A 53113-nucleotide genomic window follows, 5' to 3' on the forward strand; every position below is an offset into this window, starting at 1 on the left:
TTGCCGATATTGGCGTTGATCTTGACCAGGAAGTTGCGGCCGATCGCCATCGGCTCGCTTTCGGGATGGTTGATGTTGCTGGGGATGATCGCGCGCCCCCTTGCCACTTCATCGCGGACGAACTCAGGCGTGACGTAATCGGGGATCGACGCGCCAAAATCCTGGCCGTCGCGGATCAGCTTTTCCCTGGCTGCCGCGCGGCCGAGGTTTTCGCGGACCGCGACATATTCCATCTCGGGCGTGATAATGCCCCGGCGGGCATAGTGCATCTGGCTGACATTCATGCCCGCCCGGGCACGAAGTGGGCGCTTCACGACATGGGGAAAACGCGGGACGCCGCCCGAACGATCCGGGCCTAGCTGGCCGTTATCCTCAGGACGGGTCTCGCGCGCGTCATAGGATTCGACGTCGCCGCGCGCCTCGATCCATGGCCGCCGCAGGGTCGTCAGGCCGGCTTGGATGTCGATGCTGGTTTCGGGATCGGTGTAAGGACCGGACGTGTCATAGACGCGCAAGGGCGGCTCGTTGGCGGACGGTTCCAGCATGATCTCGCGCATCGCGACCCGCAGGTTGCCGACATGGATCTTGCGGCTGCCGCGAATCGGGCCGGTGGTGACGCCGATTTCAGCGCGAGCCAGGCCCGGACGTCCATCGGAAGGCTGTTCGATCTTCGAATCGATGTCGGCCATTGTGCATTCTCCTTCATGGCAAAAGGAGAACGGCTTCGGCGTGCGCCAGTGCCCCGGACTGGTTTTACGCGCCTGTGCCCCTCCCTCCGCCGGTCTCAACCGGATCAGGTTCGGCGGGTCGCAACGTCAGTTGCCTCTCAACCGCTGGCACGCGGTTCCCCGGGGATTTCGAATGGGTACGCGTTTCAGAAGGCAAAGAAAAGGGCCACGCGGTAAATCGTCCGCGCGGCCCCAAACTATTGCAACGCGTAGCGCTTACGGCTGCGCGGTGCTGGTCCTAATGTTGCCGTTCAGGCCCGCCGGGAAGAACCCGCCCCCCGCCAGCGCGGCCTTCGACAGATACACGATGTTGAGCACCTGGCCGGTCGTCCGGCTATAGGCGAGGCCATTGGCATCGGTCGGCACGATGTTGGAGGTGGTGGCGGTGCCCGTAACACCCTGATCGTCGTCGCTTGCGCCATCCAGGCTGTCGCGGGCGTTCGAGATCGCGTCGGTCGAGGTGCGCAGGCTCGGCGTCGCCAGGCCCTTGGCATAGAGCACCGTCCGGACCAGGCCGGCATGATAGGCCTCAACCGCCAGAATGCCCGCCGCCGCTTCAAGATACGTCTTGTTGCTGATCAGCGTTGCGGCACCCTTATAGGCGGTGACACCGACATCCTCGAAGATGAACGCGCCGAGCAGGAAGTTCTCGTCGCTAGCATAGGGATCGAACGTGCCGGCTGCGGGAACCAGGCCCGCCGCGCGAGCCGCCGCGGTGAATGCGCCGGTCGCACCGCCGTCGATGTTGACGGAGGGCATCGAGACCGCGGCGCTACCCAGCGCCGAGCGCAGGAAGGTCACATGCGCCGCTTCGTCGGCCGCAATCTCGCGGGCATATTGCGCGACGACCGGGTCGGTGAAGGTGACCTGGCGACCGCCGGTCACCGTCCCTTGCGTGCCGGTGCCGTTCAACGCGGCGGCCGGCAGGCCCTGGCCATAGACGGCATAGGTGTAGAATTGCGCCTCGAGATATTCCAGGTTCAGCGCGAAGTTCAGGACGTCGATATCCTGTGCCGCGGCGCTGGCGGTCGCCGTCGGCGTCGGTAGCGGGGTCACGGTGACCGCTGCCCCCGGATTTTCGGTCCCGCACGCCGCCAGCAGCGACAGGCCACCGGCTGCGGCGGCGCCGCCGCCGGCGAACTTGAGGAATTGGCGCCGCTGGGCGCGACGATGCTCACCGGCTTCAAGCACCGAGAGCATGGTATCGTTATCGATCATTGTTGGTCTCCCGTGTGTCGGTTCACGCCTGAGCGGTGCTGGTCTTGATGTTGCCGTTGACGCCGGCGGGGAAGAACCCGCCCAGACTCACGGCCGTCTTGGTCAGGTAGACGATGTTGAGCACCGCGCCCGTGGTACGGCTATAGGCGATACCGTTGCCGTCGGTCGGAACGATGTTCGACGCGAGCGCGCCGTTGATCATCGTCGCCGCCACGCCCTGATCATCGTCGGGGGCGCCGTCCAGGCTGTCACGGGCATTCGAGATCGCTTCGCTGCCCGTGCGTAGTGACGGGGTCGCCAACCCCTTGGAATAGAGCGCAGTGCGCACCAGGCCGGCATGATACGCCTCGACGGCCAGCAGCCCGGCGGCCGCATCGAGATAGGTCGGGCTGGTGATCAGCGGCGCGGCGCCCTTATAGGCGGTCACGCCGACATCCTCGAAGATGAATGCCGCGAGCAGGAAATTCTCGTCGCTGGCATAGGGATCGAAGAACGTAGTCTGGGGCGTGCCGGCCGGCGCGCTGGTAATCAGGCCGGCGGCACGCGCCGCGGTAGAGAAGGCCCCAGTCGGCGATATACCGATGTCGATCGTCGGCTGGGCAACGGCCGCCGCGCCCAGCGCGCTGCGCAAAAAGGCAACGTGCGCGCCCTCGTCCGCAGCGATCTCGTTGGCATAAGCCGAAACGACGGGATCGGTGAACACGATCTTGCGGCCGCCCGTCGCCAGGCCTTGCGTTCCGGTCCCGGTCTGCTGTCCGGCCGGAAGACCGACCCCGTTCACCGCCTGCAAATAGAATTGTGACTCGAGATATTCGAGGTTCAGCGCGAAATTGAGGATGTCGGCATCGGTAACCGTCTGCGCCTCGGCGGGGCGGCTCATCGCGATCATGCCGGCACCTATGGCGGCGGCGCCCAAGGCGGCCTTGAAGAATTCACGCCGCTCGGCGCGCCGCTTGACGCGTCCGTCCAGCGCGTCGATCAACTGCAGGTCATCGGCCATCTCGTGGTCCTCTCTTCATTTACGGGAGTCAAAAGCGATCGCATAATTAGAATATGCAGCCCCGTTGGTGACGACACGGCGCCGCGATGCACCGGGTTAAGACGATCATTCCGCAAGGAAAGACCAACTGCAAGGGAAGATACGCACCGGCGCCGGATTAGGTGCATGGACGCTGCAAAATTACCGTCACGTCAGGTCGATAGCCTGACCGAAGGGATCAGAAAGTATAGGCAAGCCCGATCACCCCTGTCCATTGGTCGCGGCGGCCGGCTATCCTGACCACCGGGGATTGCGCAAAATCGTTGAGCAATCGCTTGTAATTGACGCCGCCGACAATCTTGAAGCCATGGAGAAGGTCGCCGGTGATCGACTGCGTGCCGATCAGCCCGACGCTCCAGTCCTTCCACCCGCCGCGGGTCGAATATACCGGCAGGCCGCTGGCGAGGCTCTGGGCGGCGTTGACGTCGAAATAGCTGCGCGCGTAACCGCGTTCGGCGCGTTCGGCCGAGGCGAACAGGCCGACCCCCGTCTTGGTGCCGAGCGGCGTGAAATAGTTGATGGTCGGCGACAGGATGCCCGCGCGTTGCGCGCCGCTTACCCCCTTGCGGTAACTCAGCGAGATCGACAATCGGTCATAGTCGCTGGTGATGACGCCGGTCTTGCCGATGCCGACATAGCCGCCGACCTCGATCGCGGTGTCGCGCTTGCCCAGCGCGCGGATGCGGACGTCATCGATCGACTTAATGTTCGACCGGTTGAAATCGACCACCACCACCGGCCCGGCCTGAAAGTCGAGTGTTGGGCCGGACTGGTTGGGGATCAGGTCGGCGCTGAAGCGGTTACCGGCCAGCGTAAAGTTGAACCCCTTGACGGAGCCGATCGCCCCTGGCGCGGGCACGAAGTGATCGTCGTTCGAACCTTCATAATCGGGCAGATAGACAGCGCCTCCCCCGATCGTAAGGCTGTCGCCGCCGATCTGTGCGGTCGCGGCGCCGGCATCGGGGGGCAGGGTGGCGGCACTCTGTGCCGCTGCCGGCCAGGCGGTGACAAGCGAGAACGAGACGGCGGCGAGACGAAGCGTGGAATGCACAGGCTACTCCGGAATGTTATCCTCGCGAAACGCTGCCCCGGCAGATTGGCTCCGTCAGAAGATGTAATGCATCATGACCTGTTGCTTTTCGGCCGCACCGTTAAGCGTGAATGCCGCCGCGGCGAAACGTGGGGGGCCAAACACGATTCGCGGATTGCGCGAAAAGCCAAAGCCTTCGCGCGGGATGCCGGCCAGCGTATCGAGCCGGGCATTGCCGTTCTCGTCGTGGATCACCGCAATCGCGTAATCGCCCTGCCCCAGGTCATCAAAGCGCGTAACCGGCGAACTGGCCGGCAACGATCGCGTGATCGCATCGCGATCGTCGACGCATTTTGGGAAATTCGTGGGATCGGCGGTCAGGCAGACGCGGATCATGCCCTTCGCCGAACGCAAGCCGCCGACATCGAGCTCAATCGACCCGGTCGGGGTCGCGGCCGGCAGCAGGAGCCCGATCAGCAGCGCGGCGCCCGCGCGGCGCCGGCGCGCCGAACCCGCCGATCCCCCGATCGGTGCCGCACAGGCGATCCCAGAAGCGGAAATAAAGCCCATAATTGCACCTGTATTCGGCATGATGGCGCTGGTGGTGGCTGGCCGTGATCAGCCAGCTCCCCAGGGCGCCGTGCCACATGAACCGCGGAAAAACCTCCCACCCCATATGGTTGGTAACACCCATAAGCGTCATGATACCCAGCACCAAGCCCAGGGCGGCGACGTGGATCGGAATGATGAACACCAGTAACGGAATTATCACAGCCCCGGTCAGCGCCTCGATCGGATGGAATGCCATCGCCGCCCAGGCGGTGGGGGGGCGGCTGGCATGATGGACGGCATGGGCGAGGCGGAACGGTCCCGGCCGGTGCATCCAGCGATGCGTCCAGAAGAACCAGGTGTCGTGCGCGACCAGGTAGAGCAGCACCGATAGCGGCAGATACCATAGCGGAAAGGCGTCGACGTCGCCGTAGATCCGTGTCCAGCCGCGCGCCTGCCACCCCCAGGCGACGACGCCCGCCGGCACGCCGTAGAGCACTGCCGAAGCCAGGCTCCACGCGATCTCGCGCCGGATCTGGTCGTCGAGCCCGGCATAGAGCCCCGGCCGCGTCACCCGCGTCGCCAGCGCGAACGCGCCGGAGGCGAGAAGATAGCGGACGCCGACGATCATCGTCATCGCGAGCGCGGAAAGCAGGAGAGCGATCGTGGCGGCCATGCCCTCGGCCTTAGTCCCGGCCCCGCTTCCACGTAAGAGGATTAAATCCTATGGGGCGCCGACCGGCGACCATGGCCAATGGAGCAATGATGATTACGCGTCATTCGAGCACTGCCTATCCGGACCAGAAGCCCGGCACATCGGGCCTGCGCAAGAAGGTCCGAACCTTTCAACAGCCGAACTATGCCGAGAATTTCATCCAGGCGGTGTTCGACGTCGTCGCCGACACGCACGGCGCGACGTTGGTGGTGGGTGGCGACGGGCGCTATTTCAACCGGGAGGTAGTCCAGGTCGCGATCCGCATCGCCGCGGCCAACGGCTTTGCCAGGGCGATCGTCGGCCGCGGCGGCCTGTTGTCGACGCCCGCGGCGAGCCACGTCATCCGCGCGCGCGCCGCGATCGGCGGGCTGGTCCTGTCGGCCAGCCACAATCCCGGCGGACCCGAGGAGGATTTCGGGATCAAGTACAACGTCGCCAATGGCGGCCCGGCGCCGGAAAGCGTGACCGAGGCGATCTTCGCGCGCACGACCACGATCGACCGCTGGCTGGCGGTAGACGCCGCCGATATCGATCTCGACCGCGAGGGCGAGACGCCGGTCGGCGGGATGACGGTGGAGGTGATCGATCCGGTCGCCGGTTATGCCGACCTGATGGAGACGTTGTTCGATTTCCCGGCGATCCGCGCCGCCGGCCTGACGATGGCGTTCGATGCGATGAGCGCGATCACCGGACCCTATGCGACCGAGATCCTGGAGCGGCGGCTCGGCTTTGCCCCCGGCACGGTGCGCAACGGCACGCCGCTGCCCGATTTCGGCGGGCATCATCCCGATCCCAATCTGGTCCATGCCCGCGCGCTGTACGACACGATGATGGGCGCCGACGCGCCCGATTTCGGCGCGGCGTCGGACGGCGACGGCGACCGCAACCTGATTGTCGGACGCGGGCGGTTCGTCACGCCGTCGGACAGCCTGGCGATGCTGGCCGCCAATGCCCATCTCGCGCCCGGCTATCGCGATGGGTTGAAGGGCATTGCGCGGTCGATGCCGACCAGTGCGGCGGCCGATCGGGTCGCCCGGTCGTTGGGCATCCCCGCCTACGAGACCCCCACCGGCTGGAAGTTCTTCGGCAATCTGCTCGACGCCGGGATGGCGACGATCTGCGGCGAGGAGAGCGCCGGCACCGGCTCCGACCATGTCCGCGAGAAGGACGGGCTGTGGGCGGTGCTGTTGTGGCTCAACATCCTTGCCGTCCGGGGCGAGAGCATCGATGCGATCGCGCGTGACCACTGGGCGCGGTACGGCCGCAATTACTATGCGCGCCATGATTATGAGGGGGTGGACAGCGCGCGCGCCGACGCGCTGATGGCCGAATTGCGCGACGGGCTCGGCGGGCTGGTCGGGCGGCGCCATGGCGAGCTGGTGGTCGAGGCGGCGGACGACTTCGCCTATCACGATCCGACCGACGCCTCGGTCAGCCGGGGGCAAGGCGTACGAGTGATGTTCGCAGGCGGCAGCCGCGCCGTCTTTCGCCTGTCGGGCACCGGGACCAGCGGCGCGACGTTGCGCGTCTATCTCGAACGTTTCGTGCCCGCCGACGGCGCGATCGACGAGGAGACCGGGACGATGCTCGCCCCGATCGTCGCGGCCGCAGAGGACGTTGCCGGTATCACACGGCACACCGGTCGCGCCGCGCCCGACGTGGTGACCTAAACCCCCGCCTGCCAGATACGGACGGCATCGATCGGATAGGTCAGCATCAGGACGTTGAGCGTCAGATTGTCTCGGATCACCGCCAGGGCGAGCAATTCGAAGAAGATCGCCGTCCCTATCGTGCCCCATACCGGCAGGCGCCGCGCGACCATGAACCCGATCGTCATCATGCCGATGTCGCACATCGAATTGAGGATCGAATCGCCCGAATAACCGTAGGATGCGGTCACCGCGCGATAGCGGTCGATGATGATTGGCGAGTTTTCGAGCAGCTCCCACCCGCCCTCGACCAGTACCGCCAGCGGCAACGCCCAGCCCCGCATCCGGCCGGGCAGCACCAGCCACCACAAGCCATAGAGCAGGAAGCCATGGATGATGTGGCTCGGCGAATACCAGTCGGCGACCTGCTGGCTGTTCTCCGCGCCGTGCACCGCGCCGGCCCATAGCTTGACCGAGCCACACGGGCAGAACAACGGCCGGTGCCAGGACAGTTCGATCGCAAAGAACGTGACGAGCAAGGCGAGCGCGGCGAGCAGCGCGCGGCGGTCGACGGGGAGCGGGCGGCGGAGCATCGGCGGAAGCTAGCCGGACGGATGCGAAACGGCAAAGCCGCTTTGCGCGATGATGCGGCGACGCAGCGGAAACCGTTTCGCGCCGGAGTGGCTTTGCGCTAGGTGCCGCGAATGCCGACGATTACTTCCTGCGACCTGGCCATCGTCGGTGGCGGGCTGGCGGGCGGGCTGATCGCGCTGGCGCTGCGCCGGAAGCGACCCGATGCCGACATCAGGCTGATCGAGGCGGCGCCGGTGATCGGGGGCGCGCATATCTGGTCGTTCTTTTCGAGCGACGTTGCCGCTGCCCACCGCTGGCTGGTCGCGCCGTTGGTCTCTTATGGCTGGCGGGATTATGACGTCGCCTTTCCGGGCCATGCCCGCACGCTGAAGACCGCTTATTATTCCATCGAGTCCGAGCGGTTCGACGCCGTCATCCGCGCAGCACTGGCGCCGGGTCAACTGATCGCGGGCAAGGCGCGTGACGTCGGCGCCGGCGCGGTGATCCTGGCCGATGGCGACCGGATCGAGGCGGCCGGAGTGATCGACGCCCGCGGTCCCGGCGACCTGTCGATGCTCGACCTGGGCTGGCAGAAGTTCGTCGGCCGCGAACTGGAGTTGGCCGCGCCGCATGGCCAGGAGCGCCCGATCGTGATGGACGCGACGGTGCCGCAGATCGACGGCTATCGCTTCGTCTATACCCTGCCCTTTTCGGCGACGCGGATGTTCGTCGAGGATACTTATTACAGCGACACGCCCAACCTGGACCCCGCCACCCTGATAGCGCGGATCGATGCCTATGCCGCGGCCCGCGACTGGCGGGTGGATCGCGTCGCGCGCGAGGAACGCGGCGCGTTGCCAGTGGCGATGGGCGGCGATTTCGAGGCGTTCTGGCGCGTGGGCGGGGTGAAGCTGGCCAAGGCGGGCCTGCGCGCGGGGCTGTTCCACCCGACCACCGGCTATTCGTTGCCCGACGCGGTGCGGCTGGCCGGCGCGATCGCGGCATCGGGCGACCTGTCGTCGCCCGCGCTCCACGATCTGACGTACCGCATGGCCGGCGGCGCCTGGCGCGCGCGGGGCTTCTATCGGATGCTCGACGCGATGCTGTTCCGGGCCGCCGAACCGATGGAGCGTTATCGCATCCTCGAACGCTTTTACCGGCTCGACCCCGGGCTTATAGGACGATTTTATGCCGGACGCTCGCGAATGACCGACAAGGCGCGGATTCTGGCCGGGCGCCCGCCGGTGCCGATCGGGCGCGCGGTCGCCGCGATCCGGGGGACCGCATCATGAAGCGCGCGGCAGTGATCGGCGCCGGTTTCGGCGGCCTGGCGCTGGCGATCAGGCTGCAATCTGCGGGCGTCGCGACGACCATCATCGAGGGCCGCGACAAGCCCGGCGGGCGCGCTTATTTCTGGGAGAAGGACGGCTTCGTCTTCGATGCCGGGCCGACCGTCATCACCGATCCCGCTTGCCTGAAGGAACTGTGGGCGCTGTCGGGGCAGGACATCGCTACCGACATCGAGCTGATGCCGGTCATGCCCTTTTACCGGCTGAACTGGCGCGACGGCACCAATTTCGATTACTCGAACGACGACGTGCAATTGCGCGCCGAGATCGCGCGGCTCGATACCGACGACATTGCCGGCTATGCCAGGTTCCTCGAATATTCGGCCGGGGTGTTCCACGAAGGCTATGAAAAGCTCGGCCACGTGGCGTTCCTCGACTTCGCGTCGATGATCAAGGCGGCGCCCAGCCTGATGAAATACCAGGCGTGGCGGTCGGTCTATTCGGTCGTGTCGGGGTTCGTGAAGAACGAAAAGCTGCGCCAGGCGCTCAGCTTCCACACGCTGCTCGTCGGCGGCAATCCGATGACGACGAGTTCGATCTACGCGCTGATCCACAAGCTGGAACGCGACGGCGGGGTGTGGTTCGCCAGGGGCGGGACCAACAAGCTGATCGCCGCGATGGTCGCGTTGTTCGAACGGCTGGGTGGGACGCTCAGGCTGGGCGATCCGGTGGCGCGGATCGAGACGCTGGGTGATCGCGTGACCGGCGTGACGACCGCCGCGGGTTGGACCACCGAGGCCGATGCCGTCGCGACCAACGCCGACGTGATGCACACCTATCGCGACCTGCTGGGCGGATCGCGCAGCGCGCAGCGCGCCGCCGGGCGTCTGGCGCGCAAGCGCTGGTCCCCGTCGCTGTTCGTCGTCCATTTCGGGATCAAGGGGACATGGCCGGGCATCCCCCACCACATGATCCTGTTCGGCCCGCGCTATCAGGGGCTGCTCGCCGACATCTACGACCATGGCGTGCTGGCGGAGGATTTCTCGCTCTATCTCCATCATCCGACCGTCACCGATCCGTCGATGGCGCCGGAGGAGCATTCGACATTCTACGCGCTGGCCCCGGTGCCGCACCAGGGCAAGTTCCCGATGAACTGGGACGAGATCACGCCGATCCTAGAAAAACGCATCCTCGACGAGATCGGCCATCGCCTGATCCCCGACATCCACGATCGGATCGTCACCAAGTTCAGCTATGCGCCGAGCGACTTCGCGCGCGACCTCAACGCCCATGTCGGCAGCGCCTTCAGCCTTGAGCCGATCCTCACCCAGAGCGCGTATTTCCGCGTCCACAATCGCGACCCGCAGATCGACAACCTCTATTTCGTCGGCGCCGGGACGCATCCGGGCGCGGGGATTCCGGGCGTGGTCGGAAGCGCCAAGGCCACCGCGGCGCTGATGCTGGAGATGAAGTGATGGGCGGCGCCGTCGTCCCGGGGGGGGCCGGGATCGTTGCCTTACGCAGGGCGATGATCGGGGCAGGGGGCAACACTGCGGCCCTGGCCGCCGCCGGGGTGACGGCGCCGTGAAACGCATGGCCGTCTATTGCGGCTCGGCGACGCCGAGCGATCCGGTCTATATCGACGGCGCGCGCGAGGTCGGGCGTGGCCTCGCCGCGCGCGATATCGGCATCGTCTATGGTGGCGGGCGGCTGGGGCTGATGGGAGCGGTGGCCGATGCGGCATTGGCGGCCGGGGGCGAGGTGATCGGCGTCATCCCCCGGGCGCTGGTCGCCGCCGAGGTCGCGCACCAGGGGCTGACCGAACTCCACGTCGTCGAGACGATGCACCAGCGCAAGCAGGCGTTCACCGATCTATCCGATGGTTTCGTCACCTTGCCCGGCGGGACCGGCACGATGGACGAATTGTGGGAAGCGCTGAGCTGGGCGCAGATCGGCTATCACGCCAAGCCCGTCGGCCTGCTCAACGTCGCCGGCTATTACGACCATCTGGTCGCGTTCAACACCAAGATGGGCGAAGTGGGCTTCGTCCGCGCGCAACATCGCCGGCTGCTTATCGTCGATACGACGCTTGACGGCCTGCTCGACCAGATGGCGGCGTTCACGCCCGCCACGACCATCGTCCAGATCGGCGCGAAGGACCTTTGACGACGGCTGCCGACCTGCCGTCCCGCGCGGCGATCGTCGCGACGGCGGGGGAGTCGATCGCGCGCGGCTCCAAGAGCTTTGCCGCCGCCAGCCGCCTGTTCGACCGGCGGACCCGGGAACGCGCCTGGCTGCTCTACGCCTGGTGCCGGCGCTGCGACGATCTGGCGGACGGGCAGGACCATGGCCATGCGCTGAGCGCGGTGTCCGACCCGGCGGCGCGGCTGGCGGCGATCGCGACGTTGACCGATGCGGCGCTGGCCGGGCGGGTCGTCGGTGACCCGGCATTCGACGCGCTGCGCATCGTCGCTGTCGAGACCGGGATGCCGGCGCGGTTCGCGCGCGACCTGGTCGAGGGATTTCGGCTCGATCTCGAGGACTGGCGGCCGCGCTCCGCGGATGATCTCCATCGTTACTGCTACCATGTCGCCGGCGCCGTCGGGTGCATGATGGCGGTGGCGATGGGGGTGTCGCCGGACGACGAGGACACGCTGGATCGCGCCTGCGACCTGGGGATGGCGTTCCAGCTGGCCAATATCGCGCGCGATATCGGGGAGGATGATCGCGGCGGTCGCTGCTACCTGCCCGAGGATTGGCTGGTCGAGATGGACATCCCGCCCGGCCAGCACATGAAGCCGCCATTCCGCGCGCGACTGGCGGTGCTGGCGCGGCGGCTGACCGACCAGGCCGCGCGGTTCGAGGCGAGCGCGCGGGTCGGCACGCGCGCGCTGGGTGGCCGATCGGCCTGGGCGGTGCTGGCGGCGGCGGGCATCTATGGCGCGATCGGGCGACAGGTCGCGGCGCGCGGCGAACATGCCTGGGACCAGCGCGCGTCGACCTCCGGGGCTATGAAGGTCGCGTTGATCGTGCGGGCGGCGGCGGCGGCGGCACGGCGGCACGGCCTTTATCTAAAAGCGCCCCGCCACCCCGCCCTGTGGCCACGCCCGCGCGATTGAGCGGCAAGGACGAACGGGAGGGGGGCACCTGCGGAAAACAGATCTAACCGGTCACTAACCACCGATCGCCACCAGTTGGTGAGGCTGGGCGGGCATCGACAAAGAATGACCATGCTTTCCGTCAGATTGGATCGCGCGCTGGCCGGCGGGCGGGCCGCCGCTCCGGCACGCGACCGCGCGGCCGTGCTGGCCGTGTTGCTGCGCAAGCGCGCCGCCGCGCACAATGCCGGCGCCGTCGACCTGGAACGGATGTTGCGCGACCAAATCCGTTGGTCGCTGCCGATCCATCCCCCTGCGCTCTAGCCGATTAGCGGATCGCCCGGTCGGGCGCGGCGGTGCCGGCGTTCGGCCAGCCAGCATCCGGCGAGCGGGGCGACGACCGTCATCACCTGCATCCACCAGGGGTGTGGCAATTGGATCAGGTTCCAGACGCCGCCGGTAATGACGATCGCCGCGACGATCCAGCCCACCGGCCGCCATTGCGCAAGCCGCAAGGCGATCGACGCCCCGACATAGGTGCCGGCAACCCAGCCGAACACGACGATCAGCTTGGCGCTCAACGGCACCCCCGCCATCGCTTGGGCCAGCGCGGCCCGATCGGCGCTGTCAACGGGGAGGTCGGCGGGAAAGGCGAGATAGCCGAGCCATTCGACCAGGGAGACCGCCAGTATCGCGACAATCACCGCGACCACGATCGCCGCAACCCTGCGCATCATGCATCCCCCGTCCAGGCGTGAGACTATACCCCGACGCGGGATTGACGACTTAGCCGCGCGGTGATTGTTCGCTTGCCGCCAGCGCCTGGCCGACCTGGCGACAGGCGGCGGTCACCACCGGGAAATCGACGTCGGTGTTGCGTACCAGGGCAGCCGGCATCGCCGCCCGGCATTGCGCCGCATTGGCATAGCGGGCCAGTTCGATCCGCTCTTGGGCGCACGAGGATGCGCCGTCGCCGCAGCCCATGATCGCAATGACGTAAAATACCGGGCCCATCGAACACCTCGCTGATGCCGAATAAATCGTCGAGCGCCGGCGCTTGTTCCATCAAGCGCTTTCGCCGTCGTGCGGCACGCCCTACATCAGCCGGTAATGCGTCCCTACACCGAGCTTCCTCCATCGCGCGACCGGCCGCTGATCCCTACGCTAAGGCGCTTCCTGCCTTATCTGTGGCCGACGCATGCGCCCGTGCTGCGGCTCAGGATCGTCGGCGCGATGGGGTTTGTTGTGCTGTCTAAGCTCATTCAGGTATATGGCGCGGCGTATACGCTGAAATATGCGATCGATCGCATGTCGCGCGGCGATCGCGGGGCGGCGTGGGTGGTTATCGCGCTGGTCGCGGGCTATGCCGGGGCCAGGCTGTCGACCACCCTGTTCGACAATTTGCGCAACGTCGTGTTCGAGCGCGTCGGCCAGGACGCGACGCGGCGGCTGGCGGCGGCGGTGTTCCGCCATCTCCACCAATTGTCGCTGCGATTCCACCTCGAGCGGCGGACCGGGGCGGTCACCAAGGTAATCGAGCGAGGCACCAAGAGCATCGACACGATGCTGTATTTCCTGCTGTTCAATATTGCGCCGACCGTGTTCGAGCTGGCGCTGGTGCTCGGCATCTTCTGGGTCAGCTTCGGATTTCCGCTGGTCGCGGCGACCATGGTCATGGTGGCGGTCTATATCGCCTTCACCCGCGCCGTGACCGACTGGCGCAATGCGCTGCGCACGCGGATGAACGACCTCGACACCGGCGCCGTCGCCCATGCCGTCGACTCGTTGCTGAACTTTGAGACCGTCAAGTATTTCGGCGCGGAGGACCGCGAATCCCGGCGCTATGACGATGCCATCACGGCCTATGCCAATGCCGCGGTCAAGAGCGAGAACAGCGTCGCCTGGCTGAACATCGGCCAGTCGCTGGTCACCAACCTGATGCTGGGCGGCGGCATGGCCTATATCGTCTGGGGGTGGAGCCGAGGCAGCTTCTCGCCCGGCGACGTGGTGTTCGTCTCGACGCTGCTCACCCAGCTGTTCCGGCCGCTCGACATGCTCGGCATGGTCTATCGCACGATCCGCCAGGGGGTGGTCGACATGTCGGCGATGTTCGAACTGCTCGACACCAATGCCGAGGTGCGCGACGCCCCCGGGGCGCCGGCGCTACAGGTCACGGCGGGGCATGTCCGGTTCGACGACGTGCGGTTCGGTTACGAGCGCGGCATGCCGATCCTGAAGGGCATCGACCTGGATATCCCCGCCGGGCGGACGCTCGCGGTGGTCGGGACGTCGGGGGCGGGCAAGTCGACGCTCGCGCGGCTGATGTACCGGTTCTACGACCTCGACAGCGGACGGATCACGATCGACGGGCAGGACATCGCAGCCGTGACGCAGGCGTCGCTGCGCGCCGCGATCGGCATCGTGCCGCAGGACACCGTGCTGTTCAACGACACGATCGGCTACAACATTTCCTATGGCCGCGCCGAGGCGACCGATGCCGAAATCGTCCAGGCGGCCCAAGGCGCGGCGATCGCCGGCTTCATCGAACGCCAGCCGGACAGATACGAGACGCGCGTCGGCGAACGCGGGCTGAAGCTGTCGGGCGGCGAGAAGCAGCGCGTGGCGATCGCGCGGACCCTGCTGAAGAACCCGCCGGTGCTGATCCTCGACGAGGCGACCAGCGCGCTTGACAGCCGGACCGAGGCAGACATCCTGGCGACGCTCCAGGCGATCGAGCGCGGCCGCACGACGATCGTCATCGCCCACCGCCTGTCGACCGTTATCCATGCCGACGAGATCGTCGTGCTGGAGGCGGGCAAGGTGGTCGAACGGGGGAACCATGCGACGCTATTGCGCAAAGGCGGACTTTATGCCGAGATGTGGCAGCGCCAGGCGCAGGAACGCGAGGAAGCGCTGGCGGCGGAATAAGGGGGAGAGACAATGCGTCGACTGATCGCGATGCTTGCATTGTCGCTGATCGCCGCCGGACCGGCGGCCAAGCCGATCGCGCCGGGAACGCTGGTCGCGTGGACCCAGGACGACGGGGTACGGTCCTGGACTTCCGGCGGGGTCACCGCGACGCTGAGCGCGCGCGGCAGCGGTGACGAGGGCACACCCGCGCTGACCGTATCGGCACCGGGGATGAAGCCGTTGGTCATTGCCGACGGGGAAGGCATGGCGCGCTATGCCAGCCAGGTCGGGATCGGGCCGCTGACGAGCGGCGGGAAGCCGGGGGTGTTGCTGGAGACCTATAGCGGCGGCGCGCATTGCTGCGTCGACGTCGTCGCTGTCGTGGCGCAGGACGGCGTCTGGCGAAAGGTCGACCTGGGCAGTTGGGACGGCGATGCGGTCGATTGGCCAAAGGACATTTCGGGCGACGGCGTCGCCGACTTCGTGTTCGTCGACAATGCCTTCCTGTACGCCTTTGCCAGCTATGCCGACAGCATGGCGCCGCCGCTGGTGATGAACATTCGCGGGCTGAAGCCGGTCGATGTCTCGACCGACCCGGCATTCCGCAAGCTTTACGAGGCGGATCTGGCAAGCACGCGCAAGGTGTGCCTCGATCGCAGCAACGACTACAATAATGGTGCCTGCGCCGCCTATGCCGCCGACGCGGCGCGGCTGGGCAAGCTGTCCGGCGCGTGGCCGGAAATCCTGCGGTCGTACAACCGCGCCGGCACCGGATGGCCCGACGGGTGCCGGGTGGCGGCGGGCAATGCCGGCTGTCCCAAGCCCGCCGTGATCCATTACCGCACCTATCCCGAGGCGCTGACCGCGTTCCTGAAGGCGAATGGATATAGTCGGTAGAGGTGCCGCCCGTTCCGAGCGCACAGCTGATCCGGGATCGGCCGTGAGATCAGGCGAGCAGGTCGCGATAGGCGGGATGACGCTCGATATAGGCGGCGACGAAGCTGCATTGCGCGACGACCTTCAGCCCGCGGTCGCGCGCGCTGTCCAGCGCGGCCTTGATCAGCTTGCTGGCGACGCCGTGGCCCTCCAATTGCTCCGGGACCAGCGTATGGGTGAAGACGATCGTGTCATCCTCCATCTGATAGGCGGCGATGGCGCGCCGGCCATCGACTTCCAGCACGAATTCATGCTCGGCGCGATTGTCGCGAACCTGGTCCATCGATCGTCTCCGCTGGTCGCGGCGGGCAATCGGCGATAGCAGGGCAGGATGCAAGCCAGTCGCAGGAAAATCCTGGCCGCGATCGCCGTCGTCACTGCCGCGCCGATGCCGGTCGGGGCAGGTGCGGTTCGGCTTTACCGAACCACACGCCAGCAAGGGTCAGTCGGCCGACAATGCACACATTTCCGCCGCAAGCCCTTCCCTGGAGGCGGCGTCACGGCGATATAGCCGGTGATGTCGCCCGATCCGCTGCCCGTCCTGCAATCCACCTTCGGCTTTCCCGGTTTTCGCGGGGTGCAGGCCGATGTCGTCGGGCGCGTGCTGGCGGGGGAGAATACGCTGGCGGTTATGCCGACGGGGGCGGGCAAGTCGCTATGCTATCAGCTGCCGGCGGTGATGCTGGCGGGGACGTGCGTCGTCGTCTCGCCGCTGATCGCGCTGATGCATGACCAGTTGCGCGCGGCGACCGCGGTCGGCATTCGCGCCGCGACGCTGACCAGCGTCGACGACAATCGGGCCGAGACGATGGCACGGTTCCGCAATGGCCAGCTCGATCTGCTCTATGTCGCGCCGGAGCGCGCCTCGAACAGCGGTTTTCGCGAACTGCTGGCAAGTGCGCCGCTGGCGCTGTTCGCGATCGACGAGGCGCATTGCGTCAGCGAATGGGGGCATGACTTCCGCCCCGATTACCGCCTGCTCCGGCCGCTGCTCGATGCGTTCGGGCAGGTGCCGCGGCTGGCGCTGACCGCGACGGCCGACGCGCATACCCGCGCCGACATCCTCGACCAGCTCGGCATCCCGCGCGCGGGGCTGATCGTCGCCGAATTCGACCGGCCCAATATCCAATACCGGATATCCCCGCGCGACAACACCGCGCGCCAGATCGCCGATCTGGTCGCCGAACAGCCCGGCCCCGGCATCGTCTATGCCCAGACCCGCGCGGCGACCGAGAAACTGGCCGAGGCGCTGGCCAGGACCGGGCGGCCGACCCGCGCCTATCATGCCGGGCTGGAACCGCACATCCGGTCCAGGAACCAGGCCGATTTCGTCGCGTCCGAAGACATGGTGATCTGCGCCACGGTCGCGTTCGGGATGGGGATCGACAAGCCCGATGTCCGCTTCGTCGCGCATGCCGGATTGCCCAAGTCGATCGAGGCCTATTACCAGGAGACCGGCCGCGCGGGACGAGACGGCGACCCGGCGGTCGCGCATCTGTTCTGGGGCGCCGAGGACTTCGCCCGCGCACGCCAGCGGATCGGCGAGGTCGAGCCGCATCGCCAGGCGGGCGAGCGAGCGCGGCTCGATGCGCTGGGCACGCTGGTCGAGACCCCGGGGTGCCGCCGCAAGCTGCTGCTCGCGCATTTCGGTGACGATGCGCCGGACGATTGCGGCAATTGCGACAATTGCCTCACTCCGCCCGCAGCAATGGTAGTCACGGAGGTGGCGAGGAAGTTCCTCTCCGCCGTCTTTCGCACGGGGCAGAGCTTTGGCGTCGGCTATGTCGAGGCGATCCTGACCGGCAAGTCGAGCGAGCGCAGCCTGATGAACGGGCATGAGGCGCTGTCGGTTTTCGGTATTGTCGATACACCGGACGAGGCGGCGATGATCCGCCCGGTGGCGCGGGCGCTGGCGTTGCGCGACGCGGTGCGCGCCAATGATTTCGGCGGGCTGGAGTTCGGCCCCGCCGCGCGCGCGATCCTGAAGGGGGAGGCCGAGGTATCGCTGATCCTGCCGCCCAAACGCGAGCGGCGCCGGCGCGGGGCGGCGGGCACGGCCGATACCGCAGGCGATCCGCTGTTCGAGGCATTGCGCGCGCGCCGTCGCGACCTAGCGCAGGAGGCCAAGGTGCCCCCCTATGTCATCTTCCACGATTCGGTGCTGCGCGAAATGGCCGCCGCCCGGCCCGACAGCCTGCCGGCGCTGAGGCGTATTTCGGGCGTGGGCGAACGCAAGCTGGCGGCCTATGGCGATGCGTTCCTGCAAGTGATCCGGGAGGCGGCATGATTCTGCGCGCGCTCGCGCTCGCGCTGGCGCTGGCGATACCGGCGACGCCGCCGCTGCCGCGCGACGTCCGCCTGTTCATCGATCGGCGTGCGGGATGCGATCATTGGCGCGGCGAATATGCCGAGGATCCGGTGCGCCGCCGCCAGATCGAGCGCGGAATCCGCAAAGCTGCGCGGGGATCGATCGCGAGCTTGACCGGTTGCGTCGATCCTATCGCCGCAACCCGCGCGCGCTGGCGGTGATCAGGGAGTATGGGAAAGTGGAGCTGTGATGATACGCAGGATAGACGACAAGGTCAGCGTCGCGCCGCAGATCGAGCCCGCCGACGTGGCGGGGATCAAGGCGGCGGGATTCGTCGCCATCGTCAACAACCGGCCCGACGACGAGCAGGACGGCCAGCCGGCGGGGGACGCGATCCGCGATGCGGCGCTGGCGGCGGGCCTGACCTATGCAGCGATCCCGGTGACGCATGCCGGGTTCAGCTTTCCGCAGGTGCAGGCGATGGCCGACGTGCTGGCGGGTGCCGATGGCCCCGTGCTGGCCTTTTGCCGATCCGGCACCCGATCCTGCAGCCTGTGGGCGCTGGCGCGCGCGAGCCAGGGCGCGAAGGCCGACGTGCTGATCGCGGCGGGCGCCGGGGCGGGCTATGATCTCGGCGGCTTGCGGCCGTTGCTCGACCAGGTCGGGAGCGCCGGGTGATGTGGACCGAGATCGGCGTCTCGGTGATGGCGCTGGCGGTGCTGGTCGGGCTGGCGCGGTTCCTGCGGATGGGCGAGGGGCGGATTGCGGACGAGGGATTGGCGCGGCACGTCGCCGAGCAGCATCTGGCGGGCTTCGTCGCGGGACGCGCCCTGGTCAGCGGCGACGGCAATGCCGCGCTGGTCGCGGGCAACGGCGCGATCGCGGTGCTGCAGCGCCATGGCGCACGGATCGCCGCGCGGCGGCTGATCGCCCCGCTCGACGTTCGCGCCGCGGCCGAGGGATCGGTGATCGAGACCGGCGAGCGCATGTTCGGCGCCGTCACCCTGTTCGGGGTGACCAAGGAAGAGGTCCACAGTCTGAAAGTACCGCTGACCCTGGTCTGACGGCCGCTTCTTCACAGCATTTCAGGGACGCACCGGGTCCTACACCTTGGCGGCGAGCGGATTCCTAACGACGCCTATTCCGGCGAGGATCAGCCCGATGCCGATCAGGGCGATCAGATACGTGCCGAACCCGACCGAGACCACCGCGTCCATCTGCGCCGAGATGGCGGCGCCGATACTGTCCTTGTCCGAATGTCCGATCAGCGCGTCGCGATAGAGATAGATGATCGCGGCGGTGACGATCGCGATGCCGCCGGTGGCGATCGACGGGATCTTGAGCGGCTTGGCAACCCACGCCAGGTACAGCAGCACGCAGGCCCCGATCGGGACGAGAAACCGCACGATCATCAGCGACGCCAGCAGATTGCGCCACCGGGCGTCGGCAATCTGCTGGCCGAGCTTCTCCCGTTCCACGCCCAGTTCCTTGAACCGGCTGGCGAAGCTCTGGTCGCCGAACATCGTCGCTGCGGGCGCCGCGGCGATCTCCGCCGCGCTGGGCATGGGCAGGCCGCGCCTGGTCAGATCCGCCTTGAGCTCGGCATCCTCCTGGGTGATCTTGGCCAGCCGCTCGGTGGCGTAGGAGCCGTCGTCGGACAGCATCGGATTGGCGTTCAAAAGCTTGACGATGCCGCCCATGCCCCACAACGAGACGCTCTGGATCGGACTGCTCAGCGCCGGCAGCAGGGTCGCGATCAGCAGCAGGATCGCGAGCGGGACGGCGAGCGTCGTCATGACCAGTCCGCGCGCCTTCTGGATCGCCGGCGAGGCGGTAACATCGGCGGCGTTGAACGCCATCCCGCCGGTCACCGGATAGACTTCGGTCGCGACGCCTTCCCTGGCGTCGAAATCGACCGTCATGCCGGGGGCTATGGGCTTGTCGCTGCGCCATTGCGTCGCGGCAAAGCTGAAACGCTCGCCGTTTTCACCGGTGATGACGCCGGTGCCGGCCGCGGCGGTGAATCCCAGGATCTTTCCCTTCATCGCGTGCTTCCCCCTGTCTGCAACATCAATGCCGTCGGTGGCGCTGTCGGGCGCTGATTTCATGGTCATCGCCGTCGCGCCGGACCTAATCCCAGGCCAGCAATTTGATTACTGACTTAGATCATGCCCGCCTGCCGACGTCAATTGCGTCCGTACCGATCTATGCTCGAACCCGAGCATAAGCGGCAGCGGCAAGGCTTCCGGGCCGTCTTGTAGCGCGAGGCCGGATCCCGCCGCCAATTTGCCGACCCGGGTTGCCGCGACCGGCGGCGTCCAGCCGGCAGACGCGGCAAACAGCAGTTCGTAATCGTCCCCGGCGGTCGCCGCCGCCAGTCTTGCCGTGCGATCCTTTCCGGCAAAGGCGATCAGGTCCGCCGACAGCGGGAGCGCCGCCAGGTCGATCGCCACCGCCAGCCCGCTGGCGGTGGCGAGCTGGCCCGCGTCGATCAACAGCCCGTCGGACACGTCCATCATCGCATGGACGTGGGGCGCCAGCGCGCGCCCCTCCGTCAGTCGCGGCGTCGGCCGGCGATAGGCGGCGAGCAGCGCCGGCGGCCCCGGCCTGCCGCACGCAATCTCCAGCCCCGCGCCGGCGTCGCCGATGGTGCCCGTCACCCACAAGGCGTCGCCGGCTTGCGCGCCGCCCCGCGAGGGTCCTGCGGCATCCGTGCCGAAGGCGGTCGCGGTCAGCACGCGCGGCGCTCCTGCCGGCAGCGACACCGTATCGCCGCCCAGCAGCGGGCAGGCGAACGCGCGAAGCACCTCGTCGAGCCCGGCCAGGAACGCGCGGTCCCAGGAATCGTCCGTCAGCGGATAGTTGAGCAACACGCCGGCGACCAACGCCCCCTTGGCGGCGAGATCGGACAGGTTGGTCGCGACCAGTTTCCACGCGACGTCGCTTGGCGGGTCCTCCGCCAGGAAATGCACGCCCTCGACGATGGTATCGCTGGTAATCGTCAGCCCCGCCAGCCGGGCGGTATCGTCGAGCAACCCGCACGCGCCGGCGTGCAGCGGCAGGCGGCGCAATGCGGCGATGAATTCGGCCTCGGTCAGCGGCGCGCGTCCCTGGCCACCGCGTCGAGCAGGCCGTTGACGAAGCCGCTCTCGCGGCGGTCGTAGAACGCCTTGGCGACGTCGACATATTCGGTGATGACGGTCGCCACCGGCACGTCGGCGCGCGCGATCAGTTCATAGGTGCCGGCGCGCAACAATGCCTTCATCGGCTTGTCGAGCCGCTCCAGCGTCCAGCCGCTGGCCAGCTTTTCAGCGATCGCCGCGTCGATTTCGACGGCATGGACAAGCGCGCCCTGCACCACATCGTCGAAGAAATCGACATCGGCATCGGCATATTCGGCGTCCTCGATCGTCGCGCCCAACCGGTGCTGGTGGAATTCGTGCAACAGCGGGGCGACCGCAATCCCCTGCATGTCATGCTGGTACAGAGCCTGCACCGCGGCGAGCCGGGCGGCGGCACGGGCCCTGGATCGGGCGGCGGTACGGCTGCTCATAGGTCGAGCTCGGCTTGCGCGCCGGCGAGCCGCAGCGCGACCGACCGCGCATGCGCCGGTAGCCCCTCCGCCTCCGCCAGCGCCACCGCCGCCGGGCCGATCGCAGCGAGCGCGCCGGGGTCGAGCGACAGGAAGCTGGTGCGTTTCATGAAATCGAGCACCGACAACCCGCTCGAAAAACGCGCGCGTCGCCCGGTCGGCAGGACGTGGTTGGGGCCAGCGACATAATCGCCCACCGCTTCCGGGGTATGACGGCCGAGGAACACCGATCCGGCATGCCTGACCCGCGCGAACAAGGCGTCGGGATCGTCGACCGCCAGCGCGAGATGCTCGGGCGCCAGCCGGTTCACCAGCGGGATCGCCTCGGCCAGGTCGGCGGTGACGATGATCGCGCCGTTCGCGTCCCATGCCGCGCGGGCGACGGCGGCCGTCGCCAGGTCGCCGATCGCAAGGTCGACTGCATCGGCCACCGCGCGCGCGAAATCGGCATCGTCGGTGAACAGGATCGACTGGCTGGTCGGGTCGTGCTCGGACTGGCCGAGCAGGTCGGCGGCGATCCATGTCGGGTCGTTGGCGCCGTCCGCCACCACGACGATCTCGCTCGGGCCCGCGACCATGTCAATGCCGACCACGCCGAACAGCTGGCGCTTGGCCTCCGCGACCCAGGCATTGCCGGGGCCGCAGACCATGTCGACCGCGGCGATCCGGCCGGTGCCGAAGGCGAGCGCGGCGATCGCCTGTGCTCCCCCGATCCGCCACATCTCGTCGACCCCGGCGATATGCGCCGCCGCCAGCACCAGGGGATTGACCGCGCCGTCGGGGGTCGGCGTCACCATCACCAGCCGCTCGACGCCGGCGACCCTGGCTGGGATGGCGTTCATCAGCACCGAGCTGGGATAGGCGGCGCGCCCGCCGGGAACGTAGATGCCCGCCGCATCGACCGCGCGCCACCGCGCGCCAAGCCGCGCGCCGACGGCGTCGACATGATCGCTGTCGGCGGGCTTCTGCCCGACATGATAAGCGGCGATACGTTTGGCGGCGAGTTCGAGCGCGGCGCGCAGTTCGGGCGCGAGCGCGTCGTGCGCGGCGAGCCATTCGGCTCGTTCGATCCGCCACCCGGTCTCGTCCAGGTCGTGGCGGTCGAACTTGCGGGTAAAGGCATGGACCGCGGCATCGCCCTCGTCGCGCACGCTGCCGACGATCACGCGCACGTCGCGCGCGACATCGCTATCGGCTTCACGGCGGGCGTTGACCAGAGCGGTGAACTGGCGCTCGAACCCTGGATCCGAGGTGGAGAGACGGATCACCCGATTCACCCCGCCCTTGAAGAGGTGTGGTTCAAAATCGACTTATACCGCATCCGCCACCTCCACCGCCCGGCGGAACGCCTCGACCAGCGGGACGATGTCGGCGCGCGTCTTGAAGGCCGCGCGGTTGACGATCAAGCGGCTCGACACCTTGGCGATCACCTCTACCTCGACCAGCCCGTTTTCCTTGAGCGTGCGGCCCGACGACACCAGGTCGACTATCCGCGGCGCCAAGCCGAGGGTGGGGGCTAGTTCCATGGCGCCATTTAGGTTGATGCACTCGGCCTGTACGCCCCGATCGGCGAAATGCGCGGCGGTAAGGCGCGGATATTTGGTCGCGATGCGGACATGGCTCCAGCCGCGCGGATCGTCTTGCGCCGCCGGCGCGGCGGGTTCCGCGACCGACAGCCGGCAATGGCCGATGCCCAGGTCGACCGGTGCGTAAAGCTCGGGATAGCCGAATTCGGCAAGCACGTCCGAACCGACGATCCCCAGATGCGCGGCACCATAAGCGACGAACGTGGCGACGTCGAACGCGCGCACGCGGATCAGGTCGATATCGGCGCGGCCGGTCGTAAAACGCAGCGCGCGGCTGTCCGCGTCGGCGAACGCCGGCTCGGGCACGATGCCGGCCCGTTCGAGCAACGGCACCGCCTCGGACAGGATGCGCCCCTTGGGGATGGCGATGACGATCGGCGCGGGCATGACGCGCGGGGCTTTACGTGGCGCGCCCGCCAGGCGCAATGCGGCCGCGATCAGGGGGCGAGGCGATGGACGACCGGTTTGTCGATCATGCTGGAACCCCCCGCATCATCTCGACCAGATCGTCGGGATAGACCGGTTCGTCCTCCGCCGCGATTTCGCCGGCGGTGAACCAGCGCCACTCGATCATCACCCGCCGTTCGAGCTCGGTATGCCCGGTGGTGGCGATCTCGGCCGCCTCGGCACGGACCAGGAAATAGCGTTCGTCGGCGGCGACGGCGACGCCCTCCAGCGTGACGAACTCGACCTGGCGCCGGGCGATCTCCGGCCCCGGATCGGCGTCGATCCCGGTCTCTTCGATCAATTCGCGCCGCGCCGCCTGCGCATAGCTCTCGCCGGGTTCTACCGCGCCGCCCGGGGTGCACCAGAAAGGCGGGCGATCGCCGCCGGGCACGAAACGGAACAGCAGGATGCGACCGGCCCCGTCGAGCAGCAGGATGCGCGCGGCGGGACGCGCGGCTAGGGCGGGGGCAGAGGCGACCATGATCCTATGCCCCATCGAGCTCGGGCCCATCCAGCTCGGGATAGTGGCGGAAGATGCCGCCCTCGTTGAAGGGTAGGCGCCGATCGCTTTTCAGATAAGCCCTGATCCCCGGCAGTTCGGCCACCTGGCCGCACACCGCCGTGATCGCCGGATACCTGCCCTCGATCGCCGTCATCCGTTCGGGGAACATATAACGAAGTCCCGCGATCAACTGGAATAGCGAGGTATCGGCATAGGTCCAGCGATGGTCGATCAGCCCGTCCCCGCTACCGGCCTTCGCCGCCGCCTCGAAATGATCGAGGAATTTGGGCAGGCGCTCGTCGAGGAACTGCCTGGCGGCGCGCGCCGCCTCGGGCTTCTGGTCGTCGTAGCGCGCCGATGCCGCCACCGGGTGATGGACGTTGTGCACCTCCCCCACGCAATCGGCGATGGTCAGTTGTACCTGGTGCACCCAATAGCGGTCGATCATCGCCGACGGCGCCAGATTGTGACGGTCGCCGAGGTACAGCAGGATGTCGGCGACCTGCGCGATCGCCAGCCCATCTATCTCCAGATAAGGCGGCGCGAACGGCGCGCGGCCGTGGCGGGCCTTCATGTCGGCGATCATCGCCGCCGCGCCCTCTTCGCGCGCGCAATCGACATAATCGATCCCCGCCGCCTCCAGCGCCAGACGGACGAATTCGCCGCGCCCCTGGATATCGGGCCAATACCATAAACGGTATGCCATTATCGCTCTCCGGGAGCCCGCGCCTTGATGGCCAGCGCGTGGATCCGGGATGACAACAGATCGCCCAGCGCATTGTTCACCAGCCGCTGCCGCTGGACGCGAGAAAGTCCGACGAATGCCGTGCTCTCGACCGTTACCGAGAAGTGAGATTCGCCGGTGCCGTCGTCGCCCATGTGGCCGGCGTGCCGCGCGCTGTCGTTGACCAGGTCGAGGTGCGACGGATGGAGCGCGGCGACCAGACGATCGATGATGATGGCGGCGACGGGGCCGGTGGGGAGGCTGGTGGCGGGGCTGGTCATCGCGCTTATATAGGCGGCTTTTCCCGGAGCCGGAATCCTTGAGGCGCGCAACCCCCAATGACCGTCCCCACACCCGCTTCCATGGCAGGGTAGAGGGCAGCGATCGTCCCTGCGCCGAACCGGGGTGCGCGGAACCGGGCGAGTTCCGCGCGCCGCCGCTGGAGGGGGCGTCGCCGCGAGGCGACGGACCGCCTCCCTGCCGCTGGATGTGCCTCGACCATGTCCGGGCGTTCAACGCGCGCTACAATTTCTTCAACGGCATGAGCCCGGAGGAAATCCACGAGGCGCAGCGGCCCTATGCCGGCTGGGACCGCGAGACGCGCGCCTTTGCCGCCGGGGGCGTCGACCGGCCGCCGCGCTGGGCGGACTTCACCGATCCGCTCGACGCAATCGGCGCGCGATTTCGCGAGCGCCAGGCGAGCGAGATGCCGCGCCAGGACGGCAAGGAACTGACGCCGGGCGAGCGCCGCGCGCTGGCGGTGCTTGGGCTGGACGTCGACGTCGATCGCACCGCGCTGCGCCGACGCTATTCGGATCTGGTCCGCAGATACCATCCCGACCGCAACGGCGGCGACCGCGGCATGGAACACCAGCTCCAGGAAGTGATCGCCGCCTATCAGTTGCTCAAGGGGTCGCGGGTGTTCGCTTGACGCCCGGGGCCCGCCCGCCGCAAAGCCTGCACCCATGAAGCGCCGCACCGGACAGGACCCGTCGATCACCCGCAGCTGGCGCCCCGCGACCCAGGCGGTGCGCGGCGGCACCGCGCGTTCCGACTATGGCGAGACGTCGGAGGCGCTCTTCCTGACCTCCGGCTATGCCTATGACTGCGCCGCGGACGCCGCCGCGCGGTTTGCCGGCGAGCAGCAGGGCATGACCTATTCGCGGCTGCAGAACCCCACGGTCGAGATGCTCGAACAGCGCATCGCGCTGATGGAAGGCACCGAGGCGTGCCGCGCCACCGCGACCGGCATGGCGGCGATGACCGCGGCGTTGCTGTGCCAGTTGCAGTCGGGTGACCATGTCGTCGCCGGGCGTGCCGCCTTCGGGTCGTGCCGCTGGCTGATCGATACGCTGCTGCCCAAATTCGGCATCGCCACCACGGTGATCGATGCCCGCGACCCGCAGCAATTCATCGATGCCGCGCGACCCGAGACCAAGGTGTTCTTCTTCGAGACGCCGGCCAACCCGACGATGGACATTGTCGACCTGGCGGCGGTGTGCGGCATCGCGCGCGACCGCGGGATCACGACCGTCGTCGACAACGCCTTTGCCACCCCGGCATTGCAGCGGCCGATCGCGTTCGGCGCCGACGTCGTCGCACATTCGGCGACCAAGATGATGGACGGCCAGGGACGCGTGCTGGCCGGCGCGGTCTGCGGGACGGAGGATTTCATCCTCGACACACTGCTGCCGTTCCACCGCAATACCGGCCCGACGCTCGCCGCGTTCAATGCCTGGGTGGTGCTGAAGGGGCTGGAGACGCTAGACCTGCGCATCCGCCGGCAGAGCGAGAATGCGCTGGCGGTCGGCCGCTTCCTGGAGCGCCGCGTGCCGCGCATCCTCCATCCCGGCCTGCCCAGTCATCCCCAGCACAACCTCGCGATGCGCCAGATGGATGCGGCGGGATCGATCTTCGCGTTCGAGGTCGATGGCGGACGGGCGCAGGCGCACGGCCTGCTCGATGCGCTGACGCTGATCGACATATCGAACAACATCGGCGATTCGCGCTCGTTGATGACACACCCGTCCTCGACGACGCATTCGGGCGTCGCCGAGGAAAAGCGGCTCGAAATGGGCGTGACGGAGGGGCTGCTGCGCCTCAATGTCGGGCTGGAGGATCCGCAGGATCTGATCGCCGACCTTGACCAGGCGCTGGCGGCGGTGTCGCTGTGAAGGCGCTGTTCCCCAATTGCGCCGAGACCGCCGGGATCGTCGTGCGCGTCGCGGTCAGCTTCCTGCCCGAACAGTCCGAGCCGCGGCGCGGGCGGTGGTTCTGGGCCTATCACGTGCGGATCGAGAACGAATCGCCGCGCGGTGTCCAGTTGCTCACCCGCCGCTGGATCATCACCGACGGACGCGGCGCGCGCCATGCGGTGGAGGGCGAGGGCGTGGTCGGCGAACAGCCGATGATCGCGCCCGGCGCCAGCTTCGACTATGTTTCGGGCTGTCCGCTGGCGACGCCGACCGGCTGGATGCAGGGCAGCTATCGGATGATCGACGAGGCCGGCAGCGGGTTTGACGTCGACATACCAAGGTTCGCGTTGCTGGCCCCGGCGGTCGGGGCATGAGGGGGCATGGCGGGCCTGGTGTCGGTCCGGCGGAAGCCGGGGCCGGTGGGTGCCGGCGGATCGTGCGACACCAATGCGGCACCGGCCATTGCCCGGACGACCGGTCGTGAAGCGCACGCACCTCCCGCTCAACGGCCTGCGCGTGCTCGACGCCGCCGCGCGGCACCTGTCGTTCACGCGCGCCGCCGACGAGCTGGCGGTGACGCCGGCCGCGGTCGGCCAGCAGATCCGCGCGCTGGAGGACACGCTGGGCGTCGTGCTGTTCCGCCGGACGACCAAGGGGTTGGAGCTGACCCCGGAGGGCGAGGCCGGGCTGGTCGCCCTGCGCCAGGGGTTCCTCCAGTTCGAGGAGGCGGTGCGCGCGATGCAGGCGGGGCAATCGTCCAAGTCGCTGACCATCGCGGCGCCGCGCGACGTGCTCCATTGCTGGTTGATGCCGCGCCTGGCGGCGATCGCGCGCGACGATGGCGAACTGCGCTTCGTGCTGGTCGCCGCCGACGAGGATCTCGACTTCACCCAGGCCAATCTCGACCTCGCGGTGCGCTGGGGCGACGGGCCGGGCGAGCATGAGGGCGAGGCGATCGAATCCGAGGGCATGGTGACGGTCGAGCGACCTGCCGGGGGCGCCGACACGCGGGTCTCGTGGCCCGGCTGCCTCGATGACCAGGCGGCGTCGCTGGTGCGGGTGGCCGATGCCGGGCTGGCGATCGACGCGGCAGCGGAAGGGCTGGGGCGCGCGACGGTTCCCGAACTGCTCGCGCGGCATGATCTTGCCAGCGGCCGGGTGATCGCGGTCGGCGAGGCCAGGCCCTATCGGCTCGGCTATTGGCTGGTCGCGCCGTTGCCGCAATGGCGCCAGAAGAAGGTCAGGGCGCTGGTCGACCTGCTTGCGGCGTGACCGTGTGACTTGAGAGCCCGTTTGAAAGCGCGCTCTTACGCGTGTTTTCCGGCACCGCATCAAAGCGCGCTCTTACGCGTGTTTTCAAACGCGGACGCTCAGCGCTCGCTCAGATAATAGCGGTCGGTCGCGGCCAGGTTGTCGTCCAGGTCATAGACGATCGGCTGGCCGGTCGGAATCTCCAGGCCGGTAATCTCGTCGTCCGGGATGTTCGACAGATGCTTGACCAGCGCGCGCAGCGAATTGCCGTGCGCGGAGATCAGCACGCGCTGACCCTCCTTCAGCGCCGGCGCGATCCGCCCGTCCCAATAAGGCAGCACGCGCGCGATCGTGTCCTTCAGGCTCTCGGTCGGGGGAATGGCGATGCCGGCATAGCGGCGGTCGTTGGCCAGGTCGAATAGGCTGCCGGTTTCGATCGCCGGCGGGGGCACGTCGAAGCTGCGCCGCCAGACATGGACCTGCTCGTCGCCGTACCGTGCGGCGGTCTCCGCCTTGTCGAGCCCGGTCAGCCCCCCATAATGCCGCTCGTTGAGCCGCCAGTCCTTCTCGACCGGCAGCCACAGCCGCCCCATCGCCTCCAGCGCGATGTTGAGCGTCTTGATCGCCCGCATCTGGAGCGAGGTGAAGCAGTGGTCGAAGTCGAGGCCCCTGGCCGCCATCAGCTCGCCCGCCGCCTTCGCCTCGCCCGCGCCCTTTTCCGTGACGTCGACATCCCACCATCCGGTGAAGCGGTTTTCCAGGTTCCAGGCCGACTGGCCGTGGCGGATCAGGACGAGGGTGGGCATTGTTGTTTATCTCCGGCGGAACTGGTCCCGGCCGCTGTACGGAGAAAGGCCGGCCTTCGACAAGACGAGGCCGAATGGTGATGTGATTTGCCGTGATGTGATTTGCCGTTAAATCCCGTCGATGACGTCCGCGATCGTCTCCAGGCACGCCGCGGCCAGCGTCTTGCACCGCTCGGGCGACCAGCCGAATTCGAAATCGGGATTGGGGTCGTGGTCCTTGAACGGCATTTCCAGCGTCATCGACACCGCGCCGAATCGCTGAGCGAGCTGGTTGGTGGACATCGTCAGGTTGGCCTTGCCCGGCGCCGACTTCTCATAGCCGAGCTTGGTCTGGAAGTCGGGGGTGCGCGCCGCCAGCCGCCGGCCGAAATCGTAGAATTTCGCGCCGAGCGCATCGGTCCAGCCCGGTATGCCTTCGAACCCGGCGAGAAAATTGGCCGGGATCGCCTCATCGCCATGCACGTCCATGGCCAGCGCGACCCCGGTCGCGTCCATCGCGTCGCGCACCAGCTTGACCTCGGGGCTGCGCTCCATGGTCGGCGCATGCCATTCGCGATTCAGGTTAACTCCCGCCGCATTGGTACGCAGGTGTCCTCGGAAAGAACCGTCGGGGTTCATGTTGGGCACCAGGTGAAAAGTGCATCTGGTCCGGACCGCACTCGCCGCCGGACTTACCAGCCATTCCAGCGCGCCCTCCATCCACCATTCGGCCATGCTCTCGCCGGGATGCTGGCGGGCATAGAGCCAGACCTGCTTGGCGCCGTCGCCAATCGTCAGCAGGTCGATCGCGCGGCCGTCGAGCGAGTGGCCAAGCTCGCGATGCGTCACCCCCGGGGTCGCGGCACAGGTCGCGATCAGCGCCTCGTGACGCTCCATCGTATAGGGCGCGAAATAGGCGAACCAGGCGATCGCGGCATCGCTCTCCCAGTCGAATTCCAGCACGCCGTCGGCATAGCGCGTCGGGATCATCCGCCACGCCGCGCGATCGGTCGACGCGCGCGCGCAATAGCCCGGCCAGCCGAACGGATAGGCCGACCTGCCGGCATTGAGGATGCGCAACGTCACCTTGCGCCCGGCGGCGTTGGCCAGCCGGAACGAGAACCACTGGAAAAAATCGGACTGGTTGTCGGTGGCGATCTCCAGGTCGATGCAAAGGCGGTCGCCGCCGTCGTCGATCGCGACCAGGCGGATGTTGCCGCCGTCAAAGGCGCTGGTGATGGCAGGGAGAATGGCCGCAAGGGTGTCGCTCATTTGACCTCGATAGTCCGGCCCGATTCGCCGGGAAAGCCCGTGAACAGCGCGCGGGCGAGTTTGTCGGTGGTGGCACCGGCGTCGGCCGGCGCGCCGCCGACCTCGCGCGCTTCGGCGCGCCCCTCCCACACGCCCAGGTCGCCCTGGCGCTCGTTGATGCGCACCGACAGCATCGTCGCGGTGGCGGTGCGGCTGCGCGCCCTGCCGATCGGGATCGAGATGCCGCCGCCAAAGCCGACGCCGCTCCGGCGATAGCCCCCCGAATAGCTGTCCGCGCCGAGCCCGAGGCTGATCGGCGAGCGACGGTCGCGCACCGTCTGGCGATCGACGCTCATGCCGACCCGCGCGAGGTAGCGGCTGTCGGTGCCCGCGGGCACGACGGTATAGCCCAGCCGGCCGAGCTCGTCGGCGATCGCCGCGGCATAGCCCCGGAACTCCAGGCTGTCGGGCGCGCCGCTTTCGGGCACCACCGCGATCGTTCCTCGGCCGACCTCGTCGACGTGATAGCGGGTCACCTCGACCGGAGAATAGGACGTGCCCGTGGTGGTGCATCCGCCGAGCAGCAGGACGGTGCAGGCGGCGATCGATCGAAGATACATGACGGCTCTCCCGCAAGTTTTCCCATGACCTCTAGGTCGGTTCGCGTTGCGACGGGCGCAAGGGGGCGGGTTGACTTGGCGCGACCCCCGTTATAGGCGGCGCGGCTTCCGGCATCACCGTCATCAAAGCAAAAGCGAATCGATCATGAAGATCCGCAATTCCCTGAAGTCGCTCAAGGATCGGCATCGCGACAATCGCGTCATCCGCCGCCGCGGCCGTACGTATGTGATCAACAAGACCAATCGCCGGTTCAAGGCCCGCCAGGGCTGAACCCCCGCCGTGCGGCGGCCCCACGGGCGCCTGCCTCGCGCCGTCATCTTCGACATCGGCAACGTCCTGTTCGACTGGCAGCCGCGTTATCTGTACGAGCGGCTGATCGAGGACGATCTGGCGCTCGACATTTTCCTGCGCGACGTCGTTACCCGCGAATGGCATTTTCAGCACGATGCCGGGCGCGACTTCGCCGACACCTCGGCCGAGTTGACGTCGCGCTTCCCGCAGCATGCCGCCCTGATCGCCGCCTGGGGTCCGCGATTCAACGAGACGCTGGAACGCGAAGTGCCGGGGGTCGTCGCGATCCTGAAGGCGCTGGACGATGCCGGCGTGCCGCTGTTCGCGCTCACCAACTTCAGCGGTGAGTTCTTCCCGCCGTTCCGCGCCACGCGGCCTGACGTGTTCGACCGCTTCCGCGACATCGTCGTATCGGGCGACGAGAGACTGGCGAAGCCCGACGCCGCGATCTACGCGCTCGCGCTCGACCGATTCGGGCTGACGGCAGAAGAGGCGGTGTTCATCGACGACAGCCCCGCCAATGTCGCTGGTGCGGCGGCACTTGGCATCCACGCGCTGCTGTTCACCGATGCCGACCGACTGCGCCGCGACCTGGTCGGATTGGGCTTGTTGCCATGAGGGTTTTTGTGTACAAGAGGTACACAAGGAGTCGATCATGAAGATGTCGGTACGGGAAGTGCGGGCCAATTTCGCAGCCGCGGTCGATGCCGCGGCAAAGGGTGAGCACGTCACGATCACGAAGAACGGCCAGGTCGTTGCCGAACTGGGGCCTCCGAAGATGCCGAAGGGAACCGGCTTTGACTGGGAGCGGAACGAGCAGGTGCGGCAGGAGCTCGGCCTGGACAAATATGACGGGCCGCCGCTCGACGAAAAATGGCTGGAAGAGTTCAACGATCCCAAATGGGCCCGGGAGATATTCGGTCCCAATTATTTCGATGACGAGCCCGACGCCCGGTGAGATTGCTGCTCGACACGCATTTCCTGTTGTGGCTGGCGATCGATCCGGGCGAGATCAAGGCGCGAGAGCGCGCGCTGATCGATCGCGCCACGCTGGTCATATCGCCCGTCTCGTTGTGGGAGTTGCGGCTCAAATGGCAGAAGCTCGATCGCCTCGGTCAGCGCAAGGGCACGCTGCACCCCCAGATTGCACGAGAGTATATCGGCCGAAGGGGGCTGGAGCTTGCCTTGCTGACCGGCGACGATTGCGCCGAATCGCTGGCCGTGCCGCTTGCCCATAACGACCCGTTCGACGAGATGCTGCTGATCCATGCACAGCGGCTGGGCGCAAAACTGCTGACGCGCGACCGGCTGCTCCTGGGCCATCCGCTCGTGGCTCAACCATAGCCCTTCAGTTCGTCGCCGATGATGCGGACGACGTGGAGGACGTTGGTCGATCCCGGCGTCTTGAACGGCACGCCGGCCATCACGATCGCCCGGCCGCCGGCCTTTACCAGCTTGTGGCGCAATGCCATCCGCTTGCCCTTGGCGACCATTTCCTCGAACGACGCGACGTCGCGGGTGTGGACGGCATAGGTGCCCCATAACAGGCCTGCGCGGCGCGCCGTCGCCATGCTGGGCGTCAACACCATGATCGGCACCGATGGCCGCTCGCGCGCGATCCGGCGCGGCGTGGAGCCGCTGCTGGTGAAACAGATGATCACGCTGGCATCGATCGTCGCGGCAATGGTCTTTGCCGCTTCGGCCATCGCGTCGGCGGTGGTCGGGTCTGGCCGGGTGACGGTGAAGTGGATGCGGTCGCCATGGGCGGGATCGCGCTCCACCGCCTCGCCGATCGCATTCATCATCGCGACGGCTTCGATCGGCCACTTGCCGGCCGCGCTTTCCGCCGACAGCATGATCGCATCCGCGCCGTCATAGATGGCGGTGGCGACGTCCGACACCTCGGCGCGGGTCGGCGACGGCGATTCGATCATCGATTCGAGCATCTGGGTCGCGACCACTACGGGGCGGCCCAGCCGCCGAGCGGTTTCGACGATCCGCTTCTGCAAGGGAGGCACCGTCTGCGGCGGCAGCTCGACGCCCAGGTCGCCGCGCGCGACCATCACGCCGTCACAGGCCTCGACGATCTCCTCCAGCCGCTCGATCGCGGCGGGCTTCTCGATCTTGGCGAGCAACGCCGCCTTGCCGCCGATCAGCTTGCGCGCCTCGGCCAGATCCTCGGGGCGCTGGACGAAGCTCAGCGCGACCCAGTCGACCCCCTGGTCGACCGCGAACGCCAGGTCGCTGCGATCCTTGTCGGTCAGCGCGGCCATCGGCAGCACGACGTCGGGAACGTTCAGGCCCTTGCGATCACTCAGCGGCCCGCCGACCTCGACATTGGTGACGATGCGAGCGGCGTCATGCTCCAGCACGCGCAGCACCAGCTTGCCGTCGTCGAGCAGCAGCCGCGCGCCTGGCTCGATCGCCTCGAAAATCTCGCGATGCGGCAATTGGACCCGGCGCGCGTCGCCGGGCGCCGGGTCGCGGTCGAGCGTGAAGACGCTGTCGGTCGCCAGCGCGACCCCCCCGCCGGCAAAGGTGCCGACCCGCAACTTCGGCCCCTGCAGGTCGGCCAGGATAGTGGTCGGCCGGCCATAGATCTTCTCGAGCTCGCGGATCGCCGCGATCACCGGCACCTTCGATTGCTGGTCGCCATGGCTCATGTTGATGCGGAACGCATCGGCGCCATGCTCGAACAGCTTCGCGATCATCGCTGGCGCGTTGCTGGCGGGGCCCAATGTCGCAAGCACCCGGACTTTGCGCGAGCGCGGGCTGATGGCCTTGGTCATGGCGTCCTCTCGGCTAGGCGGATCAGGCTTTAACGAGTCTGTATGAACATCCGCTGCTGGCGCATTTTGCGGTGCCGGCACCGAAACTCGCTCTTCCGCGCGTTTCCAAACGGATTCTACCCCCTATCTGATCGCGATCAAGCGAATGAGGCGACAAATGGACCCGATCGACCGGATTGCCGACGCGGCGGCGGCAAGGGCGTTTCGGCGGCTGGTGCGCCACCTGCGCCATCGCGACGACGCGCAGAATGTCGACCTGATGGGGCTCGCCGGCTTTTGCCGGAACTGCCTGTCCGACTGGGTCGGGGAGGCCGCCGGGATCGACAAGGCGGCGGCGCGCGAGGCGATCTACGGCATGCCCTATGACCGGTGGAAGACCGAGCACCAGGCCGAAGCCACCCCCGAGCAGCTGCAGCGCATGGCCGACAGCGTGGCGAAGAATGCGGGGTGACGAACCCGGCCCCGGGCGGCTATGCGCGCCCTTCACCCGAAGGGAGCAGATATGAGCGACGTGATCGCCGCCGACCAGCTACGCCTGTTCATCGAGCGGATCGAGCGGCTGGAGGAAGAGAAGAAGAGCTTCGCCGACGACATCAAGGACGTCTATGCCGAGGCCAAGTCCAACGGCTACGACACCAAGACGATGCGGTCGATCGTGCGCCTGCGCAAGATGGAGAAGCATCACCGCGACGAGGCCGAGATGCTGCTCGACACCTATATGGCGGCGCTGGGGCTGAAATGATCGTGACGTGACGCCTGCCGCCTATGACGCGATCATCCTGGGCGCTGGCGCGGCGGGGATGATGGCGGCGGCGGTCGCCGGGCAGCGCGGCGTGCGCGTGCTGCTGGTCGACCATGCCGACGAGCCGGGGCGCAAGATCCTGATCTCGGGCGGCGGACGGTGCAACTTCACCAACCTCCACACGGCGCCCGACCGCGTCCTGTCGGCCAACCCGCACTTCGCGCGATCGGCGCTGGCGCGCTATACGCCGGCCGATTTCATCGCGCTGGTCGATAGGTATCGCATAGCCTGGCACGAAAAGACGCTGGGGCAATTGTTCTGCGACGGTTCGGCGCGGCAGATCGTGGCGATGCTGCGCGACGAATGCGCGGGCGGTGGCGTGGACTGGTCGCTCGGCGAACCGGTTCACGCGATCGACCATGCCGATAGCCGGTTTCGGGTCGAGATCGCGGCGCGCGCGGCGGCCGCGCCGCAACTGGTGCTGGCGACGGGTGGACCGTCGATCCCGCAAATGGGCGCGTCCGGTTTTGCGTATGACGTCGCGCGGCGCTTCGGCCTCAAGGTAGTCGAGCCGCGCCCGGCGCTCGTGCCGCTGACGCTGGGGGGCGACGAGGCGTTGTTCCGATCGCTGTCGGGGGTCGCGACGGGCGTGGTGGCCAAGGCGGGTGTGGGCGCGTTTCGCGAGGCGGCGTTGTTCACGCACAAGGGGCTGTCGGGGCCGGCGATCCTGCAGGTCTCGTCCTATTGGCGGCCTGGCCAGGCGGTGGCGATCGACTTCATGCCCGATCGCGCGGCCGGCTGGCTGGTCGCCGAGAAGCGCGTCCATCCGCGCGCGACGATGCAGTCGGCGATCGGCCAGACGCTGCCCGGACGGCTGGCCGAGGCGCTGGCCGGCCGCATCGCGCTGCCCGGCAATCTCGCCGACCTGACCGACCGGATGCTGGCCGACGCCGAAGGGCAGCTGGCGGCCTGGGTGTTCCACCCCAGCGGCACCGAGGGCTTCGCCAAGGCCGAGGTCACGATCGGCGGCATCGCCACCGACATGCTGTCGCAAAAGACGATGGCGGCAAGGACCGTCCCCGGCCTGTTCGCGATCGGCGAGGCGGTGGACGTCACCGGCTGGCTTGGCGGCTATAATTTTCAATGGGCCTGGGCGAGCGGCGTGGCGTGCGGGGAGAGTCTTTGGATTGGTGCCGCTCCTCGCCAGGCGTGAGCAACCAGCTCCCGCTTTGACCACCGGCTCGGCCCGGTTTAGACACCCGCGAAACGCCCGAAGAGGACCCGATGGCCGGCCATTCCAAGTTCAAGAATATCATGCACAGGAAGGGCGCGCAGGACAAGAAGCGCTCAGGCATGTTCTCCAAGCTCAGCCGCGAGATCACCGTCGCGGCCAAGATGGGCCTGGCCGACCCCGACATGAACCCGCGGCTGCGCGCCGCGGTCAACGCCGCCAAGGCGCAGTCGATGCCCAAGGACAATATCCAGCGCGCGATCGACAAGGCGACGCGCGGCGACGCCGAGACCTATGAGGAAATCCGCTATGAGGGGTTCGGCCCCGGCGGCGTCTCGTTGATCATCGAGGCGCTGACCGACAACCGCAACCGTACCGCGACCAACGTGCGCACCGCGGTCAGCAAGAATGGCGGCAATCTGGGCGCGTCGGGTTCGGTCAGCCACGGTTTCGACCGCATGGGACTGATCACCTATCCGGCCGCTGCGGGCGATGCGGAAAAGGTGTTCGAGGCGGCGCTGGACGCCGGTGCCGAGGATGTCTCGTCGAGCGACGAGGGACACGAGATATGGACGGCGCAGGGCGATCTCCATGAAGTGGTCAAGGCGATCGAACCGGTGCTGGGCGAGGCCGAGGGCGCCAAGCTGGCCTGGCGCCCGCAGACGATGGTCGAAGTCGGCGAGGGCGACGCCGCGACCCTGTTCAAGCTGATCGACGCGCTCGACGACGATGACGACGTGCAGATCGTGTGGGGCAATTACGACGTGCCCGACGCGGTGATGGAGCGGTTGGGGTGAATCAAATCCTCTCCGGGACGGGGAGGGGGACCGCTCGCACAGCGCGTGGTGGAGGGGGCGGGCCACGATCGGATCGCCTGTTGCCTGCCCCCTCCCCCTCCCCCTCCACCATGCTTCGCATGGTTCCCCTCCTCGTCCCGGGGAGGAACTATTGATCATCCTCGGCCTGGACCCCGGCCTCGGCACCACTGGCTGGGGGCTGATCCGCGCCGAGGGCAATCGCCTGAGCCACCTCGCCAACGGCCATTTGAAGACCGACAGCGCCGCCCCGCTGGCGCAACGCCTCGCACATCTCGACACGATGCTCTCGGCCATCATCGCCGATCACGCGCCGGTCGCGGCGGCGGTTGAGGAAGTATTTGTCAACGCCAATCCGCAATCCACGCTGAAGCTCGGCCAGGCGCGTGGCGTGCTGCTGCTGGGCGTCGCCCGCGCGGGGATCGACCCGGGCGAATATGCGGCACGGCTGGTCAAGAAGGCGGTGGTCGGGGTGGGTAATGCCGAAAAGGTGCAGGTCCACGCGATGGTCGCGCGGCTGTTGCCGGGCGCGAAGATCGCCGGGGCGGATGCCGCCGACGCGCTTGCCGTTGCGATCTGCCACGCGCACCATCTGGCGAGTGCGCAGCGGCTTGGCTGAATTTGCTTTCCTACGATCGTTCGTGCCGGTTATGTCCCGATACATGCAGGCAAGCATCCAACAGGATCGGGTCCATGCCGGGTGTCGCCTGGCGGGAGACGGCCTGTGCAAGTCCCCGAGGGCGTGAACTTTGGTGAACTTTGAGGCCCGTTGGAAGCTAGCCAAAAGACGAGACTCGGCACCGCCTAGCCGCGCCCCGGACACGGTTTCAACCGGATACCTAGGGGCACCCGCCGGGTGATCGCGCACCTCAAGGGCCGGCTCGAAGCGACCGGCGCCGATCACGCAGTGATCGAGGTCGGCGGAGTCGGCTACCTGGTAGGGGCATCGGCCAAGACGCTGGCGGCGATCGGCGCGGTCGGTGAGGCGACCACCCTGTTCACCGAGATGCTGGTGGCGGAGGAGTCGATCCGCCTGGTCGGCTTCGCGCGGCCCGACGAGCGCGACTGGTTCCGGTTGCTGACGAGGGTGCAGGGGGTCGGTGCGCGCCTCGCGCTGGCGATCCTGTCGGTGCTCGACCCGGCCGACCTGGCGCGCGCGATCGCCGCCCAGGACAAGGCGATGATCGGCCGCGCCATCGGTGTCGGGCCCAAGCTCGCCGAACGCATCGTCCGCGAGCTGAAGGACAGGATCGGCGGGGTGGCGCTGGGCGGCGCAAGCATGTCGCCGGTCCCGACCGGCGCGGGCGCGGACGCGGTGAGCGCGCTCCTCAACCTCGGTTTCCGCCCCGCCGAGGCGGCCGGCGCGGTCGCGGCGGCGGAGGAGGAACTGGGGGCGGGCGCGAGCCTCGATGCGCTGGTGCGGCTGGCGCTCAGGAAGGCGGCGAAATGAGGGCGCGAGAACTCGACGGCTCGATCAGCAAAGTGCCCGCCGTCACGCTGGGATTCTGGATCATCAAGATCCTTGCGACGACGTTGGGCGAAACGGCGGGCGATACGCTGAGCATGACCTTGAATTGGGGGTATCTCGCCAGCACTGCCGTGTTTGCGACGATTCTCATTCTATTCGTATCGTTGCAGATCGCAGCGCGCCGCCTACGCCCGTTCCTGTATTGGGGGACGATCATCGCATCGACGACTGCGGGCACGACCATGGCGGATTATGCCACACGGTCGCTCGGTATCGGCTATTTCGGCGGGTCTGTCCTGTTGCTTTGCTGTGTGATGGCATCGCTGGCGATTTGGCGCCGGGCGCTTGGGTCGATCGCGGTCGAGACCGTGCATGAACCGCGGGCCGAAATCTATTATTGGATCACCATCACGTTTTCGCAGACCCTGGGAACTGCGTTGGGCGATTGGACCGCCGATACTGGCGGGCTTGGTTATATCGGCGCGGCGCTGATTTTCACGGCCGTGCTCGGTATCTTGCTCGGACTCTACAAATGGACGCTTGCCGATCGCGTGCCGCTATTCTGGGCCGCCTTCATTCTTACGCGTCCGCTCGGCGCCGCTGTGGGAGATTTCCTCGATAAGCCGGTCGCCACGGGCGGACTGGATTTCAGCCGCCCCGTCGCATCGGCCGTGCTTGCGGTCGCGATCATCTTCTGCATCATCCTGTTTTCGCGCGGGGCGGCTATCCGTGACCGATAACTCCCTCCTCACCCCCGCCCGCACGCCCGAGGACGTCGACGCCGCGCTGCGTCCCAGGAATCTTGACGATTTCGTCGGGCAGAAGGGGGCGCGCGAGAATCTGCGCGTGTTCATCGCCGCCGCCAGGGCGCGGGGCGAGGCGCTCGACCATGTGCTGTTCTTTGGCCCCCCCGGGCTCGGCAAGACCACGCTGGCGCAGATCGTCGCGCGGGAGATGGGGGTGGGGTTCCGCGCCACGTCGGGCCCGGTGATCGCCAAGTCGGGCGATCTCGCCGCGCTCCTCACCAATTTGGAGGATGGCGACGTATTGTTCATCGACGAGATCCACCGGCTCCAGCCCGCCGTCGAGGAGGTGCTGTATCCGGCGATGGAGGATCGCGCGCTTGACCTGATGATCGGCGAGGGGCCGTCGGCGAGGTCGGTCCGGATCGACCTGCCGCGCTTCACCCTGGTCGGCGCGACGACGCGGCAGGGGCTGCTGACCACGCCGCTGCGCGACCGCTTCGGCATCCCGGTGCGGCTGACCTTCTACACGGTCGACGAACTGACCCGCGTCGTCACCCGCGCGGCGGGGCTGCTCGGCCTCGCCGTCTCGCCCGATGGCGCGAGCGAGATCGCGCGGCGGTCGCGGGGCACGCCGCGAATCGCCGGGCGGCTGCTGCGGCGGGTACGCGACTTCGCGCATGCTGCCCGACATGATGTCGTCGACGCGGCCGCCGCCGATGCCGCGCTCCACCGGCTGGAGGTCGACGCGCTCGGCCTAGACGCGATGGACCGCCGCTACCTGACGATGATTGCCGACATCTATCGCGGCGGTCCGGTTGGGGTGGAGACGCTGGCCGCGGGCCTAAGCGAACCGCGGGACACGATCGAGGAGGTGATCGAGCCCTATCTGATCCAACTCGGCCTGGTCGCGCGCACCGCGCGCGGCCGGTGTCTGAACGCAAGCGGTTGGAAGCATCTCGGCCTCGCCCCGCCGGCCGGCGGGCAGGACGGGCTGTTCGACTGACGCCCGCGCGGGTCGACTGACGCCCGCGCGGGGTTTCGCTTCGCTGTCCCGTCCGGTAACAGCGTGTGCGATGAACGATGCTGGACCCGACCAGCCGATCGACGGCCGGTTCGATGGGCGTGAGCACCGTTTCGCGGTGCGCGTCTATTTCGAGGATACCGACCTGTCGGGAATGGTCTATCATGCCAATTACCTGCGGTTCATGGAGCGCGGGCGGTCGGACATGCTGCGGCTGGCCGGCATCGACCAGCGCGCCGCGATCGCGGCGGGGGCGGGCGCCTATGCGATTACCCGCCTCGATATCCGCTATCATCGCCCGGCAAGACTGGACGACGCGCTGGTCGTGGCCTCAAGGCTGCACCGGCTTCGCGCCGCATCCTTGGTCATTCATCAGCGGGTAATCCGCGCGGACGATCTATTGGCGGAGGCGACCGTGACCGTGGCGCTGGTCGCGGCCGACGGGCGGCCCAGGCGCCTACCGCCGGCATGGCGGGCGGCGTTCGAGCCGATGATATGGGCTTAAGGGACTGCGGACGAATGGATTTCAGCTTCACTACCGATCCCGGCAGCCTGTCGCCGATCGCCCTGTTCCTCCAGGCCGATGTGGTGGTGAAGGGCGTGATGGTCGGCCTGTTGCTGGCCAGCATCTGGACGTGGGTGGTGATCATCGGCTTCGCGCTGAAACTGGGATCGACCCGACGCCGGATCGCGGCGTTCGATCGCGACTTCTGGAAGGCGGAGGATATCGACGCTTTCTACCGGCTGCATGCCGACAGCGACTTGCCGGTGGCGCGGGTATTCGCCGCGGGTGTCGTGGAGTGGCGGCGGTCGACCGCGAGCGGCCCGATCGATCGCGAGGGTACGCGCTCGCGGCTGGCGACGGCGATGGGGTCGGCCGCGGCGGCCGAGGTCGACGGCCTGGCCGACCGGCTCAACATCCTCGCGACGGTTGGCTCGGTCGCGCCGTTCGTCGGCCTGTTCGGCACCGTCTGGGGCATCATGCGCAGCTTCACCGGCATCGCCGCGCAGCAGAACACGTCGCTGGCGGTGGTCGCGCCGGGCATTGCCGAGGCGCTGTTCGCCACCGCGATCGGACTGTTTGCGGCGATCCCGGCGGTGATCGCGTACAACCGCTTCAGCCACGGCGTGAACCGGATCGAGGCCCGGCTGAACCGTTTCGCCGACGGTTTCCACGCGACGCTCAGTCGTCAGCTTGAAAATAACGGGGCGCGCTGACGCGGTGGCGATGCAGCTTCCTTCGCAGCGCGGGCGCGGCCGGCGGGCGCCGATGGCGGAGATCAACGTCACCCCCCTGGTCGACGTCATGCTGGTGCTGCTGATCATCTTCATGGTCACCGCTCCGCTGCTGACCGCGGGTGTGCCCGTCAACCTGCCCGACAGCCGGGCCAAGGCGCTCGACCAGGACCAGAAGCCGGTAACGATCGCGATCGACGAGAGCGGTGCGGCCTTCGTCGACGACAAGCCCGTCGCCGACGATCAGCTGGCCGGGGCGCTGGCGCGGATCGCCGCGACCAGGACCCCGGACGGCAAGCCGCCCCAGGTGCTGCTGCGCGCCGACAAGGGATTGGGTTATGGCAAGGTCATGCGGGTGATGGGCGAACTCAACCGCGCCGGGCTGAACCGCCTGGCCTTGCTGTCGACCCCCGGGGAGAAACGGTGAGCGCCGCCACGCTGACCTCGATCCTGCGACCGCCGCGGCGCAAGCGGGATGGGGTATGGATCGCGGTGCTGCTGTCGGTGACGCTGCATGTCGCCTTGTTCGTGCTGCTGTCGATCGGGCTGAGGGACCAGGAAGCCCCCCCGCCACCGCCGGCGCCGATCGATGTCGTCATTGCCGAGGATGTCGGGCTGGTCGCCAAGGCGCCAGAGGCGGTGACCCCACCCGCCGAATCGCGCGCGCCGGAAGCCGGCCCGCCCGAGGATGCCGCCCCCGCCGCCCCGCGTGACGCAGCGCCCGAACCCGCGCCGCCCGAGCCCCAGCCGAAGGCGGCACCGCCGCCCGAGCCGGTCGCGGTCGCCCCGCCCAAGCCACGGCCAAAGACGATCGCCCCGCCGACGCCTGCAAAGGCCAGGCCGGCCAGGGCGGCGCCGCGCACGTCCCTGGCGCGACCCGATGTCGCTCCGGCGCAGACCGCCGGGCGCGACTCCTCGTCGCGGCAAAAGAAGCAGCGCGGCTCGCTGCTCGGCGACGATTTCCGCAAAGGACTGGCGCTGTCGCCCTCCAAGTCGACGACGGCCGCGCCCAAGGCGGCGGCGATGTCGGCCGCGGCAGTCGCCGATATCCGGTCGAAGATCGCGCAGCAGGTCCAGCCCTGCGCCAACCGCCAGATCATTCCCGGCCCCGGCGCCGAGCGGATCCTCGTCACCATGCTGCTGCGGATCAACCGCGACGGCAGCCTGGCCGGGGCGCCGCAGATCGTCGGCCATGAGGGCGTCGATGAGGATAATCGCCGTTACATGCGCCAGGTCGACGACCGGGCGATTGCGACGTTCGTGGGCTGTTCGCCGCTGCGCGGGTTGCCGCTGGAGCTGTACGACGTCCCGGGCGGCTGGAGCCTGTTCAAGTTGCGCTACAAACTGCCTGGTTGAGGATGATATGACCCCACGCTTTGCCCTTTTGCTGCTCGCGCTGGCGGGTGCGATCGCGCCGGCGGCGTTCGCCCAGAGCGCGCCGCCGCCGCAGACGCCGCCGGCCGCCGGCGCGACGCCGCGCCCGAATGGCGGCGACCTGGTGGTCGACGTGGTCGGCGGCCAGTCGGCGCCGCTGGGCATCGCCATCCCCGCTTTGCCGACCGACCAGGCGGTCGCCACCGCCGCCGGCCCGACCGACGCGCTGGGCCGTCAATTGGCGGCGGTGATCACCAGCGACCTCGGCAATTCGGGGCTGTTCAAGCCGCTGGCTCCCGGTGCGTTGCCGCCGGTGGCGATCGGTCAGGTGACCGCGCCGACCTATGGATCGTGGAGCGCGGCGGGCGCCACCGCGCTGGTCCAGGGCTATGTTCGGGCCAATGGCAATGGTTCGCTGACCGTCGGCTGCTATCTGTACGACGTCGCCGCGCAGACCGAGATGGCGCGCCAGGGCTTCGTCGTCGCGCCGGGCGACTGGCGGCGGGCGGCGCATAAATGCGCCGACATGGTCTATGCCCGGCTGACCGGCGAAGGTCCCTATTTCGACAGCGGGGTAGTCTATGTCGCCGAAACGGGGCCCAAGGGCAAGCGTATCAAGCGGCTGGCGATCATGGACCAGGACGGCTTTAACGGCCGCTTCCTGACCAACGGCCAGACGATCGTGCTGACCCCGCATATCTCGCCCGATCAGCGCCAGATCGCGTATCTGAGCTACCTCAACGACAAGCCGACCATCTATGTCTACGATATTGCCAGCGGGCGGCAGCGGCGGCTGGTGACCGACGTCAGCCTGGCGTTCGCGCCGCGCTTTTCGCCCGACGGCCGCTGGATCCTGTTCTCGATGGCGCAGGGCGGCAATACCGACCTCTATCGTGTCGCCGCCAGCGGCGGTACGCCACAGCGACTGACCAGCACGCCCGGCATCGACACCGGCGGCAGCTATTCGCCCGATGGCGGCAGGATCGTCTTCGAGAGCGATCGATCGGGCACGCAGCAGCTCTATGTGATGAATGCCGACGGGTCAGGGCAGAACCGGATCACCTTCGGCAGCGGCCGTTACGCCACCCCCTCCTGGAGCCCGCGCGGCGACCTGATCGCCTTCACCAAAATCGGCGGGGGCTTTCGCATCGGCGTGATGAGCCCCGGCGGCGGACCGGAACGATTGTTGACCAACGGCTGGCAGGACGAAGCGCCGACCTGGTCGCCCAACGGCCGCGTCCTGATGTTCTTTCGCTCCGGCCAGGGCGGCGGCGGCACCGCCGACCTGTGGTCGGTCGACCTGACCGGGGTCAATGAGCGCCGCCTGCCGACCCCGCTAGACGGCTCCGACCCCAGTTGGGGACCGCTGCGTCCCTGATCCGCGCGCCTTGCGCCGACGCGCGGACCCATTGTTATCGTTAGCAACGACGTCGAGGAGAACCGACCATGGCACGTATGACGACCAAGCTGATCCTGTTCGCCGCGCTGGTGGCCGCCGCCGGCTGCGCCAAGAAGCGGCCCGAAACCCTGCCGCCCGCCGCCGGCGATATCTCCCCACCGTCCGACAATGGCCAGGGCAATGTCGTGCCGGGCACGCCCGAGGACTTCCGGCGATCGATCACCAGCGACACGATCCACTTCGCGCTCGACCAATATGACATCGATGCCGAAGCGCGCGCGATCCTCGACAGCCAGGCGCAGTGGCTGATGAAATGGCCCGACCGCCGCATCACCATCGAGGGCCATGCCGATGAGCGCGGTACGCGCGAGTACAATCTCGCGCTTGGCGATCGCCGCGCCAATGCCGCCAAGAACTATCTCGCCGCGCGCGGCGTCGAGGCGGCGCGGATCTCGACGATCAGCTACGGCAAGGAACGCCCGATCGCGCTCGGTTCGGACGAGGCAAGCTGGGCGCAGAACCGCCGCGCGGTGACCATCGTCATCCAATAGCATGTCGGGACTATCTCGTCACCCCTGCACCGGGGTGGCGGGAGCGTTGCGCACACCCACGATTTCGCTTGCGACCTCTCCTATGTCAATATAAATATGATATCATATTAATGGGAGGGTCCGATGTCGGAAGCTGTTGTCACGGGGAGTGCGCTCACCTTGTCGAAGGAGCGGCCGGCCGCCACGTCGAGCGGGTATCTGATGCTGCTGGTGCTCGTGGCGGCGATCGTCGCGGCGGTCTGGGGCGGGACGTTGCTCGACGCCAACCCCGGACTGGGCGCGTTGCTGGTGGTGGCCGGCGTGCTGGTCTTCGCGTTCGTGCTGGTCGGCTTCTACATGCTCCAGCCCAACCAGGCGACGGCGATCACCCTGTTCGGCAGCTACAAGGGCACCGACCGCGCCACCGGGCTGCGCTGGGTCGTACCGTGGTATGGCAAGCGCAAGCTGTCGGTGCGCGCCAACAACATCATTTCCGAAAAGATCAAGGTCAACGACCTGCGCGGCAACCCGATCGAGATCGCGGCACAGGTGGTGTGGCGCGTGACCGACACCGCGCAGGCACTGTTCGACGTCGACGATTACCGTGCGTTCGTCCTCGTTCAGATTGAAGCCGCGGTGCGCACGATCGGATCGCGCTACCCTTACGACGATTTCGAGCATCAGGAAGTCACGCTGCGCGGCAATCACGAGCAGATCGGCAGCGAGCTGCGCGCCGAGCTGATCGCGCGGCTGGTCGTCGCCGGGATCACCGTCGACGAATGCGGCCTGACGCATCTGGCCTATTCGCCCGAGATCGCCGGCGCCATGCTGCGGCGGCAACAGGCGCAGGCGGTGGTCGCCGCGCGCCAGACGCTGGTCGAGGGCGCGGTCGGGATGGTCGAGATGGCCCTCGACCAGCTGAGCAAGAAGGGCGTGGTCGAACTGGACGACGAGCGTCGCGCGGCAATGGTCTCGAACCTGATGGTCGTGCTGTGCGGCGAGCGCGATACCCAGCCGGTCGTCAATACGGGCTCGCTGTACCAATAGGGTTCGTGGCGTGGCCGCTCCTTCCAAAAAAGCGTTCCCGCTGCGCCTCGATCCCGGTCTGTACGCCGCGATCGAGCGGGCGGCGGCGGCCGACCTTCGGAGCGTCAACGCGCAGGTCGAATGTCTGCTGCGCGAGGCGCTGGCGCGGCGCGGAGTGAAACTGGCCGACCCGATACGCGCGAAACGCGGCCGTCCGGCCAAGGAAGAGGAAATGGGGGAATGAGCGACGAAAATGACTGGTTCGCGCCCAAGCGCTTCGGCTTGGGTGCCGGCCTGCCGATCGCGCGGCAGGGCTGGGCGGTCTTGCTGGGCTTCATGGCCGCAATGGGCATCGCGGCAATAACGCTGACGCCCCGTCACTCCGCCATGTTTGCCGCGGTCGCCCTGGTGCTGACGCTGGCTTTCATTATCATTGCCGCCCAGCACACCCGCGGCGGCTGGAAGTGGCGCTGGGGCAGCGACGAATAGCGCCCCGACGTCACTTTCGCCGCACCCACCATGATCAGGGTTCGTCGTCATACAGCGCGACGACCCGTTCACTGTCCGCGCCCGTGCGTCCGCGATAGAGGCTTGGCGTCGTGAAGCGCCAGGCGACCCGGCCGTCGCTACCGATCACGATCGCCCCGCCGGTTCCGCCCAGCGCGCTGATCTCCGCCATCACGGCTGCCGCCGCCGCCCCGGGCTCCTCGCCGAGCAGGCGTATCCGCGCGTTGACCTGCGCGGCGGCGGCGGCGCGGATGAAGAACTCGCCCGCGCCGGTGCACGAGATCGCGGCGCCGCGATCATCGGCATAGGTCCCCGCGCCGATCAGCGGCGAATCGCCTATCCTGCCCGGCCGCTTGCCGGTCACCCCGCCGGTCGAGGTCGCCGCCGCGACATGTCCAGCGCCATCGATCGCCACCGCGCCGACCGTGCCGTATTTCATGTCGATATCGAACGCGTCGACCGATCGCGCCTTCAGCTCGGCCAGTTGAAGGCGGCGGTCGGGGGTGACGAACCAGTCGGGGCCGGCCTGTTCGATTCCCGCTTCCCGGCTGAAGCTGTCGGCGCCCGGGCCGGCGAGCAGGACATGGGGGCTGTGCTCCATGACCGCGCGGGCGGCGCCGATCGGATTGCGGGTCGCGGTCAGCCCGGCGACCGATCCCGCCGCCAGCGTCGCGCCGTCCATGATCGCGGCATCCAGCTCGATCGTCCCGTCGAGGGTAAGCGCTGCACCGCGTCCGGCATTGAACTGCGCATCGTCCTCCAGCACGCGCACCGCGGCCTCTACCGCGTCGATGGCGCTGCCGTCGGCCGCCAGAATCGCGCCGCCGGCATCGAGCGCGGCGGCAAGGGCGGAGCGGATGGCGCCGTCGACCGCCGCGTCGGTGCGGGCGCGGGTCACCGATCCGGCACCGCCATGAACGACCAGCCGCCAGCCTGGAGAGAATGTGGTCACCGTGGCGCCCTAGCATAACCGCCGCCGCTCGCCACGGTTGCGCGAACCGACTATAGGCTGCCCCAGCCCCGTCCGGAGAACAGCATGTCCGTCCGTCCCTGGCGCGATATCGTGCGCCGCAAAAGCCGCCAGATCATGGTCGGCAGCGTCCCCGTCGGCGGCGACGCGCCGGTCACCGTCCAGACAATGACCAACACCCCGACCAGCGACGCGCGCGCCACGATCGACCAGATCCGCCGCTGCGAGGAGGCCGGGGTCGACATCATCCGCGTCTCGTGCCCCGACGTCGAGAGCACCGCCGCGCTCAGGCAGATCGTCCGCGCGAGCCGGGTGCCGATCGTCGCCGACATCCACTTCCACTACAAGCGCGCGCTCGAGGCGGCGGATGCGGGGGCGGCTTGCCTGCGCATCAATCCGGGCAATATCGGATCGGCTGCGCGGGTGAAGGAAGTGATCGACGCCGCCAAGGCGAATGGCTGCGCGATCCGGATCGGCGTCAACGCCGGCAGCCTGGAGCGGCACCTGCTGGAGAAATATGGCGAGCCATGCCCGGACGCGCTGGTCGAAAGCGCGATGGACCATATCCGCATCCTCCAGGATCACGACTTCCACCAATACAAGGTCGCAGTGAAGGCATCCGACCTGTTCCTGGCGGTTGCCGCCTATCAGCAGCTGGCCGAGCAGGTCGATTGCCCGCTCCATCTGGGCATTACCGAGGCGGGCGGGTTCGTGGGGGGCACCGTCAAGTCGTCGATCGGCATCGGCTCGCTGCTGTGGTATGGCATCGGCGACACGATCCGCGTCTCGCTGTCGGCCGAGCCCGAGGACGAAGTGCGGGTCGGCTTCGAGATACTCAAGGGCCTGGGCATCCGCAATCGCGGCGTCCGCGTGGTGTCGTGCCCGTCCTGCGCGCGCCAGGGCTTCGACGTGATCCGCACGGTACAGGCGCTCGAGGAACGGCTCCAGCATATCCGCACGCCGATGTCGCTCAGCGTGCTCGGCTGCGTCGTCAACGGCCCCGGCGAAGCGCGCGAGACCGATATCGGCATCACCGGCGGCGGGGCGGGCAAGCACATGGTCTATTTGTCGGGGGTCACCGACCATCATGTCCAGGATGCGGACCTGATCGAGCATATCGTCAGGCTGGTCGAAGCCAAGGCGGCGGAGATCGAGGCGGGGGAGAATGCGCTGGCCGCATAATCGTCGCGTTCACGCAGGTTTAACCCTGAACGTTGACCGGGTTTCAAACGCTGCCGGTTATTGCCGCCCCTCATGAAATACGCATTCCTTGCGGTATCGGTGGCCGGCATCGCGATCGGGCTGGCGATGCCGTCGGGCAAGAAGCAGGCAATCGCCGCCGCACCCCCGCCGCTTGCCGCCGGCGAGGTCGACGCGCCGCGCGAGACGGTGATCGAGCGGAGCGACAACGGGCATTTCTACACCGTCGCCGACGTCAACGGCGAACCGATCAAGTTCGTCGTCGATACCGGTGCCACCACGGTCGCGCTGACGCTGGCAGATGCACGCCGCATCGGGCTGAAGGTCGATCCGGCCGAATTCGACGTAGTCGGCAGCGGGGCATCGGGAGCCGTGCGCGGCGTCGAGGTGACGCTGAGGGACCTGGTGCTCGATGGCAAGCGCGCCAGCGAGGTGCATGCCGTCGTCCTCGAAGGGCTGACCATATCGCTGCTCGGCCAATCCTATCTGCGCAAGCTCGACACCGTGTCGATCACCAGTGATTCGATGAAGCTGCGCTGATCGGGTGACGCGGCGGGCGGGGGCGGCTAACGCTCGCCGCGATGCCGCGCAGCCCCGCCTTCGTGTTCGCCGCCGCGGCCCTGGGTATTGCAATCTTCTCGTCGATGGATGCGGTGGTGAAGGGGCTGGTGCTCGCGATCGGCGTCTATGACACGATGTTGTGGCGGACCGTGGCCGGTATCGGCCTGACCGGCGCAATCTACCTGCCGCGCCGGCGGGGGTGGCCGAGCCGGTCGACGATGCGCGTCCACCTGATCCGCGGGACGGTCGGCACGGTGATGGCGATCACCTTCTTCTGGGGCCTGGCGCGGGTGCCGATGGCGCAGGCGATCGCGCTGTCGTTCATCGCGCCGCTGCTGGTCCTGTTCCTGTCGGTGGCATTGCTGAAGGAAACCATCAGCCGCCGCGCGATAATTGCGTCCCTGGCGGCGTTTGCCGGGGTGATCGTCATCATGGCGGGCCAGGCGGCGACGAGCCCGTCGCCCGACCGTTTCGCCGGGATCGTCGCGATACTGTGTTCGGCAGTGTGCTATGCCTATAATATCGTGCTGATGCGCCAGCAGGCGCTGGTCGCGGGGCCGAGCGAGGTGGCGTTCTTTCAGAGCGTGATCGTCGGCCTGCTGCTGCTGGTCGCGGCGCCGTTGCTGGCGCATGTTCCCGATGCCCGGCATGCCGGGCCGATCGTGCTGGCGGCGGTGCTGGGGACGCTGTCGCTGCTGATCCTGGCCTGGGCGTATGCACGGGGAGAGGCGAGCTATCTGGCGCCGACCGAATATACCGCTTTCATCTGGGCCAGCCTGTGGGGCTGGGTGATGTTCCATGAGAGCGTTGCGCCCTATACGCTGGCGGGCGCGATGATGATCATTGCCGGTTGCCTGATTGCCGTGCGGCGGCGGAGCGGGATGGAAGTGGAGGCGGCGCTGTGACCCTGACGATCCGACCCGCGGCCCCCGGCGACGCGGCGACCGTGCTGCGCTTCATCCGGGCGCTTGCGGCCTTCGAACGCGAACCCGACGCGGTGGTGGCGACCGAGGCGATGATCGACATGGCGTTGTTCGGCCCCGCGCCGGCCGCCGAGGCGGTGATCGCCGAACAGGGCGGCGACGCGGTCGGGCTGGCGGCCTGGTTCCACACCTTTTCGACCTGGACGGGCCGGCGCGGGATGTGGCTGGAGGACCTTTATGTGACGCCCGAGGCACGTGGCAGCGGGATCGGCCGGGCCCTGCTGCGGCATCTGGCGGGCATCGCACTCGACCGCGAATGCGCGCGGTTCGAATGGTCGGTACTCGACTGGAACGAAGCGGCAAAGGCGGTCTATCGCGCCGCCGGCGCCGAGGCGATGGTCGAATGGACGATCCAGCGGGTCAGCGGCGACGCGCTGACCGCATTGGCGGGACGCGGCTGATGGCGTGGACGTTGCTGGTGCTCGGCGGGTTGTTCGAAATCGCCTTTACCACCTGCCTGCGTCACGTCGACGGCTTTCGCAACGTTCCCTGGACGCTGGGTTTCCTTGCATCCGTGGCCTTGTCGATGACCCTGCTGGAACTGGCCGCACGGACGATCCCGATGGGCACGGCCTATGCGGTGTGGGGCGGGATCGGCGCGCTGGGCACGGTGATCGTCGGCATTGCCTGGTTCCAGGAACCCGCCAGCCTGCCGCGCCTGCTGCTGATCCTGGGCACCATCGCCTGCATCGCCGGGCTGAAGCTGACAGGCGCGCGCTGATGCTCGTGGACGACGCGGCCCAACGATCATGGCCCGAAGTTCACGAAAAGCCACACCCATCGCGGCACCCGAAACGGCAATGCTCGAAGGATCGTAACGACGACCGGACAGACCGGACAGACCGGACAGCAACGCTGTCACAGGACATCCAACATTGCAAGCGCCCGCACCCGGTCAAGGGCGGCCCGTTGCCGCCTTCGACCTGCCGCTCCATCATCCGGCGGCGGCGACCTTGTCGTCCTTTGCGTTGCTTGCCCGGTCGATCGCCTCCAGCGTGATGCGGCGGGCATCTTCGGCGCCGCCCCAGGTGCCGATACGCACCCATTTGGTCTTTTCCAAATCCTTGTAATGGGTGAAGAAATGCTCGATCTGCTCCATGACGATGCCGGGCAGATCGTCCTTCTGGTGGACGTCGGAATAATAAGGAAAGGTCTTGTTGTCGGGGACGCAGACCAGCTTCTCGTCGCCGCCCGCCTCGTCCTCCAGGTTCAGCACCGCGATCGGGCGCGCGCGGACGACCGACCCCGGCACGAACGGCGAGCGCGCGATGACCAGCGCGTCAAGCGGGTCGCCATCGGGCGACAGCGTATGCGGCACGAAGCCGTAATTGGCCGGATAGCGCATCGGCGTGTGCAGGATGCGGTCGACGAACAGCGCGCCGGACAGCTTGTCGAACTCGTACTTGACCGGCTCACCGCCGACCGGAACCTCGATGATCACGTTCAGGCTGTTCGGCGGATCGTCGCCGACCGGGATGAGGTCGATACGCATGACTGTGGATTCCCTGGATGATCGGTGGAAGGGCGCGGACGCTCTCCTGGGCCGGACCGATCACCTGGGCTTGAGCAGCAGGTCAAGCCCGCCTTCACCGGTGCCGGTCTTCTCGAGCCGCGGATAGCGAAGTCCGCCGTGATAGTCGATCGAAACCGTGCGGATCGCCTCGCCCGCCTTGACCGTCAGCACGATGGGCGCCTTGGCGGTCCTGGCGGCGCTGATCGAGGCTTTCAGCCGGTCGTCGGAATAGGCCAGGCCGTCGACCGCGATCAGCGTGTCGCCCAGCTTCAGCCCCGCGGCATAGGCCGGGAGCGCCCAGCGCTCGGCGGTGATCTCGCCGCCCGCGCCGACCGAGATGCCCAGCGAATAGCTGAAATCGGCGATCCTGCGCGTCCGTTCGTTCTGTCGCTGCGTCGGGCCCTGTTGATCGGTATAGACCAGCTTGTAGCCGTTGCGGGCAAAGCCTTCGAGGGGGGCGGGCTTGCCGGTCTCGGTCAGCCGCCGGGTCAGATAGCCGCGCCAGTCATAGGGCTGGATCCGGTCGAGCGTCGCGACGACATCGTCGAACGTATAGGTTACCTGTCCCCAGTCGCCGTCGTCGATGCCGAAGAAGGCGCGGGCGAAATCGTCGATCGACTTCGTTCCCTTCGACTGTTCGCGCAGGATCGAATCGACATCCATCCAGACCAGCAGGCCCTCATTGTAATAATCCTCGCCTCGCTGGTACGTACCCCAGCCCTTGGGCCGTCGGCTCGAGATGATCGGATCGTTGGTGGTGTCGAGCAGCGCGCGCCATTCGCGGCCGTTGGTGTAATCGAGGTTGGCCATGATCGCCGCATATTGATCCAGCGTGTCCTGTTTGGACACCAGGCCGGACCGCGCCTGAAGCACATAGCCCCAGAATTGCGTCTGCCCCTCATACACCCACAACAGGCTGTCGCGCATCGGCGTGCGGTAATCGGGAGTCCACAGGTCGGCGCCGCGGCGGAACTTGCCGTTCCAGCTATGGACGAATTCGTGCGGCAGCAGATTGCGCGCGTTGGTGCTGGATCCCCAATCGAGGAAATAGCCCAGCCGCGTGCCGTCCTCCGAACTGCGATGATGTTCGAGGCCCGACCCGCCAAGCTCGTTCGAGATCGAGAACAGGAATTCGTAATGGTCGTAATGCTGCGCGCCGAACAGCTTGACCGCCTGGTCGACCAGCCGCCTGTGCGCGTCGATCTGTTCCGGGGTTGCGGCGAGTTCGGCCGGGTTGTCGGCGAAGACGTTTAGATTAACCCGGTCGGACAGCGCGATCTTGCGGTAATAGCGTCCCGCCAGAATCGGCGAATCGACCAGCACCTCGTAATTGGTCGGCTCATAGGTATAGGTCGAGCCGGCGACCCGGGCGTTCAGCGCCGAGGCGGCGGTGAAGCCTTCCGGATATCTGACCGTCATGCGCACCGGGATCTGGCGCGCGAAATAGCCGGCCGGGTATATCGTGTTCGAGATCGTCTGGAGGCTGATCAGGTTGCGCGTCATGACGATGCGGCCCTGGTCGCCCTTGGTCGCCGAGGCGAACTTGAACGCGATGTCGACGGTCCTTGCGCCCTTCGGCACGTTGATATGAAAGGCATAGACGTCGACCGGATCGCGGGTCCACGGCACTTCCTTGCCCGCGACCGTGAAGTGCAGCGCGATGACCTTGTCGAGCTCGCCGCGCGGCGTGTGCCCGCCGGGGATCCATTGGGGGT

The 53113-nt window shown here is 67.6% G+C and carries 67 protein-coding genes and 1 riboswitch (1 of these 68 cut by a window edge); of the genes, 42 read left to right on the forward strand and 25 right to left on the reverse strand.

All coding sequences use genetic code 11. From position 1 onward, the window contains the following. The 6 genes from ACFE7K_RS10810 to ACFE7K_RS10835 all read right to left on the reverse strand — a co-directional run. Nucleotides 1–689 (reverse strand): phosphomethylpyrimidine synthase ThiC (locus ACFE7K_RS10810; protein ID WP_375398198.1); only part of this gene is annotated, 689 nt, incomplete at its 3' end. 64 nt (nucleotides 690–753) lie between these two features. Then, nucleotides 754–861, reverse strand: a riboswitch (TPP riboswitch). A gap of 83 nt (nucleotides 862–944) precedes the next feature. Beyond that, the gene (locus ACFE7K_RS10815) at nucleotides 945–1946 is read right to left on the reverse strand and encodes a ferritin-like domain-containing protein (RefSeq protein WP_375398199.1); all 1002 of its coding nucleotides are present in this window, start codon (nucleotides 1944–1946) and stop codon (nucleotides 945–947) included. 22 nt (nucleotides 1947–1968) lie between these two features. After that, nucleotides 1969–2946, reverse strand: coding sequence for a ferritin-like domain-containing protein (locus ACFE7K_RS10820; protein ID WP_375398200.1), 978 nt, complete (start codon nucleotides 2944–2946; stop codon nucleotides 1969–1971). A 217-nt stretch (nucleotides 2947–3163) separates the two neighbouring features. Then, complete coding sequence (locus tag ACFE7K_RS10825) at nucleotides 3164–4036, reverse strand: MipA/OmpV family protein (RefSeq protein ID WP_375398201.1); 873 nt, start codon at nucleotides 4034–4036, stop codon at nucleotides 3164–3166. Between the two features lie 54 nt (nucleotides 4037–4090). After that, a complete protein-coding gene (locus ACFE7K_RS10830; RefSeq protein WP_375398202.1) occupies nucleotides 4091–4429 on the reverse strand; it encodes a DUF2141 domain-containing protein in 339 nt (112 codons plus the stop codon). A 16-nt stretch (nucleotides 4430–4445) separates the two neighbouring features. Continuing rightward, nucleotides 4446–5240, reverse strand: coding sequence for a sterol desaturase family protein (locus ACFE7K_RS10835; protein ID WP_375398203.1), 795 nt, complete (start codon nucleotides 5238–5240; stop codon nucleotides 4446–4448). A gap of 89 nt (nucleotides 5241–5329) precedes the next feature. On the opposite strand from ACFE7K_RS10835, the gene ACFE7K_RS10840 reads away from it, so the two are divergent. Continuing rightward, entirely contained in the window at nucleotides 5330–6949 is a 1620-nt protein-coding gene (locus ACFE7K_RS10840) for an alpha-D-glucose phosphate-specific phosphoglucomutase (RefSeq protein ID WP_375398204.1), read from the forward strand. On the opposite strand, the gene ACFE7K_RS10845 is transcribed toward ACFE7K_RS10840, so the two are convergent. Beyond that, a complete protein-coding gene (locus ACFE7K_RS10845; RefSeq protein ID WP_375398205.1) occupies nucleotides 6946–7521 on the reverse strand; it encodes a DUF2585 domain-containing protein in 576 nt (191 codons plus the stop codon). The two genes, ACFE7K_RS10840 and ACFE7K_RS10845, sit on opposite strands and share 4 nt — an antisense overlap. A 111-nt stretch (nucleotides 7522–7632) precedes the next feature. Here ACFE7K_RS10845 and crtY point away from each other — a divergent pair, with 111 nt between their 5' ends. The 5 genes from crtY (at nucleotide 7633) to ACFE7K_RS10870 (ending at nucleotide 12212) form a co-directional block, all read left to right on the forward strand. Continuing rightward, nucleotides 7633–8793 carry a lycopene beta-cyclase CrtY gene (crtY, locus tag ACFE7K_RS10850; protein ID WP_375398206.1) on the forward strand — a complete coding sequence of 387 codons (1161 nt, stop codon included), beginning with the start codon at nucleotides 7633–7635 and terminating at the stop codon, nucleotides 8791–8793. Next, on the forward strand, nucleotides 8790–10265 hold the full coding sequence (locus ACFE7K_RS10855) for a phytoene desaturase (RefSeq protein WP_375398207.1): 1476 nt from the start codon (nucleotides 8790–8792) through the stop codon (nucleotides 10263–10265). The genes crtY and ACFE7K_RS10855 overlap by 4 nt, the downstream gene beginning before the upstream one ends. 109 nt (nucleotides 10266–10374) lie before the next feature. Next, nucleotides 10375–10956: a TIGR00730 family Rossman fold protein gene (locus ACFE7K_RS10860; RefSeq protein ID WP_375398208.1), complete on the forward strand. Its 582-nt coding sequence runs from the start codon at nucleotides 10375–10377 to the stop codon at nucleotides 10954–10956. Beyond that, entirely contained in the window at nucleotides 10953–11909 is a 957-nt protein-coding gene (locus tag ACFE7K_RS10865; RefSeq protein ID WP_375398209.1) for a phytoene/squalene synthase family protein, read from the forward strand. The genes ACFE7K_RS10860 and ACFE7K_RS10865 overlap by 4 nt, the downstream gene beginning before the upstream one ends. 105 nt (nucleotides 11910–12014) lie before the next feature. Next, on the forward strand, nucleotides 12015–12212 hold the full coding sequence (locus ACFE7K_RS10870) for a hypothetical protein (protein ID WP_375398210.1): 198 nt from the start codon (nucleotides 12015–12017) through the stop codon (nucleotides 12210–12212). On the opposite strand, the gene ACFE7K_RS10875 is transcribed toward ACFE7K_RS10870, so the two are convergent. Both ACFE7K_RS10875 and ACFE7K_RS10880 read right to left on the reverse strand, forming a co-directional pair. Further along, nucleotides 12209–12625: a hypothetical protein gene (locus ACFE7K_RS10875; RefSeq protein ID WP_375398211.1), complete on the reverse strand. Its 417-nt coding sequence runs from the start codon at nucleotides 12623–12625 to the stop codon at nucleotides 12209–12211. The two genes, ACFE7K_RS10870 and ACFE7K_RS10875, sit on opposite strands and share 4 nt — an antisense overlap. A 49-nt stretch (nucleotides 12626–12674) precedes the next feature. Beyond that, nucleotides 12675–12902, reverse strand: coding sequence for a hypothetical protein (locus ACFE7K_RS10880; protein WP_375398212.1), 228 nt, complete (start codon nucleotides 12900–12902; stop codon nucleotides 12675–12677). 96 nt (nucleotides 12903–12998) lie between these two features. Here ACFE7K_RS10880 and ACFE7K_RS10885 point away from each other — a divergent pair, with 96 nt between their 5' ends. Both ACFE7K_RS10885 and ACFE7K_RS10890 read left to right on the forward strand, forming a co-directional pair. Next, complete coding sequence (locus ACFE7K_RS10885; RefSeq protein WP_375398213.1) at nucleotides 12999–14816, forward strand: ABCB family ABC transporter ATP-binding protein/permease; 1818 nt, start codon at nucleotides 12999–13001, stop codon at nucleotides 14814–14816. A 12-nt stretch (nucleotides 14817–14828) separates the two neighbouring features. Next, a complete protein-coding gene (locus ACFE7K_RS10890) occupies nucleotides 14829–15695 on the forward strand; it encodes a hypothetical protein (RefSeq protein WP_375398214.1) in 867 nt (288 codons plus the stop codon). Between the two features lie 49 nt (nucleotides 15696–15744). On the opposite strand, the gene ACFE7K_RS10895 is transcribed toward ACFE7K_RS10890, so the two are convergent. Next, the gene (locus ACFE7K_RS10895) at nucleotides 15745–16017 is read right to left on the reverse strand and encodes a GNAT family N-acetyltransferase (RefSeq protein WP_375398215.1); all 273 of its coding nucleotides are present in this window, start codon (nucleotides 16015–16017) and stop codon (nucleotides 15745–15747) included. 234 nt (nucleotides 16018–16251) lie between these two features. Between ACFE7K_RS10895 and recQ the strand changes: the two genes are divergently transcribed. From recQ to ACFE7K_RS10915, 4 genes are read left to right on the forward strand one after another with little or no spacing between them, the layout of a single operon-like run. Continuing rightward, nucleotides 16252–18021 (forward strand): DNA helicase RecQ, encoded by a 1770-nt coding sequence (gene recQ, locus ACFE7K_RS10900; protein WP_375398216.1) that lies wholly within the window; start codon nucleotides 16252–16254, stop codon nucleotides 18019–18021. Next, a complete protein-coding gene (locus ACFE7K_RS10905) occupies nucleotides 18018–18263 on the forward strand; it encodes a hypothetical protein (RefSeq protein ID WP_375398217.1) in 246 nt (81 codons plus the stop codon). The genes recQ and ACFE7K_RS10905 overlap by 4 nt, the downstream gene beginning before the upstream one ends. Nucleotides 18264–18291: 28 nt before the next feature. Beyond that, entirely contained in the window at nucleotides 18292–18720 is a 429-nt protein-coding gene (locus ACFE7K_RS10910; protein ID WP_375398218.1) for a TIGR01244 family sulfur transferase, read from the forward strand. Further along, nucleotides 18720–19106, forward strand: a complete 387-nt coding sequence (locus ACFE7K_RS10915) for a hypothetical protein (RefSeq protein ID WP_375398219.1) — start codon at nucleotides 18720–18722, stop codon at nucleotides 19104–19106. Before ACFE7K_RS10910 ends, ACFE7K_RS10915 begins: the two co-directional genes overlap by 1 nt. Nucleotides 19107–19145: 39 nt before the next feature. Here ACFE7K_RS10915 and ACFE7K_RS10920 read toward each other — a convergent pair whose 3' ends face one another. From ACFE7K_RS10920 to ACFE7K_RS10955, 8 genes are all read right to left on the reverse strand, one after another. Further along, complete coding sequence (locus tag ACFE7K_RS10920) at nucleotides 19146–20087, reverse strand: hypothetical protein (RefSeq protein ID WP_375398220.1); 942 nt, start codon at nucleotides 20085–20087, stop codon at nucleotides 19146–19148. 108 nt (nucleotides 20088–20195) lie between these two features. Next, nucleotides 20196–21140 (reverse strand): thiamine-phosphate kinase, encoded by a 945-nt coding sequence (gene thiL / locus ACFE7K_RS10925; protein ID WP_375398266.1) that lies wholly within the window; start codon nucleotides 21138–21140, stop codon nucleotides 20196–20198. Next, the gene (nusB, locus tag ACFE7K_RS10930; protein ID WP_375398221.1) at nucleotides 21137–21595 is read right to left on the reverse strand and encodes a transcription antitermination factor NusB; all 459 of its coding nucleotides are present in this window, start codon (nucleotides 21593–21595) and stop codon (nucleotides 21137–21139) included. The genes thiL and nusB overlap by 4 nt, the downstream gene beginning before the upstream one ends. Next, on the reverse strand, nucleotides 21592–22902 hold the full coding sequence (hisD, locus tag ACFE7K_RS10935) for a histidinol dehydrogenase (protein WP_375398222.1): 1311 nt from the start codon (nucleotides 22900–22902) through the stop codon (nucleotides 21592–21594). The genes nusB and hisD overlap by 4 nt, the downstream gene beginning before the upstream one ends. A gap of 42 nt (nucleotides 22903–22944) precedes the next feature. Beyond that, complete coding sequence (gene hisG / locus ACFE7K_RS10940) at nucleotides 22945–23607, reverse strand: ATP phosphoribosyltransferase (protein ID WP_375398223.1); 663 nt, start codon at nucleotides 23605–23607, stop codon at nucleotides 22945–22947. 85 nt (nucleotides 23608–23692) lie between these two features. Continuing rightward, nucleotides 23693–24148 (reverse strand): NUDIX hydrolase, encoded by a 456-nt coding sequence (locus tag ACFE7K_RS10945; protein ID WP_375398224.1) that lies wholly within the window; start codon nucleotides 24146–24148, stop codon nucleotides 23693–23695. 4 nt (nucleotides 24149–24152) lie between these two features. Then, on the reverse strand, nucleotides 24153–24875 hold the full coding sequence (locus ACFE7K_RS10950; RefSeq protein ID WP_375398225.1) for a glutathione S-transferase: 723 nt from the start codon (nucleotides 24873–24875) through the stop codon (nucleotides 24153–24155). Beyond that, on the reverse strand, nucleotides 24875–25174 hold the full coding sequence (locus tag ACFE7K_RS10955; RefSeq protein ID WP_375398226.1) for a BolA family protein: 300 nt from the start codon (nucleotides 25172–25174) through the stop codon (nucleotides 24875–24877). Before ACFE7K_RS10955 ends, ACFE7K_RS10950 begins: the two co-directional genes overlap by 1 nt. A gap of 38 nt (nucleotides 25175–25212) precedes the next feature. On the opposite strand from ACFE7K_RS10955, the gene ACFE7K_RS10960 reads away from it, so the two are divergent. From ACFE7K_RS10960 to ACFE7K_RS10975, 4 genes are all read left to right on the forward strand, one after another. Continuing rightward, entirely contained in the window at nucleotides 25213–25824 is a 612-nt protein-coding gene (locus ACFE7K_RS10960) for a J domain-containing protein (RefSeq protein WP_375398227.1), read from the forward strand. Nucleotides 25825–25858: 34 nt separating this feature from the next. After that, on the forward strand, nucleotides 25859–27067 hold the full coding sequence (locus ACFE7K_RS10965; protein ID WP_375398228.1) for a trans-sulfuration enzyme family protein: 1209 nt from the start codon (nucleotides 25859–25861) through the stop codon (nucleotides 27065–27067). After that, complete coding sequence (gene apaG, locus ACFE7K_RS10970) at nucleotides 27064–27462, forward strand: Co2+/Mg2+ efflux protein ApaG (RefSeq protein ID WP_375398229.1); 399 nt, start codon at nucleotides 27064–27066, stop codon at nucleotides 27460–27462. The genes ACFE7K_RS10965 and apaG overlap by 4 nt, the downstream gene beginning before the upstream one ends. Before the next feature lie 106 nt (nucleotides 27463–27568). After that, entirely contained in the window at nucleotides 27569–28360 is a 792-nt protein-coding gene (locus ACFE7K_RS10975) for a LysR family transcriptional regulator (protein ID WP_375398230.1), read from the forward strand. A gap of 98 nt (nucleotides 28361–28458) precedes the next feature. On the opposite strand, the gene gpmA is transcribed toward ACFE7K_RS10975, so the two are convergent. The 3 genes from gpmA to ACFE7K_RS10990 form a co-directional block, all read right to left on the reverse strand. Further along, nucleotides 28459–29145 (reverse strand): 2,3-diphosphoglycerate-dependent phosphoglycerate mutase, encoded by a 687-nt coding sequence (gene gpmA / locus ACFE7K_RS10980; protein ID WP_375398231.1) that lies wholly within the window; start codon nucleotides 29143–29145, stop codon nucleotides 28459–28461. Nucleotides 29146–29253: 108 nt separating this feature from the next. Then, entirely contained in the window at nucleotides 29254–30396 is a 1143-nt protein-coding gene (locus tag ACFE7K_RS10985; protein WP_375398232.1) for a M14-type cytosolic carboxypeptidase, read from the reverse strand. After that, complete coding sequence (locus tag ACFE7K_RS10990) at nucleotides 30393–30995, reverse strand: DUF4136 domain-containing protein (protein WP_375398233.1); 603 nt, start codon at nucleotides 30993–30995, stop codon at nucleotides 30393–30395. Before ACFE7K_RS10990 ends, ACFE7K_RS10985 begins: the two co-directional genes overlap by 4 nt. A 145-nt stretch (nucleotides 30996–31140) precedes the next feature. On the opposite strand from ACFE7K_RS10990, the gene ykgO reads away from it, so the two are divergent. Genes ykgO through ACFE7K_RS11010 form a run of 4 tightly spaced genes read left to right on the forward strand, consistent with a single transcriptional unit; the run spans nucleotide 31141 to nucleotide 32631 of the window. Next, the gene (gene ykgO, locus ACFE7K_RS10995) at nucleotides 31141–31266 is read left to right on the forward strand and encodes a type B 50S ribosomal protein L36 (protein WP_003046794.1); all 126 of its coding nucleotides are present in this window, start codon (nucleotides 31141–31143) and stop codon (nucleotides 31264–31266) included. A 9-nt stretch (nucleotides 31267–31275) separates the two neighbouring features. Further along, nucleotides 31276–31905 carry an HAD family hydrolase gene (locus tag ACFE7K_RS11000; protein ID WP_375398234.1) on the forward strand — a complete coding sequence of 210 codons (630 nt, stop codon included), beginning with the start codon at nucleotides 31276–31278 and terminating at the stop codon, nucleotides 31903–31905. 37 nt (nucleotides 31906–31942) lie between these two features. Beyond that, a complete protein-coding gene (locus ACFE7K_RS11005) occupies nucleotides 31943–32245 on the forward strand; it encodes a type II toxin-antitoxin system prevent-host-death family antitoxin (RefSeq protein ID WP_375398235.1) in 303 nt (100 codons plus the stop codon). Beyond that, complete coding sequence (locus tag ACFE7K_RS11010; protein WP_375398236.1) at nucleotides 32242–32631, forward strand: type II toxin-antitoxin system VapC family toxin; 390 nt, start codon at nucleotides 32242–32244, stop codon at nucleotides 32629–32631. The genes ACFE7K_RS11005 and ACFE7K_RS11010 overlap by 4 nt, the downstream gene beginning before the upstream one ends. Here ACFE7K_RS11010 and pyk read toward each other — a convergent pair. After that, nucleotides 32622–34076 carry a pyruvate kinase gene (gene pyk, locus ACFE7K_RS11015; protein WP_375398237.1) on the reverse strand — a complete coding sequence of 485 codons (1455 nt, stop codon included), beginning with the start codon at nucleotides 34074–34076 and terminating at the stop codon, nucleotides 32622–32624. The genes ACFE7K_RS11010 and pyk overlap by 10 nt on opposite strands. A gap of 157 nt (nucleotides 34077–34233) precedes the next feature. On the opposite strand from pyk, the gene ACFE7K_RS11020 reads away from it, so the two are divergent. From ACFE7K_RS11020 to ACFE7K_RS11100, 17 genes are all read left to right on the forward strand, one after another. Then, on the forward strand, nucleotides 34234–34527 hold the full coding sequence (locus ACFE7K_RS11020; protein WP_375398238.1) for a DUF1244 domain-containing protein: 294 nt from the start codon (nucleotides 34234–34236) through the stop codon (nucleotides 34525–34527). Between the two features lie 51 nt (nucleotides 34528–34578). Then, nucleotides 34579–34818: a DUF2312 domain-containing protein gene (locus ACFE7K_RS11025; RefSeq protein ID WP_375398239.1), complete on the forward strand. Its 240-nt coding sequence runs from the start codon at nucleotides 34579–34581 to the stop codon at nucleotides 34816–34818. A 7-nt stretch (nucleotides 34819–34825) separates the two neighbouring features. Continuing rightward, nucleotides 34826–36031 carry an NAD(P)/FAD-dependent oxidoreductase gene (locus tag ACFE7K_RS11030; protein WP_375398240.1) on the forward strand — a complete coding sequence of 402 codons (1206 nt, stop codon included), beginning with the start codon at nucleotides 34826–34828 and terminating at the stop codon, nucleotides 36029–36031. Between the two features lie 71 nt (nucleotides 36032–36102). Next, complete coding sequence (locus ACFE7K_RS11035) at nucleotides 36103–36846, forward strand: YebC/PmpR family DNA-binding transcriptional regulator (RefSeq protein ID WP_375398241.1); 744 nt, start codon at nucleotides 36103–36105, stop codon at nucleotides 36844–36846. Between the two features lie 151 nt (nucleotides 36847–36997). After that, nucleotides 36998–37483, forward strand: coding sequence for a crossover junction endodeoxyribonuclease RuvC (gene ruvC / locus ACFE7K_RS11040; protein ID WP_375398242.1), 486 nt, complete (start codon nucleotides 36998–37000; stop codon nucleotides 37481–37483). A 237-nt stretch (nucleotides 37484–37720) separates the two neighbouring features. Next, complete coding sequence (ruvA, locus tag ACFE7K_RS11045; RefSeq protein WP_375398243.1) at nucleotides 37721–38314, forward strand: Holliday junction branch migration protein RuvA; 594 nt, start codon at nucleotides 37721–37723, stop codon at nucleotides 38312–38314. Continuing rightward, on the forward strand, nucleotides 38311–39072 hold the full coding sequence (locus tag ACFE7K_RS11050; protein ID WP_375398244.1) for a hypothetical protein: 762 nt from the start codon (nucleotides 38311–38313) through the stop codon (nucleotides 39070–39072). The genes ruvA and ACFE7K_RS11050 overlap by 4 nt, the downstream gene beginning before the upstream one ends. After that, nucleotides 39062–40081: a Holliday junction branch migration DNA helicase RuvB gene (gene ruvB, locus ACFE7K_RS11055; protein WP_375398245.1), complete on the forward strand. Its 1020-nt coding sequence runs from the start codon at nucleotides 39062–39064 to the stop codon at nucleotides 40079–40081. Before ACFE7K_RS11050 ends, ruvB begins: the two co-directional genes overlap by 11 nt. 70 nt (nucleotides 40082–40151) lie before the next feature. Then, nucleotides 40152–40604 carry a tol-pal system-associated acyl-CoA thioesterase gene (gene ybgC, locus ACFE7K_RS11060; protein WP_375398246.1) on the forward strand — a complete coding sequence of 151 codons (453 nt, stop codon included), beginning with the start codon at nucleotides 40152–40154 and terminating at the stop codon, nucleotides 40602–40604. 14 nt (nucleotides 40605–40618) lie between these two features. Further along, nucleotides 40619–41317 carry a protein TolQ gene (gene tolQ / locus ACFE7K_RS11065; protein WP_375398247.1) on the forward strand — a complete coding sequence of 233 codons (699 nt, stop codon included), beginning with the start codon at nucleotides 40619–40621 and terminating at the stop codon, nucleotides 41315–41317. Nucleotides 41318–41321: 4 nt separating this feature from the next. Further along, nucleotides 41322–41762: a protein TolR gene (gene tolR / locus ACFE7K_RS11070; protein WP_375398248.1), complete on the forward strand. Its 441-nt coding sequence runs from the start codon at nucleotides 41322–41324 to the stop codon at nucleotides 41760–41762. Then, nucleotides 41759–42691, forward strand: coding sequence for a cell envelope biogenesis protein TolA (locus tag ACFE7K_RS11075; protein WP_375398249.1), 933 nt, complete (start codon nucleotides 41759–41761; stop codon nucleotides 42689–42691). Before tolR ends, ACFE7K_RS11075 begins: the two co-directional genes overlap by 4 nt. A 7-nt stretch (nucleotides 42692–42698) precedes the next feature. Continuing rightward, the gene (gene tolB, locus ACFE7K_RS11080) at nucleotides 42699–44087 is read left to right on the forward strand and encodes a Tol-Pal system beta propeller repeat protein TolB (RefSeq protein ID WP_375398250.1); all 1389 of its coding nucleotides are present in this window, start codon (nucleotides 42699–42701) and stop codon (nucleotides 44085–44087) included. Nucleotides 44088–44155: 68 nt separating this feature from the next. Continuing rightward, nucleotides 44156–44659, forward strand: coding sequence for a peptidoglycan-associated lipoprotein Pal (gene pal, locus ACFE7K_RS11085; protein WP_375398251.1), 504 nt, complete (start codon nucleotides 44156–44158; stop codon nucleotides 44657–44659). Nucleotides 44660–44782: 123 nt separating this feature from the next. After that, complete coding sequence (locus tag ACFE7K_RS11090) at nucleotides 44783–45685, forward strand: SPFH domain-containing protein (RefSeq protein WP_375398252.1); 903 nt, start codon at nucleotides 44783–44785, stop codon at nucleotides 45683–45685. 10 nt (nucleotides 45686–45695) lie between these two features. Beyond that, nucleotides 45696–45908: a toxin-antitoxin system HicB family antitoxin gene (locus tag ACFE7K_RS11095; RefSeq protein WP_375398253.1), complete on the forward strand. Its 213-nt coding sequence runs from the start codon at nucleotides 45696–45698 to the stop codon at nucleotides 45906–45908. Beyond that, nucleotides 45905–46153 (forward strand): hypothetical protein, encoded by a 249-nt coding sequence (locus tag ACFE7K_RS11100; RefSeq protein ID WP_375398254.1) that lies wholly within the window; start codon nucleotides 45905–45907, stop codon nucleotides 46151–46153. The genes ACFE7K_RS11095 and ACFE7K_RS11100 overlap by 4 nt, the downstream gene beginning before the upstream one ends. A gap of 34 nt (nucleotides 46154–46187) precedes the next feature. Here the strand turns inward: ACFE7K_RS11100 and ACFE7K_RS11105 are convergent, their stop codons facing one another. Beyond that, the gene (locus ACFE7K_RS11105; protein WP_375398255.1) at nucleotides 46188–47123 is read right to left on the reverse strand and encodes an isoaspartyl peptidase/L-asparaginase family protein; all 936 of its coding nucleotides are present in this window, start codon (nucleotides 47121–47123) and stop codon (nucleotides 46188–46190) included. A gap of 84 nt (nucleotides 47124–47207) precedes the next feature. On the opposite strand from ACFE7K_RS11105, the gene ispG reads away from it, so the two are divergent. The 5 genes from ispG (at nucleotide 47208) to ACFE7K_RS11130 (ending at nucleotide 50606) form a co-directional block, all read left to right on the forward strand. Beyond that, nucleotides 47208–48323 (forward strand): flavodoxin-dependent (E)-4-hydroxy-3-methylbut-2-enyl-diphosphate synthase, encoded by a 1116-nt coding sequence (ispG, locus tag ACFE7K_RS11110; RefSeq protein WP_375398256.1) that lies wholly within the window; start codon nucleotides 47208–47210, stop codon nucleotides 48321–48323. A 72-nt stretch (nucleotides 48324–48395) separates the two neighbouring features. Continuing rightward, entirely contained in the window at nucleotides 48396–48881 is a 486-nt protein-coding gene (locus ACFE7K_RS11115) for a TIGR02281 family clan AA aspartic protease (protein WP_375398257.1), read from the forward strand. 41 nt (nucleotides 48882–48922) lie between these two features. Beyond that, complete coding sequence (locus ACFE7K_RS11120; protein ID WP_375398258.1) at nucleotides 48923–49807, forward strand: DMT family transporter; 885 nt, start codon at nucleotides 48923–48925, stop codon at nucleotides 49805–49807. After that, nucleotides 49804–50286: a GNAT family N-acetyltransferase gene (locus ACFE7K_RS11125; RefSeq protein WP_375398259.1), complete on the forward strand. Its 483-nt coding sequence runs from the start codon at nucleotides 49804–49806 to the stop codon at nucleotides 50284–50286. The genes ACFE7K_RS11120 and ACFE7K_RS11125 overlap by 4 nt, the downstream gene beginning before the upstream one ends. Further along, on the forward strand, nucleotides 50286–50606 hold the full coding sequence (locus ACFE7K_RS11130) for a DMT family transporter (RefSeq protein ID WP_375398260.1): 321 nt from the start codon (nucleotides 50286–50288) through the stop codon (nucleotides 50604–50606). Before ACFE7K_RS11125 ends, ACFE7K_RS11130 begins: the two co-directional genes overlap by 1 nt. 213 nt (nucleotides 50607–50819) lie before the next feature. Here the strand turns inward: ACFE7K_RS11130 and ppa are convergent, their stop codons facing one another. Beyond that, a complete protein-coding gene (gene ppa, locus ACFE7K_RS11135; protein ID WP_375398261.1) occupies nucleotides 50820–51377 on the reverse strand; it encodes an inorganic diphosphatase in 558 nt (185 codons plus the stop codon). Nucleotides 51378–51437: 60 nt separating this feature from the next. Then, nucleotides 51438–53113: the 3' portion of a M61 family metallopeptidase gene (locus tag ACFE7K_RS11140; RefSeq protein WP_375398262.1), read on the reverse strand. Its footprint extends 238 nt past the window's final position; 1676 of the gene's 1914 nt are visible here — the last part of the coding sequence; its start codon lies beyond the right edge, outside the window; the stop codon is at nucleotides 51438–51440.

This window comes from uncultured Sphingomonas sp., from assembly GCF_964244265.1.
Lineage (GTDB): Bacteria > Pseudomonadota > Alphaproteobacteria > Sphingomonadales > Sphingomonadaceae > Sphingomonas.

Bases quoted from the DNA above. Each gene is read 5' to 3' on its own strand.
- pal (WP_375398251.1), top strand. From the start codon at position 44,156: ATGGCACGTATGACGACCAAGCTGATCCTGTTCGCCGCGCTGGTGGCC.
- ACFE7K_RS11035 (WP_375398241.1), top strand. From the start codon at position 36,103: ATGGCCGGCCATTCCAAGTTCAAGAATATCATGCACAGGAAGGGCGCG.
- gpmA (WP_375398231.1), bottom strand. From the start codon at position 29,145: ATGCCCACCCTCGTCCTGATCCGCCACGGCCAGTCGGCCTGGAACCTG.
- ACFE7K_RS10955 (WP_375398226.1), bottom strand. From the start codon at position 25,174: ATGACCAGCCCCGCCACCAGCCTCCCCACCGGCCCCGTCGCCGCCATC.
- ACFE7K_RS10845 (WP_375398205.1), bottom strand. From the start codon at position 7,521: ATGCTCCGCCGCCCGCTCCCCGTCGACCGCCGCGCGCTGCTCGCCGCG.
- ACFE7K_RS10870 (WP_375398210.1), top strand. From the start codon at position 12,015: ATGACCATGCTTTCCGTCAGATTGGATCGCGCGCTGGCCGGCGGGCGG.
- ACFE7K_RS10915 (WP_375398219.1), top strand. From the start codon at position 18,720: ATGTGGACCGAGATCGGCGTCTCGGTGATGGCGCTGGCGGTGCTGGTC.
- ACFE7K_RS10905 (WP_375398217.1), top strand. From the start codon at position 18,018: ATGATTCTGCGCGCGCTCGCGCTCGCGCTGGCGCTGGCGATACCGGCG.
- ACFE7K_RS10985 (WP_375398232.1), bottom strand. From the start codon at position 30,396: ATGAGCGACACCCTTGCGGCCATTCTCCCTGCCATCACCAGCGCCTTT.
- ACFE7K_RS11005 (WP_375398235.1), top strand. From the start codon at position 31,943: ATGAAGATGTCGGTACGGGAAGTGCGGGCCAATTTCGCAGCCGCGGTC.
- ACFE7K_RS11090 (WP_375398252.1), top strand. From the start codon at position 44,783: ATGTCGGAAGCTGTTGTCACGGGGAGTGCGCTCACCTTGTCGAAGGAG.
- ACFE7K_RS10990 (WP_375398233.1), bottom strand. From the start codon at position 30,995: ATGTATCTTCGATCGATCGCCGCCTGCACCGTCCTGCTGCTCGGCGGA.
- ACFE7K_RS11115 (WP_375398257.1), top strand. From the start codon at position 48,396: ATGAAATACGCATTCCTTGCGGTATCGGTGGCCGGCATCGCGATCGGG.
- ACFE7K_RS10945 (WP_375398224.1), bottom strand. From the start codon at position 24,148: ATGGTCGCCTCTGCCCCCGCCCTAGCCGCGCGTCCCGCCGCGCGCATC.
- ACFE7K_RS10855 (WP_375398207.1), top strand. From the start codon at position 8,790: ATGAAGCGCGCGGCAGTGATCGGCGCCGGTTTCGGCGGCCTGGCGCTG.
- ybgC (WP_375398246.1), top strand. From the start codon at position 40,152: ATGAACGATGCTGGACCCGACCAGCCGATCGACGGCCGGTTCGATGGG.
- ACFE7K_RS10965 (WP_375398228.1), top strand. From the start codon at position 25,859: ATGAAGCGCCGCACCGGACAGGACCCGTCGATCACCCGCAGCTGGCGC.
- recQ (WP_375398216.1), top strand. From the start codon at position 16,252: ATGTCGCCCGATCCGCTGCCCGTCCTGCAATCCACCTTCGGCTTTCCC.
- ACFE7K_RS10890 (WP_375398214.1), top strand. From the start codon at position 14,829: ATGCGTCGACTGATCGCGATGCTTGCATTGTCGCTGATCGCCGCCGGA.
- ACFE7K_RS10820 (WP_375398200.1), bottom strand. From the start codon at position 2,946: ATGGCCGATGACCTGCAGTTGATCGACGCGCTGGACGGACGCGTCAAG.
- ACFE7K_RS10875 (WP_375398211.1), bottom strand. From the start codon at position 12,625: ATGATGCGCAGGGTTGCGGCGATCGTGGTCGCGGTGATTGTCGCGATA.
- ACFE7K_RS11020 (WP_375398238.1), top strand. From the start codon at position 34,234: ATGGACCCGATCGACCGGATTGCCGACGCGGCGGCGGCAAGGGCGTTT.
- ppa (WP_375398261.1), bottom strand. From the start codon at position 51,377: ATGCGTATCGACCTCATCCCGGTCGGCGACGATCCGCCGAACAGCCTG.
- ACFE7K_RS10950 (WP_375398225.1), bottom strand. From the start codon at position 24,875: ATGGCATACCGTTTATGGTATTGGCCCGATATCCAGGGGCGCGGCGAA.
- ACFE7K_RS11025 (WP_375398239.1), top strand. From the start codon at position 34,579: ATGAGCGACGTGATCGCCGCCGACCAGCTACGCCTGTTCATCGAGCGG.
- pyk (WP_375398237.1), bottom strand. From the start codon at position 34,076: ATGACCAAGGCCATCAGCCCGCGCTCGCGCAAAGTCCGGGTGCTTGCG.
- ACFE7K_RS10895 (WP_375398215.1), bottom strand. From the start codon at position 16,017: ATGGACCAGGTTCGCGACAATCGCGCCGAGCATGAATTCGTGCTGGAA.
- ykgO (WP_003046794.1), top strand. From the start codon at position 31,141: ATGAAGATCCGCAATTCCCTGAAGTCGCTCAAGGATCGGCATCGCGAC.
- crtY (WP_375398206.1), top strand. From the start codon at position 7,633: ATGCCGACGATTACTTCCTGCGACCTGGCCATCGTCGGTGGCGGGCTG.
- ACFE7K_RS10880 (WP_375398212.1), bottom strand. From the start codon at position 12,902: ATGGGCCCGGTATTTTACGTCATTGCGATCATGGGCTGCGGCGACGGC.
- tolQ (WP_375398247.1), top strand. From the start codon at position 40,619: ATGGATTTCAGCTTCACTACCGATCCCGGCAGCCTGTCGCCGATCGCC.
- ACFE7K_RS10910 (WP_375398218.1), top strand. From the start codon at position 18,292: ATGATACGCAGGATAGACGACAAGGTCAGCGTCGCGCCGCAGATCGAG.
- hisG (WP_375398223.1), bottom strand. From the start codon at position 23,607: ATGCCCGCGCCGATCGTCATCGCCATCCCCAAGGGGCGCATCCTGTCC.
- ACFE7K_RS10815 (WP_375398199.1), bottom strand. From the start codon at position 1,946: ATGATCGATAACGATACCATGCTCTCGGTGCTTGAAGCCGGTGAGCAT.
- ACFE7K_RS10920 (WP_375398220.1), bottom strand. From the start codon at position 20,087: ATGAAGGGAAAGATCCTGGGATTCACCGCCGCGGCCGGCACCGGCGTC.
- ACFE7K_RS10840 (WP_375398204.1), top strand. From the start codon at position 5,330: ATGATTACGCGTCATTCGAGCACTGCCTATCCGGACCAGAAGCCCGGC.
- ACFE7K_RS11050 (WP_375398244.1), top strand. From the start codon at position 38,311: ATGAGGGCGCGAGAACTCGACGGCTCGATCAGCAAAGTGCCCGCCGTC.
- ACFE7K_RS11130 (WP_375398260.1), top strand. From the start codon at position 50,286: ATGGCGTGGACGTTGCTGGTGCTCGGCGGGTTGTTCGAAATCGCCTTT.
- ACFE7K_RS10885 (WP_375398213.1), top strand. From the start codon at position 12,999: ATGCGTCCCTACACCGAGCTTCCTCCATCGCGCGACCGGCCGCTGATC.
- nusB (WP_375398221.1), bottom strand. From the start codon at position 21,595: ATGAGCAGCCGTACCGCCGCCCGATCCAGGGCCCGTGCCGCCGCCCGG.
- ACFE7K_RS11100 (WP_375398254.1), top strand. From the start codon at position 45,905: ATGAGCGACGAAAATGACTGGTTCGCGCCCAAGCGCTTCGGCTTGGGT.
- tolB (WP_375398250.1), top strand. From the start codon at position 42,699: ATGACCCCACGCTTTGCCCTTTTGCTGCTCGCGCTGGCGGGTGCGATC.
- ispG (WP_375398256.1), top strand. From the start codon at position 47,208: ATGTCCGTCCGTCCCTGGCGCGATATCGTGCGCCGCAAAAGCCGCCAG.
- ACFE7K_RS10835 (WP_375398203.1), bottom strand. From the start codon at position 5,240: ATGGCCGCCACGATCGCTCTCCTGCTTTCCGCGCTCGCGATGACGATG.
- ACFE7K_RS11120 (WP_375398258.1), top strand. From the start codon at position 48,923: ATGCCGCGCAGCCCCGCCTTCGTGTTCGCCGCCGCGGCCCTGGGTATT.